Origin of the sequence: Bradyrhizobium sp. SZCCHNR1017 (assembly GCF_032381375.1) — a bacterium.
In the GTDB taxonomy this organism is placed as follows: Bacteria; Pseudomonadota; Alphaproteobacteria; order Rhizobiales; family Xanthobacteraceae; genus Bradyrhizobium.
On sequence record NZ_JAUHIR010000010.1, the window covers coordinates 221,365 to 275,878 of the forward strand.

60 protein-coding genes and 1 pseudogene (2 of these 61 running past the window's edge) are annotated in these 54,514 nt (G+C 65.5%); 33 read left to right on the top strand and 28 right to left on the bottom strand.

Annotated features, from left to right (window positions below; translation table 11 throughout):
- The 5 genes from sufC to QW863_RS24360 form a co-directional block, all read right to left on the bottom strand.
- Positions 1-120, bottom strand: partial view of a Fe-S cluster assembly ATPase SufC gene (gene sufC / locus QW863_RS24340; protein WP_315768878.1) — the 5' end (the start) only. The gene continues 642 nt to the left of window position 1, outside the view; only the first 120 of its 762 coding nucleotides appear in the window; it begins with the start codon at positions 118-120; the stop codon falls past the left edge of the window.
- 37 nt (positions 121-157) lie between these two features.
- Positions 158-1,678 carry a Fe-S cluster assembly protein SufB gene (sufB, locus tag QW863_RS24345; protein ID WP_315768880.1) on the bottom strand — a complete coding sequence of 507 codons (1,521 nt, stop codon included), beginning with the start codon at positions 1,676-1,678 and terminating at the stop codon, positions 158-160.
- A 38-nt stretch (positions 1,679-1,716) separates the two neighbouring features.
- Positions 1,717-1,911, bottom strand: a complete 195-nt coding sequence (locus QW863_RS24350; RefSeq protein WP_008961670.1) for a 4Fe-4S dicluster domain-containing protein — start codon at positions 1,909-1,911, stop codon at positions 1,717-1,719.
- Between the two features lie 457 nt (positions 1,912-2,368).
- Positions 2,369-4,108, bottom strand: a complete 1,740-nt coding sequence (gene nifA, locus QW863_RS24355) for a nif-specific transcriptional activator NifA (RefSeq protein ID WP_315768882.1) — start codon at positions 4,106-4,108, stop codon at positions 2,369-2,371.
- A 424-nt stretch (positions 4,109-4,532) separates the two neighbouring features.
- Positions 4,533-5,381, bottom strand: coding sequence for an SDR family oxidoreductase (locus tag QW863_RS24360; RefSeq protein ID WP_315713641.1), 849 nt, complete (start codon positions 5,379-5,381; stop codon positions 4,533-4,535).
- Positions 5,382-5,778: 397 nt separating this feature from the next.
- On the opposite strand from QW863_RS24360, the gene QW863_RS24365 reads away from it, so the two are divergent.
- From QW863_RS24365 to QW863_RS24375, 3 genes are all read left to right on the top strand, one after another.
- On the top strand, positions 5,779-6,633 hold the full coding sequence (locus tag QW863_RS24365) for a xanthine dehydrogenase (RefSeq protein ID WP_315768884.1): 855 nt from the start codon (positions 5,779-5,781) through the stop codon (positions 6,631-6,633).
- 65 nt (positions 6,634-6,698) lie between these two features.
- A complete protein-coding gene (locus QW863_RS24370; RefSeq protein WP_315768886.1) occupies positions 6,699-6,941 on the top strand; it encodes a bacterioferritin-associated ferredoxin in 243 nt (80 codons plus the stop codon).
- A gap of 219 nt (positions 6,942-7,160) precedes the next feature.
- Complete coding sequence (locus QW863_RS24375) at positions 7,161-7,331, top strand: hypothetical protein (protein WP_315713176.1); 171 nt, start codon at positions 7,161-7,163, stop codon at positions 7,329-7,331.
- Between the two features lie 229 nt (positions 7,332-7,560).
- Here the strand turns inward: QW863_RS24375 and QW863_RS24380 are convergent, their stop codons facing one another.
- From QW863_RS24380 to QW863_RS24395, 4 genes are all read right to left on the bottom strand, one after another.
- Positions 7,561-7,716 carry a hypothetical protein gene (locus QW863_RS24380; RefSeq protein ID WP_008961662.1) on the bottom strand — a complete coding sequence of 52 codons (156 nt, stop codon included), beginning with the start codon at positions 7,714-7,716 and terminating at the stop codon, positions 7,561-7,563.
- Positions 7,717-7,742: 26 nt separating this feature from the next.
- Entirely contained in the window at positions 7,743-7,931 is a 189-nt protein-coding gene (locus tag QW863_RS24385) for a DUF2934 domain-containing protein (protein WP_315713177.1), read from the bottom strand.
- Between the two features lie 137 nt (positions 7,932-8,068).
- Positions 8,069-8,425 (bottom strand): hypothetical protein, encoded by a 357-nt coding sequence (locus tag QW863_RS24390; RefSeq protein WP_315713178.1) that lies wholly within the window; start codon positions 8,423-8,425, stop codon positions 8,069-8,071.
- Positions 8,426-8,528: 103 nt separating this feature from the next.
- Entirely contained in the window at positions 8,529-9,875 is a 1,347-nt protein-coding gene (locus tag QW863_RS24395; RefSeq protein WP_315768888.1) for an ATP-binding protein, read from the bottom strand.
- A 154-nt stretch (positions 9,876-10,029) separates the two neighbouring features.
- Between QW863_RS24395 and QW863_RS24400 the strand changes: the two genes are divergently transcribed.
- Both QW863_RS24400 and fghA read left to right on the top strand, forming a co-directional pair.
- Complete coding sequence (locus QW863_RS24400; protein WP_315713180.1) at positions 10,030-10,650, top strand: response regulator transcription factor; 621 nt, start codon at positions 10,030-10,032, stop codon at positions 10,648-10,650.
- Positions 10,651-10,735: 85 nt separating this feature from the next.
- Entirely contained in the window at positions 10,736-11,581 is an 846-nt protein-coding gene (gene fghA, locus QW863_RS24405; RefSeq protein ID WP_315752820.1) for an S-formylglutathione hydrolase, read from the top strand.
- 649 nt (positions 11,582-12,230) lie between these two features.
- Here fghA and QW863_RS24410 read toward each other — a convergent pair.
- A complete protein-coding gene (locus tag QW863_RS24410; RefSeq protein ID WP_315752900.1) occupies positions 12,231-12,710 on the bottom strand; it encodes a DUF3280 domain-containing protein in 480 nt (159 codons plus the stop codon).
- A 142-nt stretch (positions 12,711-12,852) separates the two neighbouring features.
- Between QW863_RS24410 and QW863_RS24415 the strand changes: the two genes are divergently transcribed.
- From QW863_RS24415 to QW863_RS24435, 5 genes are all read left to right on the top strand, one after another.
- Positions 12,853-14,061: an ABC transporter substrate-binding protein gene (locus QW863_RS24415; RefSeq protein WP_315768890.1), complete on the top strand. Its 1,209-nt coding sequence runs from the start codon at positions 12,853-12,855 to the stop codon at positions 14,059-14,061.
- A gap of 158 nt (positions 14,062-14,219) precedes the next feature.
- Complete coding sequence (locus tag QW863_RS24420; protein WP_315768892.1) at positions 14,220-15,152, top strand: YVTN family beta-propeller repeat protein; 933 nt, start codon at positions 14,220-14,222, stop codon at positions 15,150-15,152.
- Positions 15,149-15,964 (top strand): ABC transporter ATP-binding protein, encoded by an 816-nt coding sequence (locus QW863_RS24425; protein ID WP_315713184.1) that lies wholly within the window; start codon positions 15,149-15,151, stop codon positions 15,962-15,964. The genes QW863_RS24420 and QW863_RS24425 overlap by 4 nt, the downstream gene beginning before the upstream one ends.
- Complete coding sequence (locus tag QW863_RS24430) at positions 15,961-16,815, top strand: ABC transporter permease (RefSeq protein ID WP_315713186.1); 855 nt, start codon at positions 15,961-15,963, stop codon at positions 16,813-16,815. Before QW863_RS24425 ends, QW863_RS24430 begins: the two co-directional genes overlap by 4 nt.
- Positions 16,812-17,423: a hypothetical protein gene (locus tag QW863_RS24435; RefSeq protein ID WP_315768895.1), complete on the top strand. Its 612-nt coding sequence runs from the start codon at positions 16,812-16,814 to the stop codon at positions 17,421-17,423. Before QW863_RS24430 ends, QW863_RS24435 begins: the two co-directional genes overlap by 4 nt.
- Positions 17,424-17,455: 32 nt before the next feature.
- Here QW863_RS24435 and QW863_RS24440 read toward each other — a convergent pair whose 3' ends face one another.
- Positions 17,456-18,016 carry a PQQ-dependent catabolism-associated CXXCW motif protein gene (locus QW863_RS24440; protein ID WP_315741279.1) on the bottom strand — a complete coding sequence of 187 codons (561 nt, stop codon included), beginning with the start codon at positions 18,014-18,016 and terminating at the stop codon, positions 17,456-17,458.
- Positions 18,013-18,894 (bottom strand): substrate-binding domain-containing protein, encoded by an 882-nt coding sequence (locus QW863_RS24445; RefSeq protein ID WP_315768897.1) that lies wholly within the window; start codon positions 18,892-18,894, stop codon positions 18,013-18,015. The genes QW863_RS24440 and QW863_RS24445 overlap by 4 nt, the downstream gene beginning before the upstream one ends.
- Before the next feature lie 161 nt (positions 18,895-19,055).
- On the opposite strand from QW863_RS24445, the gene QW863_RS24450 reads away from it, so the two are divergent.
- A complete protein-coding gene (locus tag QW863_RS24450; RefSeq protein WP_315768899.1) occupies positions 19,056-19,982 on the top strand; it encodes a quinoprotein relay system zinc metallohydrolase 2 in 927 nt (308 codons plus the stop codon).
- A gap of 56 nt (positions 19,983-20,038) precedes the next feature.
- A complete protein-coding gene (locus QW863_RS24455) occupies positions 20,039-20,860 on the top strand; it encodes a quinoprotein dehydrogenase-associated SoxYZ-like carrier (RefSeq protein WP_315713195.1) in 822 nt (273 codons plus the stop codon).
- 20 nt (positions 20,861-20,880) lie between these two features.
- Here the strand turns inward: QW863_RS24455 and QW863_RS24460 are convergent, their stop codons facing one another.
- Entirely contained in the window at positions 20,881-21,240 is a 360-nt protein-coding gene (locus tag QW863_RS24460; protein WP_315713197.1) for a hypothetical protein, read from the bottom strand.
- A gap of 86 nt (positions 21,241-21,326) precedes the next feature.
- Here QW863_RS24460 and QW863_RS24465 point away from each other — a divergent pair, with 86 nt between their 5' ends.
- From QW863_RS24465 to QW863_RS24480, 4 genes are read left to right on the top strand one after another with little or no spacing between them, the layout of a single operon-like run.
- Positions 21,327-22,307 carry an ABC transporter substrate-binding protein gene (locus QW863_RS24465; RefSeq protein ID WP_315713199.1) on the top strand — a complete coding sequence of 327 codons (981 nt, stop codon included), beginning with the start codon at positions 21,327-21,329 and terminating at the stop codon, positions 22,305-22,307.
- On the top strand, positions 22,307-23,044 hold the full coding sequence (locus tag QW863_RS24470) for an ABC transporter permease (protein WP_315713201.1): 738 nt from the start codon (positions 22,307-22,309) through the stop codon (positions 23,042-23,044). Before QW863_RS24465 ends, QW863_RS24470 begins: the two co-directional genes overlap by 1 nt.
- Positions 23,034-23,747, top strand: coding sequence for an ABC transporter ATP-binding protein (locus QW863_RS24475; RefSeq protein ID WP_315713203.1), 714 nt, complete (start codon positions 23,034-23,036; stop codon positions 23,745-23,747). Before QW863_RS24470 ends, QW863_RS24475 begins: the two co-directional genes overlap by 11 nt.
- Before the next feature lie 36 nt (positions 23,748-23,783).
- Positions 23,784-24,131, top strand: coding sequence for a hypothetical protein (locus QW863_RS24480; protein WP_315713205.1), 348 nt, complete (start codon positions 23,784-23,786; stop codon positions 24,129-24,131).
- 30 nt (positions 24,132-24,161) lie between these two features.
- Here QW863_RS24480 and QW863_RS24485 read toward each other — a convergent pair whose 3' ends face one another.
- Positions 24,162-24,374 carry a hypothetical protein gene (locus QW863_RS24485; RefSeq protein ID WP_315713207.1) on the bottom strand — a complete coding sequence of 71 codons (213 nt, stop codon included), beginning with the start codon at positions 24,372-24,374 and terminating at the stop codon, positions 24,162-24,164.
- A 214-nt stretch (positions 24,375-24,588) separates the two neighbouring features.
- Between QW863_RS24485 and QW863_RS24490 the strand changes: the two genes are divergently transcribed.
- Positions 24,589-24,897, top strand: a complete 309-nt coding sequence (locus tag QW863_RS24490; protein WP_315713209.1) for an EthD family reductase — start codon at positions 24,589-24,591, stop codon at positions 24,895-24,897.
- A gap of 149 nt (positions 24,898-25,046) precedes the next feature.
- Here the strand turns inward: QW863_RS24490 and pqqA are convergent, their stop codons facing one another.
- Both pqqA and QW863_RS24500 read right to left on the bottom strand, forming a co-directional pair.
- The gene (gene pqqA / locus QW863_RS24495) at positions 25,047-25,127 is read right to left on the bottom strand and encodes a pyrroloquinoline quinone precursor peptide PqqA (RefSeq protein ID WP_009031067.1); all 81 of its coding nucleotides are present in this window, start codon (positions 25,125-25,127) and stop codon (positions 25,047-25,049) included.
- A gap of 217 nt (positions 25,128-25,344) precedes the next feature.
- Entirely contained in the window at positions 25,345-25,737 is a 393-nt protein-coding gene (locus tag QW863_RS24500) for a hypothetical protein (RefSeq protein WP_315713211.1), read from the bottom strand.
- Positions 25,738-26,001: 264 nt separating this feature from the next.
- On the opposite strand from QW863_RS24500, the gene QW863_RS24505 reads away from it, so the two are divergent.
- From QW863_RS24505 to QW863_RS24515, 3 genes are read left to right on the top strand one after another with little or no spacing between them, the layout of a single operon-like run.
- Positions 26,002-27,666, top strand: a complete 1,665-nt coding sequence (locus QW863_RS24505) for a methanol/ethanol family PQQ-dependent dehydrogenase (protein WP_315752807.1) — start codon at positions 26,002-26,004, stop codon at positions 27,664-27,666.
- Between the two features lie 25 nt (positions 27,667-27,691).
- Positions 27,692-28,033, top strand: coding sequence for a cytochrome c (locus QW863_RS24510; RefSeq protein WP_315713215.1), 342 nt, complete (start codon positions 27,692-27,694; stop codon positions 28,031-28,033).
- A complete protein-coding gene (locus QW863_RS24515; RefSeq protein ID WP_315713644.1) occupies positions 28,033-28,968 on the top strand; it encodes a transporter substrate-binding domain-containing protein in 936 nt (311 codons plus the stop codon). Before QW863_RS24510 ends, QW863_RS24515 begins: the two co-directional genes overlap by 1 nt.
- A gap of 20 nt (positions 28,969-28,988) precedes the next feature.
- Here QW863_RS24515 and QW863_RS24520 read toward each other — a convergent pair whose 3' ends face one another.
- Entirely contained in the window at positions 28,989-29,936 is a 948-nt protein-coding gene (locus QW863_RS24520; RefSeq protein WP_315713217.1) for a helix-turn-helix domain-containing protein, read from the bottom strand.
- A gap of 406 nt (positions 29,937-30,342) precedes the next feature.
- Between QW863_RS24520 and xoxF5 the strand changes: the two genes are divergently transcribed.
- The 7 genes and pseudogenes from xoxF5 to QW863_RS24555 all read left to right on the top strand — a co-directional run.
- Positions 30,343-32,148, top strand: coding sequence for a lanthanide-dependent methanol dehydrogenase XoxF5 (gene xoxF5 / locus QW863_RS24525; RefSeq protein ID WP_315713218.1), 1,806 nt, complete (start codon positions 30,343-30,345; stop codon positions 32,146-32,148).
- Between the two features lie 132 nt (positions 32,149-32,280).
- Positions 32,281-32,760, top strand: a complete 480-nt coding sequence (locus QW863_RS24530) for a c-type cytochrome, methanol metabolism-related (protein WP_315713645.1) — start codon at positions 32,281-32,283, stop codon at positions 32,758-32,760.
- Between the two features lie 78 nt (positions 32,761-32,838).
- Positions 32,839-33,948: an S-(hydroxymethyl)glutathione dehydrogenase/class III alcohol dehydrogenase gene (locus QW863_RS24535; RefSeq protein ID WP_315713220.1), complete on the top strand. Its 1,110-nt coding sequence runs from the start codon at positions 32,839-32,841 to the stop codon at positions 33,946-33,948.
- Positions 33,949-33,981: 33 nt separating this feature from the next.
- Complete coding sequence (gene gfa / locus QW863_RS24540) at positions 33,982-34,545, top strand: S-(hydroxymethyl)glutathione synthase (protein WP_315713222.1); 564 nt, start codon at positions 33,982-33,984, stop codon at positions 34,543-34,545.
- Positions 34,546-34,905: 360 nt separating this feature from the next.
- On the top strand, positions 34,906-35,358 hold the full coding sequence (locus QW863_RS24545; RefSeq protein WP_315713224.1) for a (2Fe-2S)-binding protein: 453 nt from the start codon (positions 34,906-34,908) through the stop codon (positions 35,356-35,358).
- A gap of 2 nt (positions 35,359-35,360) precedes the next feature.
- On the top strand, positions 35,361-37,694 hold the full coding sequence (locus QW863_RS24550) for a xanthine dehydrogenase family protein molybdopterin-binding subunit (protein WP_315768903.1): 2,334 nt from the start codon (positions 35,361-35,363) through the stop codon (positions 37,692-37,694).
- A 105-nt stretch (positions 37,695-37,799) separates the two neighbouring features.
- A pseudogene (locus QW863_RS24555) lies at positions 37,800-38,123 on the top strand (amidase); the annotation flags it as partial.
- 8 nt (positions 38,124-38,131) lie between these two features.
- On the opposite strand, the gene ccoG reads toward QW863_RS24555, so the two are convergent.
- Positions 38,132-39,613: a cytochrome c oxidase accessory protein CcoG gene (gene ccoG / locus QW863_RS24560; protein ID WP_315768905.1), complete on the bottom strand. Its 1,482-nt coding sequence runs from the start codon at positions 39,611-39,613 to the stop codon at positions 38,132-38,134.
- A 355-nt stretch (positions 39,614-39,968) separates the two neighbouring features.
- Positions 39,969-40,763, bottom strand: coding sequence for a fumarylacetoacetate hydrolase family protein (locus QW863_RS24565; RefSeq protein ID WP_315768907.1), 795 nt, complete (start codon positions 40,761-40,763; stop codon positions 39,969-39,971).
- Positions 40,764-41,695: 932 nt separating this feature from the next.
- Between QW863_RS24565 and QW863_RS24570 the strand changes: the two genes are divergently transcribed.
- Complete coding sequence (locus QW863_RS24570; RefSeq protein WP_315768909.1) at positions 41,696-42,343, top strand: heme-binding protein; 648 nt, start codon at positions 41,696-41,698, stop codon at positions 42,341-42,343.
- 270 nt (positions 42,344-42,613) lie between these two features.
- Here QW863_RS24570 and QW863_RS24575 read toward each other — a convergent pair whose 3' ends face one another.
- Together QW863_RS24575 and QW863_RS24580 are read right to left on the bottom strand one after the other, a co-directional pair.
- Positions 42,614-43,390, bottom strand: a complete 777-nt coding sequence (locus tag QW863_RS24575) for a cyclase family protein (RefSeq protein ID WP_315713232.1) — start codon at positions 43,388-43,390, stop codon at positions 42,614-42,616.
- A 50-nt stretch (positions 43,391-43,440) separates the two neighbouring features.
- The gene (locus QW863_RS24580; RefSeq protein WP_315713234.1) at positions 43,441-44,430 is read right to left on the bottom strand and encodes a fumarylacetoacetate hydrolase family protein; all 990 of its coding nucleotides are present in this window, start codon (positions 44,428-44,430) and stop codon (positions 43,441-43,443) included.
- Positions 44,431-44,530: 100 nt separating this feature from the next.
- On the opposite strand from QW863_RS24580, the gene QW863_RS24585 reads away from it, so the two are divergent.
- Genes QW863_RS24585 through QW863_RS24605 form a run of 5 tightly spaced genes read left to right on the top strand, consistent with a single transcriptional unit; the run spans position 44,531 to position 48,497 of the window.
- The gene (locus QW863_RS24585) at positions 44,531-45,466 is read left to right on the top strand and encodes an ABC transporter substrate-binding protein (RefSeq protein WP_315768911.1); all 936 of its coding nucleotides are present in this window, start codon (positions 44,531-44,533) and stop codon (positions 45,464-45,466) included.
- The gene (locus QW863_RS24590) at positions 45,466-46,164 is read left to right on the top strand and encodes a GntR family transcriptional regulator (protein ID WP_315713239.1); all 699 of its coding nucleotides are present in this window, start codon (positions 45,466-45,468) and stop codon (positions 46,162-46,164) included. The genes QW863_RS24585 and QW863_RS24590 overlap by 1 nt, the downstream gene beginning before the upstream one ends.
- Before the next feature lies 1 nt (position 46,165).
- A complete protein-coding gene (locus QW863_RS24595) occupies positions 46,166-46,969 on the top strand; it encodes an ABC transporter ATP-binding protein (protein ID WP_315768913.1) in 804 nt (267 codons plus the stop codon).
- Entirely contained in the window at positions 46,966-47,733 is a 768-nt protein-coding gene (locus QW863_RS24600) for an ABC transporter permease (RefSeq protein WP_315768914.1), read from the top strand. The genes QW863_RS24595 and QW863_RS24600 overlap by 4 nt, the downstream gene beginning before the upstream one ends.
- A complete protein-coding gene (locus QW863_RS24605; RefSeq protein WP_315713245.1) occupies positions 47,730-48,497 on the top strand; it encodes an ABC transporter permease in 768 nt (255 codons plus the stop codon). The genes QW863_RS24600 and QW863_RS24605 overlap by 4 nt, the downstream gene beginning before the upstream one ends.
- A gap of 496 nt (positions 48,498-48,993) precedes the next feature.
- Here QW863_RS24605 and QW863_RS24610 read toward each other — a convergent pair whose 3' ends face one another.
- The 7 genes from QW863_RS24610 to QW863_RS24640 form a co-directional block, all read right to left on the bottom strand.
- Positions 48,994-49,173, bottom strand: coding sequence for a hypothetical protein (locus tag QW863_RS24610; protein WP_315768915.1), 180 nt, complete (start codon positions 49,171-49,173; stop codon positions 48,994-48,996).
- A gap of 347 nt (positions 49,174-49,520) precedes the next feature.
- Entirely contained in the window at positions 49,521-50,912 is a 1,392-nt protein-coding gene (locus QW863_RS24615; RefSeq protein ID WP_315768917.1) for a M20/M25/M40 family metallo-hydrolase, read from the bottom strand.
- Positions 50,913-51,038: 126 nt separating this feature from the next.
- Positions 51,039-51,386, bottom strand: coding sequence for a RidA family protein (locus QW863_RS24620; protein WP_315768919.1), 348 nt, complete (start codon positions 51,384-51,386; stop codon positions 51,039-51,041).
- A gap of 7 nt (positions 51,387-51,393) precedes the next feature.
- Positions 51,394-52,527, bottom strand: a complete 1,134-nt coding sequence (locus tag QW863_RS24625; protein ID WP_315768920.1) for an FAD-dependent oxidoreductase — start codon at positions 52,525-52,527, stop codon at positions 51,394-51,396.
- The gene (locus QW863_RS24630; RefSeq protein WP_315768922.1) at positions 52,524-53,930 is read right to left on the bottom strand and encodes an NAD(P)/FAD-dependent oxidoreductase; all 1,407 of its coding nucleotides are present in this window, start codon (positions 53,928-53,930) and stop codon (positions 52,524-52,526) included. The genes QW863_RS24625 and QW863_RS24630 overlap by 4 nt, the downstream gene beginning before the upstream one ends.
- A complete protein-coding gene (locus QW863_RS24635; RefSeq protein ID WP_315713257.1) occupies positions 53,927-54,223 on the bottom strand; it encodes a (2Fe-2S)-binding protein in 297 nt (98 codons plus the stop codon). The genes QW863_RS24630 and QW863_RS24635 overlap by 4 nt, the downstream gene beginning before the upstream one ends.
- A gap of 33 nt (positions 54,224-54,256) precedes the next feature.
- Positions 54,257-54,514 carry the end of an FAD-dependent oxidoreductase gene (locus QW863_RS24640; protein WP_315768924.1) on the bottom strand. It continues 879 nt past the right edge of the window, so 258 of the gene's 1,137 nt are visible here — the last part of the coding sequence; its start codon lies off the right edge, out of view — the gene reads right to left on this strand; its stop codon occupies positions 54,257-54,259.

Below are 54,514 nucleotides of genomic sequence, written 5' to 3' on the forward strand. Positions count from 1 at the left end.
GTTCGGCCCCATGATGGCGTGGATCTCGCCCTTGTTCACGGTCAGGTCCAGGCCCTGGATGATCTTGCGCCCCCCGGAGATCTCGGCATGGAGCCCCTTGATTTCGAGCAAGGCCGTCATCGAACACTCCTCCTGATGTTGTCGCCGCGCGACGCCGTCATCCAACCGAACCTTCGAGGCTGATCGAGATCAGCTTCTGCGCCTCGACCGCGAACTCCATCGGCAGCTGCTGCAGCACGTCCTTGACGAAGCCGTTGACGACGAGCCCAACCGCCTCTTCCTGCGACAGACCGCGCTGGATGCAGTAGAACAGCACGTCCTCGGAGATCTTGGACGTCGTCGCCTCGTGCTCGAACACCGCCGACGAGTTCTTGGCCTCGATGTAGGGTACGGTGTGCGCGCCGCATTTGTCGCCGATCAGCAGCGAATCGCAGGCGGTGAAATTGCGGGCGCCAGAGGCCTTGCGATGAGCGCTGACGAGGCCGCGATAGGTGTTCTGCGACTTTCCGGCGGCGATGCCCTTGGAGATGATCCGGCTCGACGTGTTCTTGCCGAGATGGATCATCTTGGTGCCGCTGTCGACCTGCTGGAAGCCGTTGGAGATCGCGATCGAGTAGAACTCGCCGCTGGAATTGTCGCCGCGCAGGATGCAGCTCGGATATTTCCACGTGATCGCCGATCCCGTCTCGACCTGGGTCCAGGAGATCTTGGAATTCGTGCCACGGCAGTCGCCGCGCTTGGTGACGAAATTGTAGATGCCGCCGACGCCCTCCGAATTGCCAGGGTACCAGTTCTGCACCGTCGAGTACTTGATCTCGGCATCATCCAGCGCGACCAGCTCGACCACGGCGGCATGCAGCTGGTTCTCGTCGCGCTGGGGTGCCGTGCAGCCCTCGAGATAGGAGACGTAGGCGCCCTTGTCGGCGATGATCAGCGTGCGCTCGAACTGGCCGGTGTTGCGCTCGTTGATGCGGAAATACGTGGACAGCTCCATCGGGCAGCGCACGCCCGGCGGGATGTAGACGAACGAACCGTCGGAGAACACCGCCGAGTTGAGCGTCGCGAAATAATTGTCGGTCGTCGGCACGACCGTTCCGAGATATTTCTGCACCAGGTCCGGATGCTCGCGCAGCGCCTCGGAGATTGGCATGAAGATCACGCCGGCCTTCTTCAGCTCCTCCTTGAAGGTCGTCGCCACCGAGACCGAATCGAACACGGCATCGACCGCGATCTTGCTGCGCGGCGTGGCCGCCTCGCCATCGGCGTCGGCTTCCGCGCCTCCAGCCGGGCGCTCGACGCCTTCGAGGATCTCGACCTCGCGCAGGGGAATGCCGAGCTTCTCGTAGGTCTTGAGGATCTCCGGGTCGATCTCGTCGAGCGAGGCCACCTTCTTCTTCGGCTTCGGCGCCGCGTAGTAATAGAGATCCTGATAGTCGATCTTCGGGTATCCGACCCGCGCCCAGCTCGGCTCCGTCATGGTCAGCCAGCGGCGATACGCCTCCAGCCGCCATTCCAGCATCCAGGCCGGCTCGTTCTTCTTGGCCGAGATGAAGCGGATGGTGTCTTCCGACAGCCCCTTCGGAGCCTTCTCGGATTCGATGACGGTCTCGAACCCGTAGCGATATTGATCGACGTCGATGCCCTTGACCCGATCAATGGTCTCCTGAACCGCTGCCATCTCTCACTCCGCTTGCAATGTTTCCGCCGCGGCCCGCGTCAAGCGGGGACGCAGGTGTCCGGCACCGGACAGACGGCGGCGCATTGCGGCGCATCGAAGTGGCCCTCGCACTCCGTGCACTTCTTCGGATCGATGATGTACATGTCGTTCTTGAGCCGAATGGCCGCATTCGGGCACTCGAACTCGCAGGCCCCGCAGACCGTGCATTGTGAGGCGATGATCTTGTAGGCCATGTGCAGCTCCCCGCGATCCGTGCGACATCGAGCGATGTCATTCGCGCGATATCTTTCAAGCGCCGTGCCAGAGCGCATTTGGTTGATTTCTAAGGAGGATTCTAAACGTCGCAGGTCGCGGCGAGCTGTCGCTCTCCCGACAGCATGTCGCAAGTGCGACAGGGCGGGAGCAGCGTGTCGTCGGAGGCGAGGTCTCACTGCGCAATTGTCCGATATCACCTTGCGCGCGAACGCCGGCCGTGACCCGGGTAGCTCCTCCGTCATTCCGGGGCGTGCGAAGCACGAACCCGGAATCCATCGTACGGCAGAGCACGCGGCCAAATGGATTCCGGGCTCGTCGCGCTTCGCGCGTCGCCCCGGAATGACGGAGAAGATCGGGGCAACGCCGGAGCGTCAAAGTCCAAACGAAGAAGGGCGCGCTACTGCGCGCCCTTCGATCCCATCAAGCCGCCGCCGCTCAGAACCGCTTGACCTCGATGTTGTGCTTCTTCAGCGCGTAACCGATCTGACGCGGCGTGAGGCCGAGCAGGCGGGCGGCCTTGGCCTGGACCCAGCCGGACCGCTCCATCGCCTGCACGATGCGATCGCGCTCCGGCACGACGCCGCCCTCCGAACTATCGGAATACTCGCCGTCATCGGCATCGATCGCCGGCAACTCGACGGGAGCCTCGACCGGCGCCGAGGTCCGCGGCAGGATCGGCAGCGGCACCATCGGCTGGCCGCGCGGCGGCGGCGGGGTCACCGTGTTGCCCTTCCACAGGATCGCCGACATGCACTCGTTGCGACTGCAGGCGAAGTCCTCCATGCCGATCGCCGAGCCCGTCGCCATGGTCGCGGTCCGTTGCACGCAGTTCTCCAGCTCGCGCACGTTGCCGGGGAAGCCGCAATGCATCAGCACCTCGATCGCGCTGACGTCGAACGTCAGATCGCGCTCGTTCTCGCAATTGAAGCGGCGCAGGAACTCGCGCGCCAGCTGCGGAATGTCGCTGCGACGTTCGCGCAGCGGCGGAAGTTTGATGGGCACCACGCTGATCCGGTAGTAGAGGTCGGCGCGGAATTCGTTGCGCGACACCGCCTCCTCGAGGTTGCGGTTGGTGGCGGTGACGATGCGGACATCGACCTTGATGGTCTGGTTGCCGCCGACGCGCTCGAACTCCTGCTCCTGCAACACCCGCAAGAGCTTGGCCTGGAACGCCGGCGAGATCTCGCCGATCTCGTCGAGGAACAAGGTGCCCTTGTCGGCCAGCTCGAAGCGGCCTTTGCGCGCGTTGATCGCACCTGTGAAGGCGCCCTTCTCGTGGCCGAACAGCTCCGACTCCAGCACCGTCTCCGGCAATGCGGCGCAGTTGATCTTGATGAACGGCCGCTTCGCGCGATTGGACAGTTCATGGATCGCCTTCGCCACCAGCTCCTTGCCGGTGCCGGATTCGCCGCGCAACAGCACCGGCGCATTCGACTTGGCGACGACGTTGATCTTTTCCAACAACGCGCGCAGCGCCGGGCTGTCGCCGACGATGCCGTCGACCAGCACCTTCTTGCGATCCTTCGGCGCCGGCTTCAGCTCCGACAGCTCCTTCTGCAGCCGGTGGCTTTCCGCCATCAGCCGCTCGCGGTCCCGCGCGACGACCCGATGAAGCTTGATGGTCTGGCCGATCAGGTTGGCGACCATGGTCAGGAAGCGGACGTCGGAATCGAGCCGGAACACGGCGCGGCCGTCCCAGACACGGTCGATCGTCAGCGTGCCGACGACGCGCTGGTCGATGCGGATGGGAACGCCGAGGAAGGAGACGCGGGTGTCGGCGCAGGCGCCGAGCGTGACCGCGTCGGCGGCGCTGAAGGCGGGATGATCGGCGACGTTCTCCGCGATCAGCGGCACGGCGGTGGCGACGATCTGGTCGATCGCCTTCTGCGGCAGACGTTCGCGATAGCGCTGATCGCTGCCTTCGCTCCACCCGGCCCCGACTGCGAGATCGGGAATGCCGTCATCGGCGAGCAGCGACACCACGCCGTGGCGCATCTGCATGAAGGACTGCAGCAGGTTGACGACGTTGGCGAGGGTGATCTCCAGCCGCGTCGGCGCGGCGAGGATTTTCGAGATTTCGAAAATTCCGGTCAGCGCGATCTCGCTGAGCGGGATCGGCGCGGCGTTGGACCTGACGTCCTGAGCTTCGACCTGACGTGTTTCCGTTTGGACCATGGTCGCTTCTCTGATCGTCACGAACGCCTTGGTGAAGCCGCCCGTGATTGTAGGTGTTCTAACATCCTCCCTTAACTGCAGATGATTGTCGTGCCTAACTTTGCTGCATTGCCGCAGAAGTAGTGTGCAACGGACAGGCCAGAAAAGCTGCAGGCTTTCATGATGTTAACAAATTAGTTTGCACCCGTCGCGATGCGTGCATTGCACGTCCGCGCGGGCGGGAAAACGGTGCGCCTGACGATTTCGCGTTGTCTACTCGACACCTGATAACCGCGCATCCGCCGGCCTGTTTGCGACCGGATCGCAACGGACAACACCTGAACACCAACTTTCCACTTGCGGTCCGCCGCGCGTCTCCTTCGGCGGCCAGCCACGGCATGACGCGTTCACATCCGCGTGTCGGCCGCGCGCGGCGGTGATCAACCTAGAGGTGCTGCCCCCCATTGATCTGAATCTCCTCGCCGGTCACGTAGCTCGCCGCATCCGAGCACAGGAAGAACAGCACCTTGGCGACCTCTTCCGGCGCGCCGATCCGGCGCATCGGAATCAGCGGCGAGAACCGCGCCTCGGTCTCCGGCGACACCATCTCGGTCTTGATCTCGCCTGGGGCGATGGCGTTGACGCGGATGCCGTGCGGCGCGAAATCGTGCGCCATCTCGCGGGTCAGGCAGGCGAGCGCCGCCTTCGAGGTCGCATAGGCGGTGCCCGCGAACGGATGGACGCGGGTGCCGACGATCGACGTCACGTTGACGACCGCGCCCTGCCCGCGCTTGAGCTCCTCGAACAGCCCGCGCGCGAGCAGGATCGGTCCGAGAAAGTTGACGTGAAAGACGGTCATCCAGGTCTCGACCGAGGTCGCGAGCGAATCCAGCCGACCACCGTCCTCGGCCTTCGGCGAGATCGCCGCATTGTTGATCAAGGCATGCAGCGGTGCGCCGTCGAGCCGCTGCCTGATGTCGGCAATCGCACGCGGGATCGCCTTGCGATCGCTGAGATCGACCTGGACGTGGTTGTCGGGACCGGCGTCCCACGGACAGCGGCCGCCGTCGAACGGCTGGCGCGAGCAGGTAATGATGCGCCAGCCGGCGTCGGAGAACAGCTTTGCGGTCGCATGACCGATGCCGCGCGAGCCGCCGGTCAGCACGAGCGTTTTCTGCTCGGCGCGCGCGGGCCGCTCGGCGGCCGCCACGTCTCGATGGAACGGGCAGGCCGTGATGGTCTGAGCCGCCTCCATGGCGGGATCGCGGACGTCCTGGTCGAGATCGAGGCTCACCTCATCCGTCCTGATCCTGCGCCGCAACGCCACCAGGACGCCGGCTGCCAAGCTTCGGCTGCTGCCTTTGCCGCAGACGTGATCTGGGCGCAGGCTCCGCGACGATCGGAAATACCAGGGGTATCGCCATGCACCGGTTGTGCAGATTCCGGGCCAGCGAAAACGGCGGGAAAAGCAGCTTTTCCTGTCGGGTTCGCGACAGATTGGCGGGTTCTGGACACATCCAGCGTCGGCTTTTGTGCAGCGTCCTTTGCAGGACCTTCACAGAGCGATCGTTTTCAGAACGATGCCTGATGGTCCAACTCTTGCTCGACGGATCTGATCATTCGAACTGGAAGACCGCTTGTCAGTCGCACGACCGACAGCCACGAGACGCCAACGCCGTATGGACCAGGACATGGGGACGAATGCAGTGCGCTTCGCCGTGGTCCTCGGGACCAACGATGTCGCGTCGGCGATCGGCGTGCATCTGCATCGTGCGGGCTTCTGCGTGGTGCTGTCGCATGATCCCAATCCGCCGGTCATGCGCCGCAAGATGGCGTTTCACGACGCCCTGTTCGGCGACACGGTCCGCATCGAGAACGTGACGGGCGAGCGCATCGAGAGCACGATGGAGGTGTTCAAGGCGCTCGGCAATCCCCGGCACGTCCTTGTCACTCCACTCGGGTTGCTCGATCTCCTGCCGGTCCGTACCATCGACGTCCTGATCGACGCGCGGATGCAGAGGCGCGCGGTGACCCCGAATTTGCGCGGCATGACGCGGCTCTCGATCGGCATCGGTCCGGGCTTCTCGCCATCAGCCAATTGCGATATCGCAATCGAGACCCGGCCGGGCCGGCTCGGCCAGATCGTGCGCGAGGGCTGGACGGTGGCAACGGATGACGTCGGCGCGCTCGTCGGTGTCGAGCGCCTGGTGCATTCGCCGCATGAGGGCCGATGGCATACCCCGATCGAGATCGGCACGCGCATCTACAAGGGCTTCGTGATCGGCCATCTCTCCGGCGCACCGGTCACGGCGCCCTATGACGGCATCCTGCGCGGCATCGTCCGCGACGGCAGCGACGTGCCGGCCGGCATCGCGCTCGCCGAGGTCGATCCACGCGGCCGTCATGCGCAGTGGACCGGGATCGATGCGCAGGGACAGGCGCTCGCCCAGGCGACGTTGGCCGCAATACGGCTGCACGCCGCGAACCGCATCGGGACGAGCACGAGCGTGCCCGCGCATCAGGTCGCTTCGAACGATTCTGACTAGCCCGCGCCGTGCGCGCCGACCTTGGCATCCCGGTTGCTTATCGTTTGCAGGAGCGAGCAACAGCCATGATCATCTGTTCCTGCAACGTCATCAGCGACACGGCCATTCGCGACATCGTCACGGCGGCCGACATCATCTTCGGCTCGCCGGCGCAAGTGTATGATTGCCTCGGCTGCACGGTCCAATGCGGCCTCTGCTCGCGCTCGGTGAAGCGGATTCTCGACGAGCGGCAGGGCGATACGGCCGCTGCGGCGGTGTGGCCGGTGCAGGCCGAGCCCGCGCCGTGCGCGATGATGTCCGCCGCGTAGCACCGGCACGCGTATGACGTGCCGACGCACGGACTTGTCGGATGTCGGACAAATGCGACAGCAGACGATGTGCACTGGTCCTCAGATGAACGGCTTGCCGCCGGTGACGGCGACCGTCGTCCGCCGGGGCGGCGTTCCTGCCGCCGCGGCGCGCGGATCGCTCGGAACGTGAGCACACCGCGCGCATTGCCCTGATGCGAACAGCGAGAGGATCAGGCGATGGCAAAAGACCTCCCCATCAACGGACGCGAGCCCGACCGCTCGGAGGACGACATCCAGCGCGATCAGCTCGGCCCGCGCGGCGTGCCGGGCGCGAAGGATCCGGCGAAGATGACGCCGCAGCGCGACAAGAAGACGCCGGATGATGTCGATCCGGGTCACACCGCGTGACGGCACGGGTCCCCGTCAACGGAGAGACGCCTTCATCTCGGCGTTGTTCATCTCATCCTTGCTGAGGCGATACGGACCATGGTCCCGGCTGCGGCCGGCCCCTCCCTCCTTCCCTTGAAGGGCAGAGAGAGGCAGCGCTGCGGCTCGCAACGACGGCCGGGTTGAACGAGGCCTTCCTCAACACTGCCGGAGTTCATCGATCGCGCGAGAGCGGCCACCTCCGCCCACCTCAATGCGTTTTGCTCTCGCCCCACTTCTCGAGGTCCTTCGCCGCTTCCGAGCGCTGCTCCTTCTCGGGCTTCTCGGCCCAGGGCTTGTCGGTCTGCTTCATCGAGCCCCAGTCGCTTTCCTGGCGCGGATCGTCCTTCGGCGTTTCCTTGCTCATCAGTTCGTCCTTTTTTCTGCTCGCACTCACCCCGGCAGGATCGTCGGCGGCGGCGCCGTCGCCTCGTCGTGAAGCTCGCTCATCTCGCCGATCTCACGCTCGGCCTGATACCAGAACTCATCCTCGCGGCCGTCAGGCCGGCCGGCCTGCTCCCAGAGCTGGTGAGCGCGCCTGCGAATCCTCTCCTGAAGTTCAGTGTCGCTGGTCCGGTCCATGGTTCTCCCTCGCATGAGGCTGCGTCGGCGGCGTGACCTTGCGTGGCAATCATCCGAACGAGACGAAGTTCCAAGGCACGGCGCGCACGGGCGATCCGCCGCAGCGGCGCGGCGAGAGAACGCGGCGCACCGCCTCTTCAGCTCAGATTGCCCGGCATGAAGCAGCGGATGGAAGTGCCGAGCGATCCCTTGATCGGCCACACCATGGTGCGCCCGGCACGGTTGGGCTCCGTGATGACGGCATCGTCCGGCACGACGATCCATTGACCGTCGAGCCGCACCCGGTAATGCGTGCCTTCGAGGTCCCAATCCGGATCGGACACCGCGAAGCCGTCGGCGTCCGAACAGCACGGGCCGCGACCGCTTCTGAGGCTGTCGAACCAGCCCTTGAGCGGCGAGTTGGCGTAGCGGCCGTCGTCACGCGCGACGGCATTGTGGAACGACAGCGCGGCCAGCAGGGCTGCGCCGCTCAGCACAGGCAAGGTTCTGGACATCTGATCACCGCGAGCTGCCGGCGCGTGCTCCGGATTGCGGCTCACGCCCATCGCAAGTAGCTCGTTGAATGCGCCGTCCGATCGTTGGTTCCTAGCCCACGGCTCACGCTGCGTCCGCCGGCACCATGGCCTCGATCGTGACGCCCGTGCCGGTAGAAGCCACCGTCAGCGTGCCGCCGAGCGCCAGCAGCCGCTCGCGCATGCCGGTGAGGCCGAATCCGAGCTTGTGCTCCGGGCTGAACCCGCGGCCGTCGTCGCGGACGCGCACCCGCGTGTAGCTGCGGCGATGACCGGCCGTGGTCTGCTGCAGCGGCTCGATGGTGACGTCGACCGTGGTGGCCTCGGCGTGGCGGAACACGTTGGTCAGCGCTTCCTGCACCACCCGGTAGATCGTCAGCTCCGCCGTCTCATTGCTGCGCGCGACCGTTTCGGTGAACTTGGTCTCGATCGCGACCTCGGGCCGCGACTCCCGCCACAGCCGCACCAATGCGCCGAGCGCTTCGCGCAGGCCCAGCTCGGCGAGACCGACGGGCCGCAGCCGCTCGAGGATGCGGCGGTTGAACTGCTGCACGGCGTTGACCTGGTCGAGGATCGCCTGGCCGTGCCGGCGCATCGCCGCGACGTCGAGCGTCGCAGCGTCCGGCAAGCGCATCAGCGCGCTGGCATGGGCGCGCAGCGCGAACAGATGCGGCCCGAACTCGTCGTGCAGCTCGCGCGCGATCTCCTTGCGCTCGTGGTCCTGCAGCGACACCGTGCGCTCGGCCAGGCGGCGCTTCTCCTCCACCGCCTCACCGAGCGCGCCGGCGAGATGGTTGAGCTTGGCGCAGAGCGCCGCGAGCTCGGGCGCGCCGCCCGGCTTGACGCGGGTATCGTAGGCGCCGGCCTCGATCTGGCTCATCGCGTCCGACAGATCCGAAAGCGGCGCCAGCGCGCGACCCACCACGAGCATGGTGATCGCAAACAACGCCAGCCCGACCAGCGAGCCGACGACGAGCTGGGTGACGATGCCGTCCCAGATCTCCGCGATCTCGTCGTCGGGGTGCGACGTGATCACCAGCGTTTCGCTCCGCCCCGCGACGATGACCGGCATGCTGACCGAGGTCTTGTCGGGATGCACCAGTGCGATGAACCATGCCGGCGCCGCGCGGCCGACGCCCGGAGAGGGCGGGGTCTGCGCCGGCATGCCCTGCCGTCTCACGCTGACGTGACGAAGCTGTCGGAGATCGCCGACGATCCGATCGAGGCGCGCGCTCGGATCCGGCGCGTCGTTGACCTCGTCCATGATGGTCTCGACGAAGGCCCGCGTCAGGCGGATGACGCTCTGGTCCTCCGCCAGCACGCGCGGCGCCGCCTCCAGCACGAGACGGCCGATGTTGATGGCGAGGCCCAGCGTCAGCAGCAGCGCCAGCAGCACGTTGATGCGGGTCCGCAACGACCAATTCTGCCACATTCTCTCCGCCCCACGGCCACCGTGTTTCATACGCACTCACATTGACAGACAAATCCGCCGGCGATCTAATTGCAACATCATGCAATATCGCGCAGCATGCATCCATGATGCATCGCAACAATGACGCGAGTTGGAAGTCCGGGACCCCAAGGCCATGCGCGTACTGATCGTCGATGACCATCCCATTGTGGCATCAGGCTGCCGGGCCCTGCTCTCGACCGATCCGGACCTCGAGCTGCTCGAAGCCGCCGATGCCGAGAGCGGCGAAGCCAGTTTCATCGCGCGCCGGCCGGACGTCTGCGTCGTCGACATCAACCTGCCGACCGTCTCCGGCTTCGAGCTCGCGCGGCGCATCCTCGCCCACGATGCCAATGCCCGGCTGATCATGTTCAGCATGAACGACGATCCGGTGTTCGCCGCGCGCGCCATCGACATCGGCGCCAAGGGCTACGTCTCGAAGAGCGGCGATCCGAACGATCTCGCCGAGGCGATCCGCGAGGTCGCCCGCGGCGGCAGCTATCTGCCGCCTGCGATCGCGCGCAGCATCGCCTTCGCGGGCGCCGCGGTCGCGCAGAGCCCGCTGGCGAAACTGACCTCGCGGGAGCTCGAGATCCTTCGCCTGCTCAGCGCCGGCAAGAGCCTGTCGGAGATTGCCTGGCTGATCCACTCATCCTACAAGACCGTCGCCAACACCTCCTCGATCATCCGCCAGAAGCTCGGCGTGCGAACATCCGGCGAGTTGGTGCGTTTGGCGATCGAGAACGGCGTCGCTTGACTCGTCCCGATTGAACGACGCAGCCTGACACGCGTTGGCGGCACGCGCGCCAGCGGCCCGACATCATTGCCGAACAGGTGATCCCATGACCCTCACGACCGTCTCCCAGAACAAGTCCCATGGCGGCGTCCAGGGCGTCTACCGCCACGCCAGCCAGGAGACCAAGACCGAGATGACGTTCTCGGTGTTCGTGCCGCCGCATGCCGACGGCGCGAAGCTGCCGGTCGTCTGGTATCTCTCCGGCCTGACCTGCACCCACGCCAACGTCACCGAGAAGGGCGAGTTTCGTGCCGCCTGCGCCGAGCTCGGCCTGGTCTTCGTGGCGCCCGACACCTCGCCGCGCGGCGACGGCGTGCCGGGCGATCCCAACAATGCCTATGATTTCGGCCTCGGCGCCGGCTTCTATGTCGACGCGACCGAGGCGCCGTTCGCGAAGAACTACCGGATGTGGAGCTACGTCACCGAGGAGCTGCCGAGCGTGGTCGCGGCGAACTTCCCGGTCGATCCGCGCCGCCAGTCGGTGATGGGCCACTCGATGGGCGGCCATGGCGCGCTCACGGTGGCGCTGCGCAACCCGGACCGCTACCGCGCGGCCAGCGCGTTCTCGCCGATCGTCGCGCCCTCGCAGGTGCCGTGGGGCGAGAAGGCCTTGGGCGGCTATCTCGGCGCCGACAAGGCGGCGTGGCGCAAGCACGACGCGGTGGCGCTGATCGAGGACGGCGCGCGCGTCTCCGACCTGCTGGTCGATGTCGGCACCGCCGATCAGTTCCTGACGCAGCAGTTGCGCCCGGAGCTGCTCAAGGCGGCCTGCGACAAGGCCCACATCCCGCTGCTGCTGCGCAAGCAGGAGGGCTACGACCACAGCTACTACTTCATCTCGACCTATATGGCCGATCATCTGCGCTGGCACGCGGCGCGGCTCGCACGCTGATATCAGCCGCGGACGTGATTTGCCCGACGGGTGCGATGACGCGCCCGTCGAGGCGATCTTGTCGTGCCCGGTGCCCGGATTCCACGTGCGCGACGACGGGGATTTCGCTCGGCGCCACAAGGCGATCCCAGTGTCCAGCCCGGCGGCAACAAAAATTTCACTTTCGTTTTTCCGGAAATAGTGATTGTCTAGCGCCATCCCGCCTCGTCGAGAGGGCGTATCGCGGTCGTCACGAACGTGGAGGTGGGATGCGGTGGACGCCGGCGGCGCGCAGCATGCTCAGGGCATCACATGCCCCGTGAGAGCGTGCGGACGAACGCGTCACGGCGTACGGCCAAGTCGCGTGGTCCTGGCATCCCGATGCCGATGCCTCCGCGGCGGCGCGCTCACAGCGCGTCGTCGCGCACGGTGACCAGAAAGCCCGGCGCACCGGGGAGAACGCGAAGCAACCGTTAAGACCATCCGCGCAGGGAGGGCCGGGATGTCCCAGCCGAACCTGTGGTACCTGCCGCCTGCATTTCTTGTCGCAGGCGGGCCATGGGGGCGGCAGGCTCCCGGCCTTCCCTGCGCCTCTTGTTTTCCAAGGGGCGACCGGCACGCAAAGCTCGGGCGTCATTCGCCGCGAGAATGCACCGTCATATCTCGTCAGCTACTGCGCCTGCGGCGCGCCGTAGTTCGGCGCCAGCAGGCGGTTGCGGACCAGCCAAGCCATGGTGCGCGTCCAGGATTCGTCGGTGTTGCCGCGCATATCCGCAGTCATCGCCGCGACCGGCTTGCCGGTGTGAACGTCGCGCAGATAGATGTTCATGTTGAGGATGAGATTGGAGACCTTCTGCACCGTCCCGGTGATGGCGAGATCGGCGCCGATGTCGCCCGCGAGCTTGACGTCGCAGCCGCCGCAAGCCTGCAGATTGCTGTGGTGCGCCGCATCGTTGACGGGAGCGATGTCGAGCACGCGAAAACGTCCGGAGTCCTGCAGCGCCGCGCGCAGTTGCTCGGCCGCATGCGCCAGCCTGTTCTGCTCGTCCTGGCGCGGGCCCTGCACCTCGCCCTGCAGGCTGGTGTCGATCAGCTCGAAGTCGAACACCGCCACCTTGGTCGGCTCGGCATGCACTGATGTCGCAGACATCAGGATCAGGAACGCGGGGAGAACGGCAGGTTTCAAGGTCGTGATCCGAAATGACGCGACAGCGGCCAAAAGTGGGGTTGAAAGCTAGGCCAATTCGTTCATCTTGCAAGACGAAACCTCGCCGGACAAGGACGAGGGAACAATGGGAGGACGTGTGGTCCTGGGAGTTCTGGCCCGATCTCTGATGGGCGCGATCGGCCTCATCGCCGCCGCAACCGCCGCCAGCGCGGCGGATCCGGTCGACATCGCGATCGGCTATCTCGGCCGCGCGAGCGTGCCGCAGACCTTGTCGCCGCTCGACCAGCCTGCGGCCGATGATGGCGTGGCCGGCGCGAGGCTCGCGATCGAGGACAACAACACCACCGGCAAGTTCCTCAACCAGCGCTTCACTTTGATCGACCGCCGCGTCAAGGATGACGAGGACGCCGCGCAGGCCGCCAATGAGCTCGCCGGCAAGACGGGATTCGTCCTCGTGGACCTGCCGGCGGATGCGGTGCTGAAGGTCGCAGATGCGTTGCGGGGCCGCGGCGTCACCCTGCTCAATGTCGGCGCCACCGACGACCGCCTGCGTGAGCAGGACTGCCGCGCCAACGTCATCCATGTCGCACCGACGCGCTCGATGCTCGCCGACGGCCTGGCGCAATATCTGGTCTGGAAGCAGTGGAAGCGCTGGCTGCTCGTCACCGGCTCGCACGACAACGACAGACTGTTCGCCGACGCGCTGCGCCGCGCCGCCACCCGCTTCGGCGCCAAGATCGTCGAGGAGCGGACCTTCGAGGACACCGGCGGCGCGCGCCGCACCGACAGCGGCGTGACCTTGATCCAGCGCCAGATGCCGGTGTTCACGCAGAAGGCGCCGGCCTATGACGTGCTGGTCACCGCCGACGAGAGCGAGGTGTTCGCCAACTATCTGCCCTACCGCACCTGGGATCCGCGCCCGGTCGCGGGCTCCGCCGGCCTGCGGCCGACGAGCTGGGATCCGGCGCAGGACCAGTGGGGGGCGACGCAGTTGCAGAACCGCTTCATGAAGCTCGCCTCGCGCCGCATGCACGCCTTGGACATGCAGGCCTGGATGGCCGTGCGCATGGTCGGCGAGGCCGCCTCGCGCACCAACTCCGGCGACGCCAAGACGATGGCCGACTACCTCAAGGGCCCGAACTTCACCATCGCCGCCTTCAAGGGCACCCGCCTCTCCCTGCGCGACTGGAACCTGCAATTGCGCCAGCCGATCCTTCTGGCCGACGGCCGCATGATCGTCTCGGTCTCGCCGCAGGAGGGCTTTCTGCACCAGGTCTCCGAACTCGACACGCTCGGCGTCGACCGCCCCGAAACCAAGTGCAAGCTGCAATGATGTCGGATCGAACCATGCTGATGAGAATGCCTAGTCCGACATGCCGGGCCGACATGCGTGCTGGTGTGGAGCCTTCCGCACACGCGCGTCCCGAAGGGCGATCGCAGCTTTGCAAGCGCTCCGGCACAGCAGTCAGCCTGCTCATCGCCGCACTCGTCATGGCCCATGCAGCCCCCGCCTCCGCCTACGTCGCCTTCGTCTCCAACGAGAAGGGCAACACCGTCTCCGTCATCGACACCGACACCTGGACGGTCACCAAGACCATCAAGGTCGGCCAGCGGCCGCGCGGGATCGCGTTCACGCGCGACGGCAAGTTCGTGATGGTGGCGGTCGGTGACGACGACACCATCCAGGTGATCGATGCCAAGAAGATGGAGGTGGTGGATACCCTGCCCTCCGGCCCCGATCCCGAATTGTTCGCGCAGGACGCCGCCGGCAAGACGCTCTATGTCGCCAACGAGAACGACAACACGGTCACGGTGCTCGACCTCGAGAAGCGCGTCCGCATCGGCGACGTCCAGGTCGGCGTCGAGCCGGAGGGCATGATGCTCAGTCCGGACGGCAAGATCCTGATCTGCACCTCCGAAACCACCAACATGGCGCATTTCATCGACACGGCGACCCGCAAGATCGTCGCCAACGTGCTGGTCGATGCGCGGCCGCGCTATGCCGAGTTCAAGAGCGACGGCTCGGAGCTGTGGGTGTCCGCCGAAATCGGCGGCACCGTCTCGATCATCGATCCGGCCAAGCGTGAGGTCACCGGCAAGATCAAGTTCGCCGTGCCCGGCCTGCGCAGCGAGGCGATCCAGCCGGTCGGCATCGGGCTCACCAAGGACGGCAAGACCGGCTTCGTTGCGCTCGGCCCGGCCAACCGTGTCGCCGTGGTCGACGGCGCCACCCACGAGGTGAAGAAATATCTCCTGGTCGGCCAGCGCGTCTGGCACATGGAGTTCACACCGGACGAGAAATATCTGCTCGTCACCAACGGCGTCTCCAACGACGTCTCGGTGATCGACGTCGCCGCGCAGAAGGTGATCAAGACCATCCAGGTCGGCGAGCTGCCCTGGGGCATCACGATTGCACAGCCATGACGACGCAAAACGCACCCGCTCTCGACTCGACAGGCTCTGCATCGCAGCCGGCGCCCGAGCAGGTCCCCGCGCTGTCGGTCGCCGGCGTCAGCCATTCCTACGGCGCACGCAAGGCGCTCAACGACGTCAGCTTCGCCGTCCAGCCTGCGAGCTTCACCGCCCTGCTCGGCCTCAACGGCGCCGGCAAGAGCACGCTGTTCTCGCTCATCACGCGGCTGTTCGCGGTGCAGACCGGCCAGATCGGCATTTTCGGCCATGACATCGGCCGGACGCCGGGCGAGGCGCTGCGGCTACTCGGCGTCGTGTTCCAGCCGCGCACGCTCGATCTCGATCTGTCGCTGACCCAGAACCTGCTCTACCACGCAGCGCTGCACGGCATCGCCCGCCGCGAGGCCCGCGCGCGCAGCGAGGAGCTGCTGGCGCGGATCGGCCTCGCCGACCGCGCCGGCAACAAGGTGCGCGACCTCTCCGGCGGCCAGATGCGCCGGCTGGAGATTGCTCGCGCCCTGCTGCACCGGCCGCGCCTCTTGCTGCTCGACGAGGCCACCGTCGGCCTTGACGTCAAGGCCCGCGCCGACATCGTCGGTCACGTCCGTCAGCTCGTTGCCGAGCAGGGCATCGGCGTGCTCTGGGCGACGCATCTGTTCGATGAGATCGCCGCGACCGACGATCTCGTCGTGCTGCATCAAGGCCGCGTGCTGGCGCGCGGGCCCGTCCCGCAGGTCATCGCCGAGGCCGGTGCGACCGACGTCAACGCGGCGTTCGCGCGGTTGACGACCCAGGCCAGTCCGGCGCGGAGCTCCGAGCCATGACCGTCACCTCCGTGCACGCCCCCCCACCCACACGCAGCGGCTTCTCGGCCGGCGAATACATCACTTGCCTCACCGGCATCGTCTGGCGCGAGGGCCTGCGCTTTCTGCATCAGCGCGAGCGCTTCGTCTCGGCGCTGGTACGGCCGCTGGTCTGGCTGTTCATCTTCGCCGCCGGCTTCCGCCAGGTGCTGGGCATCTCGATCATCCCGCCCTACGAGACCTACATCCTCTACGAGGTCTATATCGCGCCCGGCCTGATGGCGATGATTCAGTTGTTCAACGGCATGCAGTCGTCGCTGTCGATGGTCTATGACCGCGAGATGGGCAACATGCGCACCTTGCTGGTGAGCCCGCTGCCGCGCGGCTATCTCCTGTTCTGCAAGCTGCTCGCCGGCACCGCCGTCTCGGTGCTGCAGGTCTATGCGTTTCTCGCCATCGCCTGGTTCTGGGACATCACCCCGCCGCCGATGGGCTATCTGACGGTGCTGCCGGCGCTGATCCTATCCGGCCTGATGCTCGGCGCGCTGGGCATGCTGATTTCCTCCGGCATCAAGCAGCTCGAGAATTTCGCCGGTGTCATGAACTTCGTGATCTTCCCGATGTTCTTCGCCTCATCGGCGCTCTACCCGCTCTGGCGCGTCGAGGAAGGCAGTCCCTGGCTGGCTTATCTCTGCGAAGCCAACCCCTTCACCCACGCGGTCGAGCTCATCCGCTTTGCGCTGTACGGCAAGCTGAACTGGGTTTCGCTCGCGGTGGTCGGCGGCTGCACCGCCGTATTCATGATCGGCGCGATCCTGGCCTACGATCCGTCGCGGGGGTTTGTCAGGCGCGGTCCCGGAGGCGAGGCATGAGGTTCAGAACGACACTGGCGGCCGTCGCCATCGCTGCGTCGGCCAGTGCTGCGCAAGCCGCCGATCCGCGCTATCCGGATTGGCCCTGCCCGCAGGCCAAGGTGCCGGAAATCTCCATCGCGGCGGTGTGGTCCGGCCCGCCGATCGACGATGTCGGCGCGAGCTGGAAGGACGATGTGAAGGTGGCCGAGCTCGTCGTCAAGCTTGCCGCGCGCCGTATCCCGCTGGAGCAGGCCCAGAAGGACGTCGCCGATTTCCTGACCGGAACGTCCGAGGAGAAGACACGCAAGGGCAAGCTGCTGTTCGTCGGGCTGTTCGACACGCTGAACGCGCAGCGGACATCGGTCATGAACGGCCTCGAGCGCGTCATGCGCAAGCAGCGCGAGGCCGTCGACAAAGTGCGCGGCGACACGATCAAGCTGCAGGAGATGCAGAGCAGCGCCGCGCCGGATCAGGCCAAGGTCGAGGAAATGACCAACCAGTTGAACTGGGAGACGCGCATCTTCGAGGATCGGCGTCGCGTGATGAAGTTCGTCTGCGAGGTGCCGACCGCAATCGACCAGCGCCTGTTCGCGCTGGCCCGGGAGATCCAGCAGGACATGGAGTAGCTGTTTTGATGCGCTCTCGCCGCCCTCCCCGCTCACTCCTCAGGCCGCGGCTCAGGCTGCGTCTGCTGCAGCGGCAGGTCGGCGCGGCTCCAGCCGTCGGTCCCGTCGGGATACCAGGCGACGTTGCGATAGCCAAAGGTCAGCGCGCGCTTGGCGGCATTCCACGACATCCAGCAGTCTTCGAGGCAGTAGAACACGAGCAGACGACCGAGGTCGCCGCCCGACGCGTGCGCCAGCCCGCGCTTAAGATAGTCCTCAGTCTGGGGCGCCAGCACACCATAACCGGTGTCGGGCAGCCACATGCTGCCGGGAATGTCCAGGCGCGGCTGCTCGCGCCACACCGTCCCTGCCGGCAGATTCTTCGGCTTGGGCGGGCGCGGCAGCACGTCGACGAAGGCGGCCGATTTTGCGCGCCAGATCGCCTCGGTCTCCCGCGTCGACAGCACGCGCGCACCGGCCAGGGTCGTCGGCACCGGCGCGCGGTAGTTCTCGGTCCGGTAGCTGTCCGGCTCCGGCACGAGATCATCGGCTCGCACCGCCGCGGCGATCAGCAGCACGCCTGCCAACGCCGCCGCGGCGAGCCGAACGATCATGGCGATGTCTTCGCCGCAGCCTCGGCGGTGATCAGATGATTGCTCTCGTCCAGCAGCGGCACCCCGAAGTCCAGCAGGATCTTGTTGATCTCACCCTGGTTCTCCTGGATCAGCTTGTTGAGCTGACGGCGCCAGTTCTGGTCCGCGCCACGGACGCCCATGGCAATGCGATAGATCAGCTTCGGCCCGCTGGTCTCTTTCACCAGCGGCGTCACGTGCAGCTGCGGGCTCGCCTGCTTGGCGTAGTACCCGGCCATCGGGCCCCACAGCACGCCGGCATCGATATCGCCGGACTTCAGATCGTTGATCATCGCCTCTGCCGAGGAATCGACGCGGGTGTCGATCATCAGCGGATAGGGCTTTGCGGTCGGCATCAGCCCGGCCAGCGCCATGTTGGTCGCCGGCGGCGTGCCCGCCACGATGCCGATGTGCTTGCCCTTGAGCTTGGCATCCTCCAGCGTCGTCACATCGGCGAGATCGGAGCCCGGCTTGGTCACGATCGCGTAGGCCGTCCGGTAGTAGGGACTGGTGCTCTGCACCAGGTCGTCCCCTTGGGGAAAGCCCATGATCACGTCGCAACGGTGCGAGCCGAGCGTCATGCGCACGAATCCGGTGGCCTGCGGAAAGAATGTATAGTCGACCTTCTTCTGCAGCTTGGCGGCAAAGAGCTCGGCCAGCTTGTTCTCGAAGCCGTCGCCCTTCTCGTTCGAGAACGGCAGGTTGCGCGGATCGGCGCAGACCCTGAGCACCTTGGGGTCGACCAGTTCGATCGACAGGTCGAGGCCGTCATTGCTCTGTGCGAAAGCGGCGGCCGGTCCGAGCAAAGTAAGCCCCGCGGCAACCGCCAGCGAGCAGGCAAGTTCGTGACGCTTCGTCATCCGTATTTCCATCCCTATCGAACACATCGAGGTATTTTTGAAAATGCTAGGCCGCCGGCCGCGCCGGTGCAACAGCCGCCGTCATCGCGAAGAATTGACCCATTGCTGCACCGCAACGTCCATCGCCTGACGCACACCTCTCACGCGAGCAAGGCAAGCCGATGGTGAGACAACTGATCATCGCGATCACCGCCTGGGGGGCGCTGGCGCTCGGCAGCACCGCTCTTGCCATGCCGCTGGAACTCGAGGTCAGCGAGATCGCGCCCGGCGTGTTCGTTCACATCGGCCAGACCGCGCTGATGAACGCGGCGAACGAGGGCGCCATCGCCAATGTCGGTTTCATCGTCGGCAACGACGCGGTCGCCGTGATCGACACCGGCGGCAGCGTCCGCGAAGGCCGCGCGCTGCTGGCTGCGATCCGCGCCCGTACCGCCAAGCCCGTGCGCTACGTCATCAACACCCACGCCCATCCGGATCACGCATTCGGCAACGCGGCATTCGAGGGCGACGGCACGCGCTTCGTCGGCGCCAAGAACCTGCCGCGCGCGCTTGCATTGCGCGGACCGCACTACATCGAGGCGTTCCGGCGCCTGATGGGCGCCGAGCTGATCGACGAGGTCCGTCTCGTCGCCCCGTCGATCCTCGTGGACGACGAGATGATGCTCGACCTCGGCGGCCGTACCCTCACGCTCAAGGCCTGGAGCACCGCGCATAGCGACTGCGACCTGTCCGTCTATGATGACCGGAGCAGGATCTTGTTCGCCGGCGATCTCGTATTCCTGCGTCACATCCCGGTGATGGATGGCAGCCTGCGCGGCTGGATTTCCGACATGGCCGCGCTCGCGACCATCCCGGCCGAGCGCGTCGTCCCGGGCCATGGCCCTGTCAGCCCGTGGCCACTGGCGCTCAGTGACGAGCGTCGCTACCTCGATACATTGGCCCACGACGTTCGCGGGCTGATCAAGGCAGGCAGGCCGATCGCGGACGCCGCTGGGGCCGCGGGATCGGAGCGCGGCAAATGGGAGCTGTTCGACGACTACAATGCCCGCAACGCAACGGCGGCATTCTCGGAAATGGAATGGGAATGAGGGCGGCAACGCGCTATGATTGTTAATTCACCCGACTGCCCGAGGAGGATTGCGCCATGATCCGGCTCCACCTGCCGTCCACCCTGCTTCTCGGGGCCTGCCTCGCGTTTGCGTTCGCACCTGCGAAGGCCGCTGATGGTTACGATCCCTGGCCGGGACTGGTCCAGGACATCTTCAACAACAAGGCGATGCAGGACGGCAGCAATGTGCTGTCGATCGAGATGCCGATGCGCGCCGAGGATGCCTCGGTCGTTCCGGTCACCCTGCGCAGCAAGCTGTCGCCCGCCGACGAGCGCCGTATCAAGACCATCACGCTGGTGATCGACCAGAATCCCGCGCCGATGGCGGCCAAGTTCACGCTTGGCGCGGACGCCAATGTGACCGCGATCTCGACGCGGGTCCGCGTCAACAACTACACGGATGTGCATGCCGTGGCCGAGCTGACGGATGGTCAGCTCTATGTGGTCAAGACCTTCGTCAAGGCGTCCGGAGGCTGCTCGGCGCCGGCGGCGAAGAATCCGGACGAGGCCAAGGCGCGCATCGGCCAGATGCGCTACCGGCAGTTCACGCAAAGCAGCGACGGCGCCACGAGCGGCATCCGCGAAGCGCAGGTCATGGTCGGGCATCCCAACAATTCCGGGCTCCAGATGGATCAGGTGACGCAGCTCTACATTCCGGCCTTCTTCATCGACCGGCTGACACTGTCGCAGGACGGCAGTCTGGTGCTGTCGGTCGAAGGCGGCATCTCGATCTCTGAGGATCCCAACATCCGCTTCACCTACGTGTCGAACGGTGCCAAGCAATTCCATGCGGAGGCGAAGGATACGCAGGGCCACGTGTTCGAGCACGATTGGCCGGCCGACGGTTCAGGAACTTGATGCGGCAGAGCGGCAGCGCTTCAGAAGCATCTCACTTCGGCTTCGGCCTGCGCCCGGCGGAGATCGTTCAGCGCGTTGGCGGCCTGCTCGGACGTGCGGAACTGGGTGCCGAGATTGCTGTGCACCTGGGACATGCTGAGGACGGTCTCGGCCGTGACGTAGCGCTCATAGGGAATGATCGAAGCGATCACGTCGATCGAGCAGGAGCACTGCGCGATCGCCTCCCTGGTCTCGCCATTTGCCTTCATGCAGCCGAACACATATTCGGCCCGCGCCGAGGTCGGATAGTCGTTGAGCTCCTCGGCACGAGCCGGCCCGCACAGCGCAATCGTGGCAATGAGAGTGGCGACAATCGGTCCTACCGGAACAGCACTACGCATCACAGTCCTCCGCGGCATCGCAGCCGAAGCTATGCTAAGGGAATGAGGCTGAAAAGAACACCTCTCGAGGAAACGCAGACAGGCTCATGACGCAGATCGGTCGTTTGTTGATGGCGATTGTCGCCTGCGCCCTGCTGCCGGTCACGGCATGCTGCGCCGCCGAGACCGTCAAGGTTGCGGTGCAAAAGACCGGCACCTTCGCCTGGGAGCTGGCCGTGATCCGCGCCCGCCAGCTCGACAAGCAGGCGGATATCGCGATCGATGCGGTCGAGCTCGCGAGCCCGGAGGCCGGCAAGATCGCGCTGCGGGCCGGCAACGCCGACATCATGGTGTCGGACTGGCTGTGGGTGTCGCGCGAGCGTGCGCTCGGCGCCAAGCTCACCTTCTATCCCTATTCGAGCGCGCTCGGCGCCGTGATGGTGCCGGCGACCTCACCGATCAAGACGCTTGCCGATCTGAAGGGACGCAAGCTCGCGGTGGCCGGCGGCCCGCTCGACAAGAGCTGGCTGCTGCTGCAGGCCACGCTCAAGCGCGACGGCGTCGATCTGAAATCGCAGGCAACCATCACCTATGGGGCACCGCCGCTGCTGGCCGCCAAGCTGGCCGACGGCGAGATGGATGCGGGCTTGAACTTCTGGAATTTCTGCGCGGCCCTGGAGGCCAAGGGCTTCCGCCGGCTTGCCGGCATCGAGGACCTGCTGCCGCCATTCGGCGCCAAGGGCCGCACCGCGATGATCGGCTATGTCTTCGACGAGGACTGGGCCGCCAAGCACCGCGATCTCGTCGCCCGCTTCCTAACCGTCACGGCCAAGGCCAAGGAGATCCTGGCGACTTCCGACGCCGACTGGCAAACGATCGCCCCGCTGACCGGCGCACAGGACGACGCCACCTTGCGCGCCTATCGCGACCGCTATCGCGAAGGTATTCCACGCCGGCCGGTGGCCGAGGAAGAGGCCGACGCCCGCGTTCTCTACGGCGTTCTCGCCTCGATCGGCGGTCGCGATCTGGTCGGCCCCGCGGCTGAGCTCAGTCCCGGCACCTACTACAGGGCGGATGCGAGGGATTAGTGCTGCGGCTGTTGTCCTTTGCGCTTCTGCTCGCCACCTGGTGGATTGCCGCGGCTGTCGCCGGCAGCGCCAAGCTGCCATTGCCATCGGCCGTGCTTGCGGTTGCGGTGGCGGAGGCGCGGTCCGGCGCGCTATTTCTACATCTCGGCGCAACGCTCGCCCGCGTCGCCCTCGCCTTCACTCTGTCGATGACACTCGGCTCGGCAATCGGCTTTTTGATGGGGCGCAGCCAGCTCGCCAACCGCCTCGGCGATCCCTGGCTGATCCTGCTGCTCAATCTGCCGGCGCTGGTGGTGATCGTGCTCGCCTATATCTGGGCCGGTCTCACCGAGGTCGCTGCGATCGCGGCGATCGCGATCAACAAGCTGCCGACCGCCGTCGTCACCCTGCGCGAAGGCGCCCGCGCGCTCGATCCATCGCTCGACGAGATGGCCAAGGTGTTTGCCTTTTCGCGCGGACGCATCCTCCGCCATGTCCTGCTGCCGCAGCTTGCGCCCTATATTGCGGCGGCCGCGCGCTCCGGCCTGTCATTGGTGTGGAAGATCGTGCTGGTCGCCGAGTTGCTCGGGAGGCCCAACGGCATCGGCTTCGAGATCGGCGTCGCCTTCCAGCTGTTCGACATTCCGTTGCTGCTCGCCTACTCGCTCAGCTTTGCTGCCGTGGTGCTGGTGATCGAGGCCGTTATCGTCCAGCCGTTCGAGCAGCGTGCATCGAGGTGGCGGCTCCGTGCGGCTTGAGGTCGATATCAGGTCCAAGAGCTACACCAGCGCCGCCAATGGCAAGCGCCAGGAGGTGATTGCTGGCATTGCCTTTTCGCTGGAGCGGGGCGAGGTCGGCGTCGTCGTCGGCCCCTCCGGCTGCGGCAAGAGCACGATGCTGCGGATCCTCGCCGGTCTGGACAACGACTATCAGGGCCATGTATCGCGGCCCGAGGGAGCCCGGCTGGCAATGGTGTTCCAGGAGCCGCGGCTGCTGCCGTGGCGATCCGTCGAGGCCAACGTCCGGCTGGCAGCGCCCGGTGTCGCGGAGGACAGGCTGGCCGCCATCTTCGGCGTGCTCGAGCTCGAGGGACATCGCAGCCATTTTCCAGGCGAGTTGTCGCTCGGCCTCGCCCGCCGTGTCGCGCTGGCGCGCGCCTTTGCGGTCGAGCCGGATTTCCTGATTCTCGACGAGCCGCTGGCTTCGCTCGACGACGCGCTCGCCGCGCGGCTGCGCGAGGAGATCGCGACGCTCGTGGCCTCGCGCCCCATGATCACGCTGCTGGTCACCCACAGCATGGACGACGCGGCACGGCTCGGCGACCGGATCTTCCTGCTGTCCTCACGCCCTGCCCGTCTGCTTCATTCAGTCCCGATCGACCTGCCGCGCGCGCAGCGCAACAACGACGTGGTCGCGGTAATCAAGGCCGATGTGGCGCGACTGGATTTTTCCGTGTCATAGTCATGGCAAAGGACATCGGACCCCAGGGAAAACGCCATGAGACGCGCATTCGCCGTGACGGCGATCATTCTGTTCGGCATCCCGCTCGCGGCCGCCGCGCAAAGCAAGGGCATCCGGCTCTGGAATCTGACCACCGCCACGATGACCGGCTTTCAGCTCTCGCCGGCCGGCCAAAACAATTGGGGACCGAATCAGACGCTGAACGACAAGGACAAGGAGCTCGATCACGACGAACGGCTGAAGCTCACCGGAGTCGAGCCTGGGCGCTACGACGCCAAGGTGAGCTATGCCGGAGAGCGGCAGTGCATTGTTCGCGGCCTCGAGATCAAGGCCGACGCCGTGGTTTCGGTCGCCGACAAGGACCTCAAGGAGTGCACGAAGTAAGCAGCCAGCGTGCCGACGGCCAAGCCGGCCTCAGGCCTTGTCGTTGCTGTGGGGATATTCGCAGCGCCATCGCACTGCAGTCCATTTCGGGTGCTCGCCGATCCACTGGGCGATGTAGGGCGGCGCCTTCATCGCGCATTGCTGCAGCGAGGCACCGCCATCCGCGAAAACGAGATGCTGCTCCTCGCAGGTGGCCGGAGACAGGACTGCGCAGACGGTGATGACGAGATCGATGGAGCTCATGGCTCGTTGTCCTTCGATAAGCCTGAAACAGCTTAACTGAAACTACGACATCCGGCTGCATCAGTTTCTCCTCGCGCAACAAATTATGCAGCGGAACCAAGGCTGGAACGACTATCCCTGGGCGAATCCGCCCCTGACGCTTGATCCGAACCGGCAGATCGGCTGCAATGGAAGCGGTCGATCGACCTCAAAAGAGCGAATGCGGAGGAAGCAGATGCCCAAGGTTCTCGTACTCTACAAGACCCCCAAGAGCGCCGAGGCGTTCGACAAACACTATATGAACGTCCATGTGCCGCTGGCGAAGAAGATTCCCGGTCTGAAGAGCTACGATATCAGCCGGGGCCCGGTGAATGGGCCGGCGGGAGCCACCAACATCCACCTCGTTGCCACCCTGATATTCGATTCGATGCAGGCGCTGCAGGCGGGAATGGGCTCTGCCGAAGGCAAGGCGGCGGCGGGCGATCTGCCCAACTTCGCCGATGGCGGCGTCGACCTGTATATCTTCGACACGCAGGACGTTTGATCGTCACCAACGTTCGGCGGTGTGCCCGTCATACCCGATCGGCCGAGAGGCCGGTCGCCGGGACGATCTCGCGGACCGTCCATCGAATGGATCCGCCAAGCCAGTCAGAAGCGAATTGCGCTCCTCGTGGCTTGGCAGATCGCTACGCGTTACTTGCGCGCAGCACAGGCGTACATGTTGATTTCCATGCCAACCGGCACTTCGACGATCTTCGGTGTCTTCCAGGCCATTTCAAGCTCCCAAGTTCGACTATCATTGACTGACGCATTTCTCGCGCCAACATCGAAGCTAGGACCGCATCGGGGGGAACGCAAGGCTCCACAACCGTGGAGCATTTCCCCAGCGGTTGTCGATCGATTGAATGAAACAAAATCCAGCCGCCTGGCTGGACGCCGTTCCGCCTCAATCCTCGTAGGACGTTGCCCCTGAGCGGGACGGCATCTTCCCTCACGCACCGCCCGGCTGCACGTAGCAGAACACATACCGATTGCGGCTCAGGAAGATGATGCCGTGCCCCGTCGGATTTCCCCTGTCCCACTTCAGCTTGTGATCGGGGACCTCGATCTCGGTACCGACATCGATATGCGGGCGGCCACGCGGCTCATCGGGACGGTCATCGGTAATGATGACATAGGTCTTGCCGTCGCGGACATGGATCTCATCGGCAAAGTAGGCGTCGGCCTCACCGCAGCACGATGCCGTCGGCACGTCGGGCTGCATCAGCGCCTCGTACCATTGACGCAATGCAGGATCGACCGCTCCCCACTGACCGAGATCACGCGCACTCGCACTCACCCAAAGGCAACAAAGCATGCCGAGCCAAAGGATGGTTCGTCTCATCCGCCCACTCCTCTGTTATCCCGGCATGATGCGGCGAAGCAATGTTTGTGCCGCAACGCAACATCGGAGCGGTGCGATCATGCCGACCCAGATCCGCGAGCAGAGACAACGGGGATCGGCTGCTCTGTCCCGATCGAACGAGGACGGCTTCCCGATGCGCAGAGGGCGGTTGCCACCTTTTCGTATTGACGGTTCCCGATTTCGAGCGGAGTGTTGTGCCCGCAGCGTCAGGATAGGCGCGCATAAAAATCTCGGAGGAAATGAATGAAGCGGATCGCGCTGGCCGCAGGCCTCGCTATTTTTGCATCACATGGTGCAAGCGCGCAGAGCGCCGATCAGTTGGTCAAGGGTGCAACTGATACGGCGAACGTTCTCAACTACGGCATGGGCTACAATCTGCAGCGGTTCAGCCCGCTCACCCAGATCAACAAGGACAACGCCAAGAACCTGGTGCCGGTCTGGAACTACAGTTTCGCCGATGACCGCAGTGAGGAGTCGCAGCCGCTGGTGTACCAGGGCGTGCTCTACGTCACGACCCACAATGCGACGATGGCCGTCGACGCCAAGACCGGCAAGCAGATCTGGAAAAGCAAGATCGACTATCCCGCCGAGACGCCGCGCGTGGTCTGTTGCGGCATCATCAATCGCGGCGCCGCGCTGTACGACGGCAAGGTGTTCCGGACCACGCTCGATGCCAACGTGATTGCGCTCGATGCCAAGACCGGCAAGGAACTGTGGCGTCAGAAGGCCGCTGACATCAAGGAAGGCTACTCGATGACCGTCGCGCCGCTGGTCGCCGACGGCGTCGTGTTGACTGGCATCTCCGGCGCCGAGTTCGGCACCCGCGGCTTCATCGATGGTTGGGATCCGGCGACGGGCAAGCATTTGTGGCGCACACACACGGTCCCAAGCCCGGATGAACCCGGCGGCGACACCTGGAAGGGCGACACCTGGAAGCTGGGCGGCGGCTCGACCTGGATCACCGGCTCCTACGATCCCGAGCAGAACACCGTGTTCTGGGGCGTCGGTAATCCCGGACCGTTCAACGCGGCGGTGCGCCCGGGCGACAACCTCTACACCTGCTCGGTGCTCGCGCTCGATCCGAAGACCGGCAAGATGAAGTGGCACTTCCAGTTCTCGCCGAACAATCCATTCGACTACGACGCGGTCGCGGAGATGGTGCTCGCCGACATGAACGTCGAGGGTAAGCAGACCAAGGTGCTGATGAACGCCAACCGCAATGGCTTCTTCTATGTGCTCGATCGCACCAATGGGAAGCTGCTCGCGGCCAACCCCTATGTGAAGGTGAACTGGGCCTCCAGCATCGACCTGAAGACGGGCAAGCCCGTCGAGACCGATGTGACGCGCGATGCCCGCGAGGGCAAGAAGGTCACGGTCTATCCGTCGATTCTCGGCGGCAAGAACTGGGAGCCGATGTCGTTCAATCCGCAAACCGGGTTGGCCTACGCCAACACGCTCGTGTTCGGCGGCCACTACAAGACCGAGCCTGCGACCTACAAGGCCGGCGAGTGGTACCTGGGCATGGACCTGACGGATCTGTGGGATTGGCCGGAAGGGCCACGCGGTCAGCTCAAGGCCATCGATCCGATGACCGGCAAGACCAAGTGGGAGCAGCCGAGCGACATCCCGCGCTTCTCCGGCGTGCTGTCCACGGCAGGCGGCGTGGTATTCTCGGGCAAGCTGACCGGCGAGTTCGAGGCTTTCGACGCCGACAGCGGCAAGAAGCTGTGGCAGTTCCAGACCGGCTCCGGCATCGAAGGCCAGCCCGTCACCTGGCAGCAGGATGGCGTGCAGTATGTCGCCGTCACCTCAGGCTACGGCGGCGTCTACTCACTGTTCTCCGGTGACGAGCGCCTCGCCAACGTTCCGGCAGGCGGCTCGCTGTGGGTCTTCGCGGTCAAGAACTGAGTGCGGATTGCCCGTGAGACAGAACATGTTCATGAAAGCGGCGGCGGCCTTCGCCGCCGTCGTGGCGATGTCGGCCGTCCTGTCGACGGCTGCCCTCGCCCAACAACAAGATGGCAGCGCCGCACATAGCCAGGTGGACATCGGCAAGACGACGTTCGCTCAGAAGTGCTCGCACTGCCACGGCCCCAACATGGTGAACTCCGGCACGGTGACGCCCGACCTGCGTCGGTTTCCCGATGACCAGCCTCGTTTCGTCACCACGGTGAAGCAGGGCAAGAACGGTCGCATGCCGCCCTGGGGCGACATTCTCAGCGATGACGAGATCACCGCGCTGTGGGCCTATGTCTCGAGCCGGAGAGCGCAGTGATGCGCCATCTCTGCCGTTGGCTGACTGCCTTGATGATCTCGACAGTGTCGTCAGCCGCCTTAGCCGCTGACGACGTGCTGCGCATCTGCCTTGACGAAAATCTTCCGCCGCTCTCGGTCCATCATCGTGGCAAGCCCGGCAACGGTTTCGACGTCCTGCTCGGTCAGGCAATCGCCGACCGCCTTGGCAGAAAGCTCGAGATCCAGTGGTACGAAAGCAAATTGGACGAAGATTCCAGTCCAGCGCTGGAGGCGAACGCACTGCTCTCGGACGGACGCTGCTCGCTGCTCGGCAGCTATGCGTTCACCCAGGACGGATTGGTCGCGCCCGGCGTCAAGACAGCCAAGCTGCCGGACTTCGATGGCGCCACCCGCGACGACCGCCGCCGCCGCGTTCCGCTCGGCACGCTGATGCCGAGCAAGCCATACATGTTCTCAACACTGACCGTCGTTCTCGGACCTTCCGCGAAACAGCGCCCGATTACCGACATCGGCGACCTGGCAGGGCTGCGGCTGGCAATCGAGAGCGGCACGTTGGCGGATGCAATCCTGATGACGTTCGACAAGGGACGGCTGATCGACGACATCACGCATTTGATTCCCGCGCGGGATGATCTGCTCGGGGCGCTCGAACAGGGCAAGTTCGATGCGACCCTGCTCGATGGCAGACGTTTCGATGCGTATCGGGCGGCTCATCCCGACACCAGGCTCGGCGGGTCGGGCTACAGCTATCCGATCGGCGTGAACCGCGGTTATGTCGGGCTGACCAGTTCGGCCGAACTCATCGCATCGGTCGACAAGGCCTTGACGGAACTCGACGCTTCCGGGGCCCTGGCGAATCTCGGTCGGTCCGCCGGACTGACCTACCTTCCACCGCGCGAGCCGGTGATTCTCGGTGATGCATTCCAGAGGATCATCCGGAGCGGCGCACGCTAGCGCGGCTACCTCACGACCGCTCAGCGGGCCGCAGTCTTATGAACCGACGACGGCACGACGCCGAAATATTTGCGGAAGACACGGCTGAAGTGCGACGAACTCGAAAAACCCCACGAGAACGCGACATCAGTGATGGTCTTGCCGCTCTGCGTCTCCAGTTCCTGCCGGCAATGCTGAAGCCGGGCCCGCCAGATGTAGTCGCTGACCGTCATGCCACGGTCGCTGAACACCATGTGAAGGTAGCGCTTGGTGCACCCCAGAGCCGCCGAAATCTGATCGATGCACAGATCGGGATCGCGCAGATGCTCGCGGATGAAGGCTTGAGCGCGGATATAGACCGCCTCAGGTCCCGCCCGATCCAGCATTCGATCGGCTTCACGCAGCGGCAAGAGCAACAGATCGATGAGCGATTCGGCGACGCTGACGGCCGAGTTGGGCGAAAGCCGGGTCGCCTCATCGAACGCGGCATGGGTGACATCATGCGCAATCCGACCGGTCCCGCTCCGCGCAGACAGCTTGTATGCAGGCATCTTTTCCGACCGGAAGCCGCGCTCCTGCAATAGCTCCTTCGGCACGATCACGACGTCATGGCGGGTCAGCGCGGGGCTGATGATGGTGTGCGGTAACGAGACGTCATAGGCGAGACAATCGCCCGGGCCGATCTCGATCTGGCGGCCATCCTGCTCGAAATAGGACGTTCCATAGGTCTGGAACAAGATCTTGATGTAGGGATGTGCGGCCTTTTGCGCACGCGCATAGGTATGCGCAATACGGTGCTGGCTGGCCTCGATCTGGCAGAGCTTCAGGCGCGACACCGTCGTGAAATTGATGCGCCCCTCGAACGAGGCCCCCTCCAGCGGATCGACATCGAAACGTCCGCACAGGTCGGTCAGTGCATCTGACCAACGCTGGATCTGGCTCTTCGGTGAGAATCCCGAAGTATTAAGCGAGCGGATCGTGTCGGACATGTTTCATCCACCGATTCATGATCGAAACGCAACGGGTCCGCCGCCGGACGGCGAACGAGACTGTAGCAAGATTGCTCCCATTTTAAGGCCGCGACTTTCGCGGCGCACTTCGTTCCATAACTTCCCTCGCATGATCCTCCGCCTTCGTCTCTGTAAGGTCAAGGGAAACGTCAACCTTCGGTGGAACCGCGGTGCTGTAAATTGATGCTCCGCAGCAAGAATGGCGCTCATGTTGCGGACCAGCAAAGCAAAATCTCCTTCAAAAACTTCTATTCGCTTCACTCTTGAGCAAGCTCTTTTCTCTTTTGGGCAAGTTTCCCGGTCAGGAAGTGGATAATCAATGATGCCGAAAACGAATACTGGGCCGCGTGCTGCGGAACCTCAGTTGAACCCGGGAGGAAAGACGATGCGAAGAGTGCTACTCGCAACATGTCTGACGTCAGTCGCGGCGCTTGCCGCGGGTGGCGCGTGGGCCAGTGAAGAGCTGGTCAAGATGTCGGCCAACCCGAAGGACTGGGTGATGCCGGCGGGAGACTACGCCAATACGCGTTACTCCAAGCTCAATCAGATCAACGCTCAGAACGTCGGCAAGCTGCAGGTCGCGTGGACCTTCTCCACCGGCGTGCTGCGCGGCCACGAAGGCGGACCGCTCATCATCGGCAACTTGATGTATGTGCATACGCCGTTCCCGAACAAGGTGTATGCGCTCGATCTCGCGCAGGACAACAAGATCGTCTGGAAGTACGAGCCCAAGCAGGATCCGAACGTCATTCCGGTGATGTGCTGCGACACCGTCAACCGCGGCGTCGCCTATGGGGACGGCAAGATCTTCCTGCATCAGGCCGACGACAAGCTGGTGGCGATCGACGCCAAGACCGGCCAGCACGTCTGGACCGCCGTCAATGGCGATCCGAGCAAGGGACAGACCGGAACCTCGGCTCCGCTCGTGGTGAAGGACAAGGTGTTGGTCGGCACGTCCGGCGGCGAGTTCGGCGTCCAGTGCAGCATGACCGCTTACGATATCAAGAGCGGCAAGCAGGTCTGGAAGGCGTACTCCGAAGGTCCGGATGACCAGATCCTGTTCGACGCCAACACCACGGCGCTCGGCAAGCCGGTCGGCAAGGACTCGAGCCTGAAGACCTGGCAAGGCGATCAGTGGAAGACCGGCGGCGGCTGCACCTGGGGCTGGATCTCCTACGATCCGCAGCTCGACATGGTCTATTACGGGTCGGGCAATCCCTCGACTTGGAATCCGAAGCAGCGTCCCGGCGACAACAAGTGGTCGATGACGATCTTCGCCCGCCATGCCGACACCGGCGTCGCGAAGTGGGTCTATCAGATGACGCCCCACGACGAGTGGGACTATGACGGCGTCAACGAGATGATCCTGTCCGACCAGTCCATCAACGGCCAGCCGCGCAAGCTGCTCACGCACTTCGATCGTAACGGCCTCGGCTATACGCTCGACCGTGCCACGGGCGAGCTGCTCGTTGCCGAGAAGTTCGACCCGAAGGTGAACTGGACCACCGGCGTCGACATGGACAAGAACTCTGCAACCTACGGCCGTCCCAAGGTCGTCGATCAGTACTCGACCGACAAGCAGGGTGAGGACGTCAACACCAAGGGCATCTGCCCGGCGGCGCTGGGCACCAAGGACGAGCAGCCGGCGGCCTACTCGCCGGATACGCAACTGTTCTACGTGCCCACCAACCATGTCTGCATGGACTACGAGCCCTTCAAGGTGAGCTACACCGCAGGTCAGCCCTATGTCGGCGCAACCCTGTCGATGTATCCGCCGGCGGGTGAGACCCATATGGGCAACTTCATCGCCTGGGACGGCAAGACCGGCAAGATCGCCTGGTCGAACAAGGAGCCGTTCTCGGTGTGGTCTGGTGCGCTCGCGACGGCTGGCGGCGTGGTGTTCTACGGAACGCTCGAAGGCTACCTCAAGGCGGTCGATGCCAAGACGGGCAAGGAGCTCTACAAGTTCAAGACCCCGTCCGGCATCATCGGCAACGTCACGACCTACGAGGCAGGCGGCAAGCAGTATGTCGCCGTGCTCTCGGGTGTCGGTGGCTGGGCCGGCATCGGTCTCGCGGCGGGCCTGACGGATCCGACCGCCGGTCTCGGTGCGGTCGGCGGCTACGCAGCGCTGAGCAACTACACCGCCCTGGGCGGCGCGCTCACCGTGTTCTCGCTCCCGCAGCAGTGAGCTAGGCACCTGCTTCCGGCGCATGGATCTCGTCCATGCGCCGGTTCGCCTGCCCCAGAAAATTAAGGGAAGACGCCCTTGCGTAGAATCTGTTTTGCGGTCGCCACGGCTCTGTTCCTGGCAACCGGCGGGATGACTGTCGCCGAAAATGCCTGGGCGGAAAGTCCGGGAGATCCTGCGGCCGTCAAGTCCGAGGACGGGAAGTACTTCGATAAGGATGGCAATCCGACCTACAAGGTGGGCGCCGACGGATCGGTCGACTGGTACACCTACTCGGGATACCGCCGCTATCATTCCGAATGCCACGTCTGCCACGGGCCCGACGGCATGGGATCGACTTATGCGCCTGCGCTGAAGGACTCGGTCAAGACCATGAGCTACGGCGATTTCATCGGTGTCATCGCCAGCGGCCGCAAGAATGTCAGCACGTCCCAGGAGAACGTCATGCCGGCCTTCGGCGACAATCCGAACGTGGCCTGCTACATGGACGACCTCTACATCTACCTGCGCGCCCGCGGCAATGACGCGGTAGGACGCGTTCGCCCCGCCAAGCATGAGGACAAGCCGCCAGCCTATACGGAAGCGGAGAACTCCTGCATGGGCAAGAAATGACTGACGACGAGGACCGCGCCTGGCCAGTTTTCCTGGACAGGGTCGCGGGCCTGACAGACTGAAACAGGAGTTTGAGACATGAAGACGCGCGCCGCGGTCGCTTTCGAAGCCAAGAAGCCGCTGGAGATCGTCGAGGTTGACCTCGAAGGGCCGAAGGCCGGCGAGGTGCTGGTCGAGATCAAGGCTACCGGCATCTGCCACACCGATGCCTACACGCTCGACGGTTTCGACAGCGAGGGCATCTTCCCCTCGATCCTCGGCCATGAGGGCGCCGGCATCGTGCGCGAAGTCGGCCCGGGCGTGACCTCGGTCAAGCCCGGCGACCACGTCATTCCGCTCTACACACCGGAATGCCGCCAGTGCAAGAGCTGCCTCAGCCGCAAGACCAATCTCTGCACCGCGATCCGCGCCACGCAGGGCAAGGGCCTGATGCCGGACGGTACGTCGCGCTTCAGCTACAAGGGCCAGGCCATCTACCACTACATGGGCTGCTCGACCTTCTCCAACTTCACCGTGTTGCCGGAGATCGCAGTCGCGAAGATTCGCGAGGACGCGCCCTTTGACAAGAGCTGCTATATCGGCTGCGGCGTCACCACCGGCGTCGGCGCGGTCGTCAACACGGCGAAGGTCACGCCCGGCGCGAACGTCGTGGTGTTCGGCCTCGGCGGCATCGGGCTCAATGTCATTCAGGGCGCCAGGATGGCGGGGGCCGACAAGATCATCGGCGTTGACCTCAATGACAGCAAGGAGGAATGGGGCCGCCGCTTCGGCATGACCCATTTCGTCAACCCGAAGAAGGTGACCGGCGACATCGTCCAGCACCTGGTCGCGCTGACCGACGGCGGTGCCGACTACACCTTCGACTGCACCGGCAATACCACGGTGATGCGCCAGGCGCTGGAAGCCTGCCATCGCGGCTGGGGCGAATCGATCATCATCGGTGTCGCCGAGGCCGGCAAGGAGATCGCGACCCGCCCATTCCAGCTCGTCACCGGACGCGTCTGGAAGGGCACGGCGTTCGGCGGCGCGCGCGGGCGCACCGACGTTCCCAAGATCGTCGACTGGTACATGAACGGGAAGATCGAAATCGACCCGATGATCACCCACACGCTCAAGCTCGAAGACATCAACAAGGGCTTCGACCTGATGCATGAGGGCAAATCGATCCGTTCCGTCGTCGTGTTCTGACCCCAAGCACGCAAAACTGAGGAGGATTGCGCCATGACTGTCCACATCCATCCGTCCGTCGATAACGGCGTCAAACAGGGAAGCGGCCATTTCGCCGGCGGCACGCTGGTCTGCAAATGCCACGACCGGCCGGTCAAGGTCGGCATCAAGGGCGATGTCGCGCATAACCACGCGTGCGGCTGCACCAAATGCTGGAAGCCCTCCGGCGCGACCTTCTCGGTCGTTGCCGTGGTGCCGCGGCAGAACGTCACGGTGCTGGAGAACGGCGACAAGCTCAAGATCGTCGATCCCTCCGCCGTCATCCAGCGCTATGCCTGCACCGGCTGCGGCACGCATATGTATGGCCGCATCGAGAACACGGGCCACCCGTTCTACGGCCTCGACTTCATTCACCCCGAGCTGTTCCAGGAGCAGGGTTCGGCCGCGCCGGGCTTTGCGGCCTTCGTCTCCTCGGTGATCGAGTCGGGCGTGAAGCCGGAACAGATGGGCGAGATTCGGGCGCGATTGAAGGAGCTGGGGCTCGAGCCCTATGACTGCCTGTCGCCGGCCCTGATGGATGCGATTGCCACCCACGTGGCGAAAGCAAAGGCGGCCTGACGGCCGCCACGGACCAAGCGTACAACTGAAGCGTTCCTTCCTGAAGACTTGGTGCCTCGCCTGCCCCACGCCGGCGAGGCATTCTTTTTTTGTCGCGGCTTTGGTCAGGCGGCCGCCATTGTCGTCGGCGCATCGCCCATTGTTCCGTATTTGCATTGCAGCGGGCTGCACGCGCAGCGCTCGTCTGCTCTGACACCACACGCGCCTGTGTAGACCGATGCCTGTCCCGGTCTGCTATCATCAGTAGTCTTCCGACAACTCTCAATTGATCCGGCGCGTGCACGTAAGGACATGTGGTCCCGCGCGCGTCCACCAACGATCAGAACCAGCGACCATTGGTCCGACAGAGCGAGGGCGAACATGATCAAGGTGAAAATCAACGGACAGGAGCAGAGCTGGGATGGCGATCCGAGCCTGCCGCTGCTGTGGTATCTGCGCGACGAGCTGGGTTTGACCGGAACGAAATACGGGTGCGGCGCAGCGCTGTGCGGCGCCTGCACCGTGATGGTCGACAAGGAAGCGGCGCGCGCCTGCATCACCGCAGTATCGGATGTCGCGGGACGGGAGGTCACCACCATCGAAGGTCTGCATCCGACCGGAGATCATCCGGTGCAGAAGGCATGGCGGCAGGTCAACGTGCCGCAATGCGGCTTCTGCCAGGCCGGGCAGATCATGCAAGCGGCCGCACTCTTGAACGAGAATCCCAAACCGTCGCATGACCAGATCAGGGATGCGATGGCCGGCAACATCTGCCGCTGCGGCTGCTATCAGCGCATCGAGAATGCGATCCATCTGGCCTCGACGGGGGTGTGATCATGAACATCATCGCAAATCCCGACATCGCAAAGTCCGCTTCTCGCCGCGGCTTCGAGCGGCATCTCAAGGTCGAGAACGTCTCGCGCCGTACCATCCTGCAGACGCTGGGCCTCGCCGGCGGGTTCGTGCTCGCGGCTCCCTTGCTGTCGCGCCCGGCGTTTGCCGCCTATGAAACCGGCGCCGGCAAGATGCCGCACGGCACCGTGGTCGATCCCAAGGTTTTCGTTTCGATCGCCCCCGACGGCATCGTGTCGATCCTCGCCCACCGCTCCGAGATGGGCACGGGCGTGCGTACCAGCCTGCCGCTGATCGTGGCGGAGGAGATGGAAGCCGACTGGTCGCGCGTGCGCGTCGTGCAGGCCCCCGGCGACGAGGTGAAGTTCGGCAACCAGGATACCGACGGTTCGCGCAGCACGCGGCACTATCTGCTGCCGATGCGACAGATCGGCGCCATGGCGCGGGCGATGCTCGAAGCCGCGGCGGCCAAGCGCCTCGGCGTGCCGCCGAGCGAGGTGAAAGCCGTCAATCATGAGGTCGTGCACAGCGCCAGCGGCCGCCGCCTCGGCTTCGGCGAGCTCGCGGCCGATGCCGCCAGTCTGCCGGTGCCTGCGGTTGACACCGTGCAACTGAAATCGCCGAAGGACTTCCGCTATCTCGGCAAGGGTCAGGTCAGCATCGTCGATCTGCACGACATCACCGTCGGCAAGGCGCGCTACGGCGCCGATGTCCGCCTGCCCGGCATGAAATACGCGGTCATCGCCCGGCCGCCGGTGACCGGCGGCAAGGTCAAGTCGTTCGATCCGGCCGAGGCACTGAAGGTGCCCGGCGTCGAGCAGGTGATCGAGGTCAAGGGCTGGCCCTGGCCATCGAAGTTCCAGCCGCTTGGCGGCGTCGCGGTGATCGCGCGCAACACCGGCGCCGCGATCAAGGGCCGCGACGTGCTCAAGGTCGAGTGGGACGACGGCGCCAATGCGAGCTACGACTCTGTCGCCTATCGGGCCGAGCTCGAGGCCGCCGCGCGCCAGCCGGGCCTCGTCGTACGCGAGGAAGGCGACGTCGAGGCCGCGCTGAAGTCGGCCGACAAGGTGATCACCGGCGAGTACTACCTGCCGCATTTCGCCCATGCCAGCATGGAGCCGCCGGTCGCGGTCGCCGACGTCAAGGGCGACAAGGCCGAGATCTGGGCGCCTGTGCAGAGCCCCGGCGGCACGCACGAGGATGTCGCCAAGACGCTGCAGATCCCGCCGGAGAACGTCACCGTCAACGTCACCCTGCTCGGCGGCGGGTTCGGGCGGAAGTCAAAATGCGACTTCGCGCTCGAGGCTGCCCTGCTGTCGAAGACGCTGGGCGCACCGGTCAAGGTGCAGTGGACACGCGATGACGACCTCCATCACGATTTCCTGCACACCGTGTCGGTGGAGCGCATCGAAGCCGGGCTCGACAAGAGCGGCAAGGTGGTGGCCTGGCGCCACCGCAGCGTCGCGCCGACCATCCTGTCGACCTTCGCGGCGGGCGCCGATCATGCCGCGCCGTTCGAGCTCGGCATGGGCCTCGTCGACATGCCGTTCGAGATCGCCAACATCCAATGTGAGAATCCCGCCGCCAAGGCGATGACCCGCATCGGCTGGTTCCGCTCGGTCTCCAACATCCCGCGCGCCTTCGCCGTGCAATCGATGGTCGGCGAGATTGCCCATGCCACCGGCCGCGACCAGAAGGACACGCTGCTCGATCTGATCGGCACTCCGCGCGTCCTGAAGCTCGCCTCGGTGAAGGATCTCTGGAACTACGGCGAGCCCTACGAGAGCTATCCGATCGACACCGGCCGGCTGCGCCGCGTCGTCGAGTTCGTGGCCGAGAAGGGCAATTGGGGCCGCTCGGTGCCCAAGGGCCACGGCCTCGGCATCGCCGCGCATCGCAGCTTCGTCAGCTACATCGCCACCATCGTGGAGGTGTCGGTCGACGACAAGGGCAAGCTCGTGGTGCATCAGGTCGACACCGCGATCGACTGCGGCACCTTCGTCAACCCCGAGCGCATCGCCTCGCAGCTCGAAGGCGCCGCGATCATGGGGCTGAGCCTCGCCAAATATGGCGAGATCAGCTTCAAGAACGGCCGGGTGCAGCAGCGCAACTTCGACGACCATCCGGTGGTCCGAATCGACGAGGCGCCGCTGGTCACCAACGTGCACATCGTGCCCGTTGATCCCGACACGCCGCCGAGCGGCGTCGGCGAGCCGGGCGTGCCGCCATTCGCGCCGGCGCTCGCCAACGCGATCTTTGCCGCCACCGGCAAGCGCCTGCGCGCATTGCCGATCGGCAATCAGCTCGCGACGTGAGCTTGCAGCAATCACCAGATCATCGGCCGGAGCGATCCGGCCGATGACCACGCCAGAAGAAGCAGGATCAGTCAGCGCCCGTAACGCACCGAGGCATAGCGGCCGATCACGGCGGACGGCGAGGTTTGCATCACCGCGCTCGAGACCGGCGTCACCGGCACCTTCCGCCTCACCGTGCGCAAGGACATGGACATCACCTGGCCGTTCGCCGAGAACGCCACCCACCTGATGTCGATCGGCCTCGACGAGGATCTCGATGACGCCGCCAAGCAGGCGGTGCGCGAGATGGTCAAGCACGTCTGCGCCCGCACCAACCTGTCGCGCAACCAGGCCTACATGCTGTGCTCGCTGGCCGGCAATCTGCGCGTCACCCAGCTGGTCGACGGCAACAAGGGCATCCACATGCTGCTGCCGAAATCCTATCTGTAGGCCCTCCTCTACCGGTTCACGAAGCGGTCGTGCGCGGTCAGCACGACCTGGCCGTTGGCATCGACCGCCTGGAAGGTGACATCGGCATCCACAGACTCGGGCATGGTCAGCGTCACCCGCAGCGCCTCCGAGCCGTCCGGCTCGACCTCGATCGCATCCGCCGCCGCATGGCCGACGATGGCGAGCGCCGCATCGATGCCGCTGATGCCGAGCCTGAAGCTCTGCACGGCGGACGACTTGTTGAGCAGCTTCACCGTGTAGCCGTTGCGCACCGAGCCATCCGACAGCCGCACCGACATCGGATCGCGATCATGCTGCACCGACAGCACGGCGGTGGTCTTCGTGACGAACGACACAGCGATCACGCCGGCCACAGCGACGCAGGCGAGCGCGAGCCCGATCGTCTTCGGCCGCACCAGCCGTGAGACACGCGGCTCGCCGACACGCCCACGCTCGATGTTGCGCCAGCTCTCGTAGTCGATCAGGCCGCGCGGACGGTCGAGCTTGGCCATCACGCCGTCGCAGGCATCGACGCAGAGGCCGCAATTGATGCAGGCGAAGCTCGGCCCCTGGCGGATGTCGATGCCGATCGGGCAGACGGCGACGCAGGCGCCGCAATCGACGCAATCGCCGGCCGGCAGCCCCTGCGACCGCGCCTCGGCGGCCTTCTTCGCCGACATCCGGGTCTCGCCGCGATAGTCGCGATAGTTCACCGTGAAGGCTTCCGGATCCCAGATCGCGCCTTGAAGACGCGGCCACGGGCACATGAAGGTGCAGACCTGCTCGCGCGCGAAACCGGCGAGGCCATAGGTCGTGCCGGCGAACACCAAGGTCCAGGTCAGCGCGGTCGCCGACATCTCGCCATGCAGGACATCGCGCACCAGCTCCGGCGCATCGGTGAAGTAGAAGATCAAGGTGCCGCCGGTGCCGAGCGCGATCGCCATCCACAGCGCGTGCTTGGTGGCGATCTGTGCGATGCGCCGCGCCGTCAGCGGCGCGCCGACGTTCTTCAGCCGCTGCCGGCGGTCGCCCTCGACGAGGCGCTCGACCAGCAGGAACAGGTCGGTCCACACCGTCTGCGGACAGGCGAAGCCGCACCACAGGCGGCCGGCCAGCGCGTTGACCAAGACGAGGATGAACGTCGCCAGCAGCATCGCCGCGGTGATGAGATAGAGATCCTGCGGCCAGATCTCGGCGGGGCCAAGATAGAGCTTTCCGTGGGCGAAATCGAGCAGCACGGCTTGGTCCGGCGCATTCGGCCCGCGGTTCCAGCGCACGAACGGCGTGATGTAGTAGACGGCAAGCGTCAGAACGAGAATCAGCCATTTCAGCCGCCGGATTGGCCCCTTGACGCCCTGCGGAACCACCGGGCCGCCGGCGCTGCGCAACGACAGTGCCGGGCCGCGGGCCTGACCCTGGCCCCTGCTTTGGCCCTGGCCCTGCGCCATGCGCCGCGTCTTGGCGTGATCGATCTCGATGGTGATGGCCACGGCTGCCCTCGTTTCGCTCGGCTGATGCAGGGCAACGATAGGCGGCGGTGCCGGGCGGCTCTTTGTCGGGCCACAAACTTGCGAACGGCTGGCAGCGCCTGTTTGCGCGGGAACAACGAAAGTTCCCGTCCGGCAGGCGATGAGAGGCGCGGCGCCGCGAGCGCCACGGCGGCAGTCGCAGCATCCGGAGGGATGGCTGCGGCTGCCGCGCTTGTTGGATAGCGCGCGTAGCGACGCTCGCTGCTCGCCTCTCCCCGCGTGCGGGGAGAAGGCGCGTACCGGCATTGCGGCGGCGACTTCCGTTCCGATCGGCAGCGTCAACGTGCTGCACACGACGTGTGGTCCAGCCCCTCTCTCAAACGATCTTGATCGACATGTCCGGCAGGCCCTCGAGCTTGCACAAGAGCACGTCGCCCTTGACGACCGGGCCGACATTCTCCGGCGTGCCGGAATAGATGATGTCGCCGGCCTTCAGCTCGAACGCCTCGGACAGTTTCGCGATCTGCTCGGCGACGCTCCAGATCATCTTCGTGAGGTCGGAGTTCTGCCGGACCGTGCCGTTGACCGCGAGCGAGATCGCGCCCTTGGTGAAGTGGCCGACCTTCGCCACCGGATGGATCGGGCCGAGCACGGCGGCATGATCGAAACTCTTGCCGATCTCCCATGGCTTCTTCTCGGCGGCCATGCCGTTCTGCAGGTCACGGCGGGTCATGTCGAGGCCGAGCGCGTAGCCATAGACATGATCGAGCGCGGACTCGGCGGGAATGTTGGTGCCGCCGGATTTCAGCGCCGCGACCAGTTCGACCTCGTGATGATAGTTCTTGGTCAGCGACGGATAAGGATGATCGGCGACCTCGCCGATCGCGACGTTCTGGATCGCGTCGGTCGGCTTCTGGAAGAAGAACGGCGGCTCGCGGTTCGGATCGGAGCCGCGCTCGATGGCATGCGCCGCGTAGTTGCGGCCGATGCAGTAGATGCGGCGGACGGGGAACACGCCCTGCTCGCCGGCGATCGGAATGGTGGTCGCCGGCACGGCGAAGATCGGCTTCGGCCCGGCCTGTGCCGCGGCAGGGTAGGCGTCCGTCATGATCGCAGCCGCTGCCGCGGCGCTGCCGGCGACGAGAAGATCGCGGCGTGAGGTGTCTGCCATGGGTTTCCTCCTGGGATCAGCCGTTGCGGCCGGCTGATTTGTTGGTGGTGGCGCGCCAGCATCGGCGCCCCGCTCAACTGATAAGCATATCCAATATGCCAGCGCCACCATGCGCGTACGCGCCGTCGCCCTCGCAGCGCAACACGCGCCCGAAGCGATGCTCGAGACCCTCGCCGGAAACGCGAGGGCGCAGGGAAGGCCGGACCTCGACTGAGGCCCGTGGCCCGCCTGCGGAAAAAAATGCAGGCGGCAGGAACCACAGGTTCAGCCGGACAGACCCGGCCTTCCCTGCGCGATGGGTGAACGTCTGCTCCGAGCTCTCCCCGGGGACCGGCTTGTTTGCCCCCGTCACCTGCGCAACCCGCCAGGTCGGCATCAGGCTTGGCGCCAGCATCGGGGCGCCAGGACCACACGGCTTGAACGTCCGCGAGCTGACAGTCGTCTTGCGCAAAAGCGCCTGACAGACCCGCGGCCACCGCTCCCCGCCTCAACGTATCGTGACGACGCGTACGCCCCTCTGCATGAGGCGGGATGGAGGGAGGAGAGCATATTTTCCGATAAAACGAAAGTGGGAAATTTTTGCGCCGAGATCTGGACAGAGGTGATCGCGCCGAGCGCGCTGCGGAATTTTCGTTTTCGGCGCAGGCACGATCTGGATCATGAGAGGGGTTGCGGGACGGCGCATCTTGTCGCGCCCGAGCCCGAGTCGCCCGACGGGCACGCACCGCCATCGGCACGCGCGTAGCCCGGATGAGCGCAGCGACATCCTGGGGGTCCCCTACGCCTCGTGCGATCCAGGACATCGCTGCGCTCATCCGGGCTACGCTACAGTCAGGCGTCGCGAAGGACGACCGCAGGCGGGCACCCGGCACGTGATCTGCCGGACCTTCGCTCGCGTTTCCTCGTTATTCAAACCTGACGGCGCAACCGCCATGACCGAGCCGACACCACCGAGGAGACGCCGCACGCTGATCTGGCTCGCAGGCGCCACCGTGCTTGTCCTCGCCGGCGCCGCCATTGCCGCAGGGCCGCTCATGAGCCGGGTCGAACATCCCAGATACGACGTCGTTTCGCGCGATGGCGACTTCGAAATCCGCGCCTATGCACCGATGATCATCGCGCAGGCCGAGGTGCAGGGCGCGCGCAAGCCGGCGATCGAGGAAGGCTTTCGCATCATCGCCGGCTACATTTTCGGCGCCAACCGTGCGAAAGCCAAAATTGCGATGACGGCACCGGTGCAGCAACAGGCGACCGCGCTGCCGACGGCGGGCGACGAGACCGCCAGCGATCGCTGGAGCGTCAGCTTCGTGATGCCGTCGAGCTGGACGCTGCAGAAGCTGCCGCCACCGGAAGACGCGCGGATCAAGCTGACGGCCGTCCCGGCTCAGCGCATGGTCGCACTCACCTTCTCAGGCTCCACCTCCGACGGCATCGTCGCCGAAAAGACCCGCGCACTGCGCGACTACGCGCAGCGCAAGGGGCTGACCGTCACCGGATCGCCGCTGCTCGCGTTCTACAATCCGCCCTGGACCCTGCCGATGCTGCGGCGGAACGAGGTCATGCTGGCGTGTAGTTGCTAAAGCGAGATGAGAGAGAGCGGCCTGATTTTGCAGTCAAGGTCGGCTCGCAACTGTCACCACGACGCGCAACGAGCTCCCTCTCTGGCTTTGCCGAGCCCTCTCCTCGGTCATTCCGGGGCGCGCGCAGCGCGAACCCGGAATCCATCCTTCAGCACGTCGCGCGGCTCGATGGATTCCGGGCTCGTCGCGCTGGCGCGCGCCGCCCCGGAATGACGCGAAGATCAAACGCGCCAGAACCCATGTCGTGACTTCAATCGGAGATTAGCCGCCTCACCCCTCGATGATCGCCACCGCCCGCGTCCATCCGGCCGAGGCGCGCTCGATCTTGACCGGGAAACACGACACCATGAACCCCGTCGACGGCAGTTGCTCCAGATTGTGCAGCTTCTCCAGGTGGCAATAGCCGATGTGGCGTCCGGCCTTGTGGCCTTCCCAGATCAGCGCGGCATCGTGGGTCTCGGCGTATCTCTGCGCGGTGAACACGAACGGCGCGTCCCAGCTCCAGCCGTCGGTGCCGGTCAGGCGCACGCCGCGTTCGAGCAGATACATCGTCGCCTCATAGCCCATGCCGCAGCCGGAATTGACGTAGTTGGCCTGGCCGAAGCGCGCGCCGGCCGAGGTATTGACCACGACGATCTCGAGCGGCGACAGCGTGTGGCCGATGCGCTTGAGCTCATCCTCGACATCCCTCGCGGTCACCACATAGCCGTCCGGGAAACGACGGAAGTCGAGCTTCACGCCCGGCTGCAGACACCACTCCAGCGGCACCTCGTCGATGGTCCAGGCGCGCTCGCCACGATTCATCGTCGGATGAAAATGCCAGGGCGCATCGAGATGCGTGCCGTTGTGGGTCGAAAGATTCACCTGCTCGACCGCCCAGCCCTGCCCGTCCGGCAGATCCTCGGCTTTCAGCCCGTCGAAGAACTGCAGCATGCGCGGCAGGCCCTGCTGATGGTCGATATAGGTGATGGTCGGATGATTGCCGGGCGGATCGGCGGGCACGTCGTTCTGCAAGGGCACGGAGATGTCGATCAGTCTGCGGGCCATGGGCGCTCTTCTCTCTTTGTCGTTCTTGGTTGTTGTCGTCGGCAGCAGGATCAGACGTCCTGCCGCTCGACCTTGTTCTTCAGGATGCCGATCTTCTCGACCTCGAGCTCGATCACGTCGCCATGCTCGAGATACCAGCCGAGCTCGAGACCGCAGCCATTGCCGACGGTGCCCGAGCCGATGAACTCGCCGGGCATCAGGGTCTCGTCCTTGCTGATATAGGCGATCAGCTCCTCGAACGAAAACAGCATGCCCTCGCTGACGCCACGCGAGCGGACCTCGCCGTTGACCCGCGCCTCCATCTTCAGGCGATAGGGATCGCCGATCTCGTCCGGGGTCACGATCCAAGGCCCCATCACGTTGCCGCCGTCAAAGCTCTTGCCTTTGGAGGGGCCGAGCCGGCCGTCCATCTCGATGCGCTGCGTGTCGCGCGCGGAGAAGTCGTTGAAGATCGTGAAGCCGAAGATGTGATCGCGCGCCTTCGCGGCCGGAATATCCTTGCCCTTGCCCCTGGTGATGATGCCGAACTCCAGCTCATAGTCCATCACCTTGCTGTAGCGCGGCCATTTCACGATCGTGTTGGGGCCACGCACGCTGAAGCGGTTGGTGATGTAGAAGATCGGGACCTTGCGATAGACCTCGGGCAATTCGCCGAGCGGCTCAGCATCGATGCGCGCGAGCTCCTCCGCGTCGCCGCGCTGCCGCGCCGCGAGCTTTCGCTGGCCGCGCGGCGCCTGCAGGATGTGCAGCGGAAACGACATGCCGTCGCGCATCTGCCGCGGCTCCGGCACCGGGGCCAGCAGCTCGGTGCCGCCGACGTCGCGCGAGAGGCTTTCGTCGCTGCCATGGCGCTCGACCAGCGCGCGTGCTGCGTCGAGCGCGGCTTCGCCGGCATCGATCAACGACAGCATCGAGCCGAACGCCGGATTGCTCTTGCCAGCGCGATCGGCGGCCGCGGTGAGGTCGAAAAGCTTGGAATCGCCGCCATGGACGACACCTATCCGCTCCCCGCCTTCCGCCCGGAATGTCGCAAGTTTCACGCTGGCCTCCCCTTGTGTTCTGTCTGAAAATATACAAACATAGAAAATATCGATAAACAAGAGGCGTCCGAGAGACGGGCGCCCGGGGGAGGAGGCAAGGATGCGTCATCGGATCATCAGCGCTGCGCTCGGATCGGTGCTGGCCACGCTTGCGCTCACATCTGCGACACGCGCCGAGAAGATCCAGATCGGCTGCACCGCCACCTCGGACTGCGCCTCGGCGATGCTCGCGGTCGATGAGGGTCTCTTCAAGAAGCACGGGCTCGACGCCGAGATGGTGCTGATCGGGATCAACTCGAACATCCCCGCCGCCATCCTCTCCAACTCCATCCAGATCGGCGGGCCGACCTCGACAGTATTCCTCCAGGCGGCTGATGGCGGGCTCGACCTCGTCGCGGTCTCCGGCGCCTCGACCATGAACAAGACCTCGAACGATGCGGTCGCCGCCTTCGTGCGCAACGGCATCACCATCACTGGGCCGCAGGACTTCAAGGGCAAGAAGGTCGGCGCCCCCGGCATCGGCGCGTTCCTTCAAGTGCTGTTCGTGAAATGGCTGGTCGAGAAGGGCGTCGATCCACGAAGCGTCAACTTCGTCGAGGTGACGTTTCCGACCATGGCCGACACCATCAAGTCGGGCGGCGTCGATGCGGTGCTGACGGCCGAACCGTTCGTGACGCGCATGACCAATGCCAGCCTCGGCACGGTCGGCGCGCGCTACGCCGCCGAACTCGCCCGCACCGAGCCGATCATCTTCTATGCGGCCTCGCGCGAATGGGCCGAGAAGAACCCGGAGACGGTGAAGAAATTCCGCGCCGCCATCGCGGAGGCCGCCCCGATCGTGAACAATGATCGCGAGAAGGCCTCGGCCGCCATCGCCAAATTCACCAAGCAACCGCTGGAGCTGGTCAAGCTGACGGCGCCGAACTACGCCGAGCCGGTGCTGAAGCCCGAGCAGCTGGCGTGGTGGATCGACGTGATGTCGGCGCAGAAGATGCTGCAGACCAAGCTCGATCTCAAGAAGTTGATCCTCAACTGATGACGGCAACGAACCCGATCCTGCAGACCGAGCCGACGAGCGGCGACACGCTCAGCGAGCGCGCCGCCGCGCTGATCGAGCGCGACATCGTCGCCGGCATTCTGGCCCCCGGCTCGCGGCTTGGGATCGTCGAGCTTGCCAAGCGCTACGAGATCGGGCCGACGCCGCTGCGCGAGGGGCTGTCGCGGCTGGTGTCGCGCGGCCTGATCGTCGGCATCGGCCAGCGCGGTTTTCGCGTCGCCGAGGTCAGCCGCGACGATCTCGTTGACATCACGCGCATGCGCACTGTCGTGGAGAAAGAGGCGCTGCGGCTGGCGATGCAGAGCGGCGACGACCAATGGGAGGCCGGCATCATCGCCGCGCTCCATCAGATGCGCCGCTACATCCAGCGCATGCAGAGCGAGTTCCGCGAAGGCGCGCCGGAGTTCGATCGCTTGCACAAGGCGTTTCACACCGCGCTGCTGGCGGCCTGCGGATCACGGCGCCTGCTCGCCGCTCATTCGGATCTCTACGACCAGGCCTATCGCTACCGCCGCGTCATGATGCGCAGCTTCGAGGATGGCAGCGGCTTCATCAAGGAGCACGAGACGCTCGCCGACCTCGTGCTCGCGCGCAATGCCGCCGCGGCCCAAGCGCGGCTTGAGGCACATCTGCGCTCGACCGTCGATATCGTCTATCCGCATCCGAAGGGAGCCTGAGATGGCAGAGCCTGCCCTCGCATTGGTGCAATCATCTCCCTCGCCTGCGCGCGCGCAGATCGCCTTCGACGATGTCGCGCTGGTGCTCGGCGGCAAGACGATCATCGACACGATCAGCCTGGAGGTCGCAGCTGGCGAGATCCTGTGCGTGGTCGGCGCCTCCGGCTGCGGCAAGACCACGGCGCTGCGGCTCGCCGCCGGCCTCTATCAGCCGAGCGGCGGCACGGTGCGTTTCGAGGGCGAGGCGATGCGCGCGCCGCGGCGCGAGATCGCGGTCGTGTTCCAGGACTATGGCAAGGCGCTGCTGCCGTGGCGCACCGCCGCCGGCAACATCTCGCTGGCCTTGGAGACGATCGGAATGCCCTCCGCACAGCGCGAGGCGCGCATCGCCGAGTTGCTCGCCAAGGTCGGGCTCGCCGGCCATGCGGCCAAATATCCGACGGAGATGTCGGGCGGCATGCAGCAGCGGCTGCAGATCGCGCGCTGTCTCGCGCAGGATCCGAAGGCGCTGCTGATGGATGAGCCGTTCGGCGCGCTGGACGCGATGACGCGCCAGGGACTGCAGGACGAGATGCTGGCGCTGGTGGCGGCGACCGGCGCCACCGTCGTGTTCGTCACGCATGATCTCGAGGAGGCCATCTATCTCGGCGACCGCGTGGTCGGCCTGCTGCCGCATCCCGGCCGCGTCGGCTTGGAATTGAAGATCGACCTGCCGCGGCCGCGCGACCAGTTGGCGACGCGCGAGCATCCGGAGTTCCTGCGGCTGCGGCGCGAGTTGTTCGACTTCATCAAGGGGAGCGAATGACGATGCCGGATCGCATCAAGCCCGTCCTGCTGCCGTTCGCGGCACTGCTCGTGTTCGAAGCCTGGATGCGGCTCGCCGGCGTGCAGAGCGACTCGCTGGCGCCGCCGAGCGCGATCGCGCTCGCCTTGCTGGGCGCGCTGACCGACGGCTCGCTGCTGGCGGCGACGCGCGACACGCTCGCCTCGGTGTTCGCCGGCCTCGCGCTCGGCGGCACCATCGGCCTCGTGCTGGGCATCGCGCTCGGCCTGTCGCCTATCTTCAACCGGCTGATGGAGGTCACGATCGAGGCGATCAGGCCCATTCCTTCAGTGGCGCTGCTGCCGATCGCCCTGATCGCGCTCGGCTTCGGCTATCGCATGGAGATCGCGATCGTCGCCTTTGCCTGCGTCTGGCCGGTGCTGATCGTGACGCGTGCCGCGGTGGGCGGCATCGAGCCGCGGCTGATCGAGGTGGCGCGCGTGCTGCGGCTGACGCAGCGCGATCGCATCAGGAAGATCGTCATCCCCGCCACCCTGCCCCGCATCTTCCTGGCGTTCCGGCTCGCCGCCGGCATCGCGCTGATCGTCGCGGTCACGGTGGAGATCGCGATCAACCCGCTCGGCCTCGGCGCCGGCATCATGACCGCGCAGCAGGCGTTGCGGCCCGATCTGATGCTGGCCTATCTGGTATGGATCGGCGTGACCGGGTTTGCGCTCAATACCGCGCTGATCGCTGCACAACAGAGCTTGTTCGGGCGCGCGGCCGCGATGGGAGACCCCGCATGAAGTGGTCGGTCGCCGCCTGGCGCCTCGCCAGCTTCGCCGTCGCCGCCGGCATCATCGTGCTGTGGCAGTTCGCCGCCGATCAGCGGCTGATATCACCGGTGTTTCTTCCCAGCCCCGACCGCGCCTGGGCGGCGCTGCTGCGCGGCTTCACCAGCGGCGATCTCCTGACCAAGCTCACGGGCACCCTCACGCATATGGCCTATGGCTGGCTGCTCGCCTCCGCCGCCGGCATCGCGCTCGGCGCCATGATCGGCTCCTCGAAGGCGATGCGCATCTACGTCGCACCGACCCTGGAGCTGCTGCGGCCGCTGCCGGTCTCAGCGATCATTCCTGTCGCCATCGCCGTTCTTGGACTGAGCCAGGGCATGGCGCTGTTCGTGATCGCGTTCGGCTCGCTGTGGCCGCTGCTGCTCGGGACGATCCACGGCTTCGCCGCGGTCGAGCCGCGACTCTATGAAGTGGCGCGGGTGCTGCACATGTCGCGGCTCGCCGTGATCTTCAAGATCGCGCTGCCATCGGCGGCACCCGACATCCTCGCCGGCATGCGGCTGAGCCTCACGGTCGCGCTGATCCTCGCCGTCGTCTGCGAGATGCTCGCCGGCCTCGACGGCCTTGGCCAATGGGTGCTGCTGTCGGCGCGCTCGTTCCGCTCGGCGGATCTGTTTGCCGGCGTGATGCTGCTCGGAATCATCGGCTACACGACCGCGCTCGCGATGGCCGCGGCCGAGAGCCGGCTGCTGCGCTGGCAGCACGCGCGGCGCTGAGGCTTCGGTCGCACGCGCCCGGTCGGCGACGGCCTGGGGCGATCTCGACCTCACACTGCCGCGGGGCGACGCTATCACCGGCTTCGAGGAGCGCGACTGGACCGAACGCCCATGAGGCCGATTGCGGGGCCAGAGCACCACCCTCCTCCCCCCTGAAAGAAAGAGGCCGCCGACACACGAAGTGCAGGCGGCCCAAGTCCAGGGAGGAAACGCCCCAAGAAGGGCTAGTTTTTACTTACTAGATCAGGAGAGTCGTGGGTATCCGGATGATACCGGAGGTTGTCATCGCGCTGACGGGTTCCATATCCCGACCGAGATACCGCCAGGTTGCGCCGCCTGACGCTCCTCGTACCCAACAAATTCCGTGACCTTCTCGGCATTGGAGTCGACCCACCCTGCCATCGGTCCTCCTCCTGCAACGACTGCTCGAGCGGCGCGCGGACCCTCGACACCGGCGGCACGGCACCATGCGAGCCGCGGCTTGTAGGTGGCGATCTCAAAAGTCTCGAACGTTGTTGGCGAAGGTGTCCTTCAGGAACTCGTCGCCGAACATCGCATGTTCGATCGCCGCCAAGAGCGAGACCTTCTCAGCGCCACATGGTCGGTGTGACAAGATGCGCGCCATCGGACCGTTTCCGACCGAGAGCGCCAGGGCTTTGTGCAGCCTCATCGACATTGGGCGCAGGTTCGATTGCGGGCGCGTGGTCGAGCTGGATCACAGGAACCGCGGCGGGGTGTTCCGGAGCGCTGCGCTGATCGCGCGCGCAAGGGAAAGCGGAACTTGCCGAATCACTCGGCTGGTCAACGGGGTCGTGCATGTGGCAGCTCCGAGCCCTGAAGCGGCGATTACTAATCCCTTCCGAGACTAGGCGATATCAACTGCGTTAATCCATGCGCGATCTCGCCGCGTGCGGCCGATTCACCCGCAAGGCGGCGGACGAGCGTGTGCTTGCCATCCGTTCGTGGCTGCTCGATGACGCCTCTCGCACTGCACGCGGAATCGTGATGGCCGTTCCGCCGGCATCAGCGCACGCGCGCGCCGACGCGGTCGAGCAGTGCCGCACCGGTGCGGATGCCATTGTAGAAGCAGTCGATCGTCATGTTCTCGTTGGGCGCGTGATTGGCCTCGTCGGCATTCGCATAGGGAACGACGAAGGCGGGAATGCCGAGGATCTTGGTGAAGACGTAGTCCGGCAGACTGCCGCCGGTGCACGGGAATTCGAGCGGCGTCACGCCCTGCGCAAGCGCGATCGCGTCGCGGATGATCGCGCCAAACGGCGAATCGAGCGGCACGCGCGACGGCAGCATGCCGCCGCGCCGGATGAACTCCACCTCCGGCGCATGGCGCTTCACATGCGCCTCCACCTTCGCCAACACGTCGTCCGGCGTCATTGCCTCGACCAGGCGGATGTCGCATTTGGCGAAGGCCTCGCAGGGCAGCACGGTCTTGCTGCCTGGTCCACCATAACCGCCGTGCAAGCCGTTGATGGTCAGCGTCGGATGGAACATCAGACGTTCGTAGTAGCCGCGGTCGGGCGGCGCATCGAGATGGCTGAGACCGAGGCTCGCCTTGGCGGCATCGAGGTCCAGCGGCAGGCGCTTCACGGCAGCAATGTCCAGCTCGCTCGGCGGCACGATCGCGTCATGCAGACCGTCGATGGTGATCTCGCCCGCGGCATTCTTCATCGTCCCGAGCAGGTGGACCAACGTCCAGATCGGATTCGGCACGATGCCGCCGAGGTTGCCAGAATGCACGTCGCGGCTGGCGTGCTTCGCGCGCAGCTCGAACGAGCACATGCCGCGCACGCCATAGGTCATGGTCGGCCGCCCCGAGGGGTGCATCGGCCCGTCCGCGGTGACGACGAAATCGGCTTTCAGTTCATCGCGATGCTCAGCGACGAAATCGGCGATGCGCGGGCTGCCGATCTCCTCCTCGCCTTCGAGCAGAAAGATCACATTGCAGGGCAGCTCGCCATGCACTCGGAGATGGGACTCGATCGCCATGAGCTGCGCGAAATGTTGCCCCTTGTTGTCGCCGATGCCGCGGGCATAGATGCGGCCATCGCGGATGGTCGGCTCGAACGGCGGACGCAGCCACAGCTCCAACGGATCCGGCGGCTGCACGTCGTAGTGCCCGTAGAGCAGCACGGTAGGTGCGCCCGGCTTCTTCTGCCAGCGTCCGAGCACCATCGGATGCCCGGCGGTCGCGATCGCCTCGGCGTCGAGGCCCATCTCTTGCAGCATGGCGACCAGCAGTGCGGCGACCTCGGTGATGCCGATGTTGTGGGCGCTGATCGAGGGATGCCGGACATAGTCCATCACGCGGGCCAGGAAATCCTGCTTTTGATTCTCGATGTGAGCGAACACTGCCTTCAGGCCAGCAGATGGACGCGGCAGGCTACGCTCTTCATTCATGATGTCGGCTTTCGGCGCGTACGGTGGACGGAGAGGCTCATGTTCGATCGAATTGGACCGAAAAGCAAATCACGCGCGGAGCGAGCCCCGCGCGTGATCGATTGACCGCTCGATGCGGCGCGATGCTCAGCCCTTGGCGGCCGTGACCACGATCTCGATCAGCGCGCCGCCGCCGAGATCGGAGACGCCGACCGTGGCGCGGACCGGCAGGTCGTCGCCGAAGAACGCAGTCCAGGCCGCATCCATCTCCTTCTTCTTCGACAGGTCGGTGACGAAGATCTGGCCGGAGACGACGCGCGACCTGTCGGTGCCAGCTTCCTTCAGGAAGCCGTCGATCTTGCCGAGGATGTTGCGGGTCTGCTCGCCCATCGACACCGAGGTATCGTCGGCGATGGTGCCGCCGATGAAGACGAAGCCGTTGGCCTCGACGATGCGGTGGTGGATGGCGGAGCGGATCTTGCGGGTGATGGTCATCATGTCCTCATGTGGATGGTGAAGGGATGGAGTTCTGAAAGCGCGCGATGCTGAGATCGCCGATGCGCGTCTGGGTGCCGCCGTGCGCGATGAGCTCGGCCATCACCGCGCCGGCGCCGGGGCCGAGCTGGAAGCCGTGCGCGGAGAAGCCGAACTGGTGATACAGCCCGTCGTGAACGGCGCTCGGCCCGAACACCGGAATGTCGTCGCGCATGCGCGCCTCGATGCCGGCCCAGGCGCGCACGATGGTCGCGCTGCGCATCACCGCGAACAGCTCCGCGACGGTGCGCGCGCTCTCCGACAGCTTGCGCCAGTCGAGCACGGTCTCGTTGCGGTCCTGATAGGGGATGGCGAGGTGTCCGCCGCCGATCAACACTGTGCCGTTCGGGAACTGCTTGAACGACAGCTTGCGGCCGCGCAGGATGACGACGGGATCGATGAAGTGCGCGACGGGCGACGTGATCATCAGCATCGGCGCGATGGTCTCGACCGGCACCGGCTCGCCGCACTGTTCTGCAATGCGGCCGGCCCAGGCGCCGGCGGCATTGACCAGCACCGGCGCGGCAAAGCTCTCGGAGCCGACGTCGACATGCCAGAGCTTGCCGTCCTTGCGGATGTTCGTCGCGGCCACGCCCTCGCGAATGAGCGCGCCGAACCGCTCCGCCTTGCGGCGGAACGCCGTCGTGGTGCGCGCGGGCTGCGCCGCGCCGTCGCGCCGCGACACCACGCCGCCCGGACAGCTCTCCGCCACCGCCGGCACGAGGCGACGCAATTCCGTGCCGTCGATCAGCTCCTCGTGGCCGAAGCCGCGCGCGTTGAGATCGGCGACGCGGGCGCGACAGGCGTCGAGCTCCGCGTCGTTCTCGGCGACCAGCACCTGGCCGAAGCTTTCGAAGCCGCAATCATCATCGACCAGGTCGCTGATGTTCTCCCAGATGCCCATCGAGCGGATCGACAGCGGAATCTCCGCGACGTCGCGCGCGAGCTGGCGCACGCCGCCGGCATTGACACCGGAGGCGTGACGGCCGGCATAGTCCTTCTCGATCAGCACAGGCTTGAGCCCTGCCAAGCACAGATGCAGCGCGGTGGAGCAGCCGTGGATGCCGCCACCCACGATGATGGCATCCGTCTTCACCGTCATCCGCGCACCACGGCCTTGGTGGCCTCTTCGGTCTTCGGCAGGCCTGCGAGCTCCGACAGCATGATCGGCTTCGCCGGCGCGCGCAGCCGGTAATAGCCGATCTCCTGCGGGGTCTTGCCGCGCGCCTCGGCCATCAGCTCGGTGACGGTGAGGCCACACAACCGCCCCTGGCACGGCCCCATGCCGGTGCGGCGATAGGCCTTGAGCTGGTTCGGCCCGGTGGCGCCGATCGCGACGGAGTCGAGCACGTCCTTGGCGGTGATCTCCTCGCAGCGGCATACGATGGTGTCGCCTTGCGGGATACGGAACTGCTTTGCCGGTTGGAACAGAACGTCGAGGAAGGTCCTGCCGCGCTCGGCGCGGGCCAGCTCCGCAGACCTATCGGTGACCTTTGCGTGCGGGCGAAGCGCCTTGATCGCATCCCCGGCCGCCCGCCGGCCGCGCACCACGGCCGCCTGCGCACCGCCAATGCCGGCGCCATCGCCGGCAATGGCGATGCCGGGAATGGAGCTGTTACCAAGGGCATCCAGCACCGGAGTCCAGCACAGCTGCAGCTCGTTCCAGCGATGCTCGACACCGGCGGCCATCGCGAGATTCACATTGGGGACCACGCCCTGATGCAGCAGCAGCAACTCGGCCGCCAGTGTCTCGCGCTTGCCGCCCGCTGTGGCGTAGCTGACCGCCGAGAGCTTGCCCTCGCCCTCTGCCACGAGTTCGGTCACGCCGCTGGTGACGCGCACCTTCGCGCGCACCTCGCGCATCATCGCGAGCCCCTTGCCGAAATAGGGCGAGGTCAGGAACGCGAGGGCATGAGGCAGCGCCGCGATGTAGTTGGCGCGCGGGGTGGTGTCGAGAATGCGATCGATGCGGCCGCCGAGGCGCAGGATCTGCGCCGCGAGCAGCCACAGCAGCGGCCCCTGCCCGGCCAAAATCGTCGGGCCGTCAGGCACGAGGCCGGAGGATTTCAACATCGTCTGCGCCGCGCCCGCGGTCATCACGCCGGGCAGGGTCCAGCCGGGAATCGGGAACGGACGCTCCTGCGCTCCGGTCGCGATGATGACCCGCTTGGCCTTGATGAAGGCCGAGCCGCCGGCCACCGAGACGCCGATCTCGAGATTGCGGTCGAGGCTCCACACCGTGGCGCGATGAATGATCTCCGCACCGCTGTCGCGCGCGGCTTTCACGAGCTGCTTGCCGGACCAATAGTCCGCGCCGAGCAGCGCCTCGCTCTTCAGAGGCGTCGCATCGATCGCACGCCAGACCTGGCCGCCGGGGCCGGCGTTCTCGTCGAGCAGCAGCGTCGACAGAGCGGCGCCAGCCGTCATCTCTGCAGCAGCGAGGCCCGCAGGACCGGCGCCGATCACCACGGCGTCATATTCATCATGCTTCGGCGCGGCGCTCATTTGCCGATCTCCCGCTTGCCCTTCTGGACTTCGATCTGCATGCCCTCGGCGACAGGCACGAGACAGCCTTGCCGGTTACCGACTCCATCGATGGTGACGAGGCAGTCGAAGCACACGCCCATCATGCAATAAGGCAGGCGCCTTGCGCCGCTGACCGCGGTGGCGCGCCGGACGTCGAGGCCGGAGGCGAGCAGCGCCGCCGACACGGAGTCACCCTCGCGCGCGGCAACCGGCTGCCCCCCGACATGGATCGTCACCGATCCCCTCGCATCACCCTCAGTTCGTTTGAACATCATCGTCTCCATGGCGCCTTGCGCCGTCATCCCTCAGTAGTAGCCACTGCCGCCCGCTCCCGCTTCGCTGTCGAAGCGGCTGGCTGTGAATGCACCGACCAGCTCCGGCTCGAGCGCGCCGTCCTTGACCATGCGCGCGATGTCGAAGGCGTGGTTCGCCGCGAGCGTCACGCCGGAATGGCAGCAGGCGACGAAGGCGCCCGGGTGGCTCTCCGACTGCTCGTAGATCGGAAAGCCGTCCTTCGGCATCACGCGGATGCCGGTCCAGCTTCTGACGACGTTGAGCCGCGC

Bases quoted from the DNA above. Each gene is read 5' to 3' on its own strand.
- sufB (WP_315768880.1), bottom strand. From the start codon at position 1,678: ATGGCAGCGGTTCAGGAGACCATTGATCGGGTCAAGGGCATCGACGTC.
- QW863_RS24350 (WP_008961670.1), bottom strand. From the start codon at position 1,911: ATGGCCTACAAGATCATCGCCTCACAATGCACGGTCTGCGGGGCCTGC.
- nifA (WP_315768882.1), bottom strand. From the start codon at position 4,108: ATGGTCCAAACGGAAACACGTCAGGTCGAAGCTCAGGACGTCAGGTCC.
- QW863_RS24365 (WP_315768884.1), top strand. From the start codon at position 5,779: ATGGGGACGAATGCAGTGCGCTTCGCCGTGGTCCTCGGGACCAACGAT.
- QW863_RS24370 (WP_315768886.1), top strand. From the start codon at position 6,699: ATGATCATCTGTTCCTGCAACGTCATCAGCGACACGGCCATTCGCGAC.
- QW863_RS24375 (WP_315713176.1), top strand. From the start codon at position 7,161: ATGGCAAAAGACCTCCCCATCAACGGACGCGAGCCCGACCGCTCGGAG.
- QW863_RS24380 (WP_008961662.1), bottom strand. From the start codon at position 7,716: ATGAGCAAGGAAACGCCGAAGGACGATCCGCGCCAGGAAAGCGACTGG.
- QW863_RS24385 (WP_315713177.1), bottom strand. From the start codon at position 7,931: ATGGACCGGACCAGCGACACTGAACTTCAGGAGAGGATTCGCAGGCGC.
- QW863_RS24390 (WP_315713178.1), bottom strand. From the start codon at position 8,425: ATGTCCAGAACCTTGCCTGTGCTGAGCGGCGCAGCCCTGCTGGCCGCG.
- QW863_RS24395 (WP_315768888.1), bottom strand. From the start codon at position 9,875: ATGTGGCAGAATTGGTCGTTGCGGACCCGCATCAACGTGCTGCTGGCG.
- QW863_RS24400 (WP_315713180.1), top strand. From the start codon at position 10,030: ATGCGCGTACTGATCGTCGATGACCATCCCATTGTGGCATCAGGCTGC.
- fghA (WP_315752820.1), top strand. From the start codon at position 10,736: ATGACCCTCACGACCGTCTCCCAGAACAAGTCCCATGGCGGCGTCCAG.
- QW863_RS24410 (WP_315752900.1), bottom strand. From the start codon at position 12,710: ATGTCTGCGACATCAGTGCATGCCGAGCCGACCAAGGTGGCGGTGTTC.
- QW863_RS24415 (WP_315768890.1), top strand. From the start codon at position 12,853: ATGGGAGGACGTGTGGTCCTGGGAGTTCTGGCCCGATCTCTGATGGGC.
- QW863_RS24420 (WP_315768892.1), top strand. From the start codon at position 14,220: ATGGCCCATGCAGCCCCCGCCTCCGCCTACGTCGCCTTCGTCTCCAAC.
- QW863_RS24425 (WP_315713184.1), top strand. From the start codon at position 15,149: ATGACGACGCAAAACGCACCCGCTCTCGACTCGACAGGCTCTGCATCG.
- QW863_RS24430 (WP_315713186.1), top strand. From the start codon at position 15,961: ATGACCGTCACCTCCGTGCACGCCCCCCCACCCACACGCAGCGGCTTC.
- QW863_RS24435 (WP_315768895.1), top strand. From the start codon at position 16,812: ATGAGGTTCAGAACGACACTGGCGGCCGTCGCCATCGCTGCGTCGGCC.
- QW863_RS24440 (WP_315741279.1), bottom strand. From the start codon at position 18,016: ATGATCGTTCGGCTCGCCGCGGCGGCGTTGGCAGGCGTGCTGCTGATC.
- QW863_RS24445 (WP_315768897.1), bottom strand. From the start codon at position 18,894: ATGACGAAGCGTCACGAACTTGCCTGCTCGCTGGCGGTTGCCGCGGGG.
- QW863_RS24450 (WP_315768899.1), top strand. From the start codon at position 19,056: ATGGTGAGACAACTGATCATCGCGATCACCGCCTGGGGGGCGCTGGCG.
- QW863_RS24455 (WP_315713195.1), top strand. From the start codon at position 20,039: ATGATCCGGCTCCACCTGCCGTCCACCCTGCTTCTCGGGGCCTGCCTC.
- QW863_RS24460 (WP_315713197.1), bottom strand. From the start codon at position 21,240: ATGCGTAGTGCTGTTCCGGTAGGACCGATTGTCGCCACTCTCATTGCC.
- QW863_RS24465 (WP_315713199.1), top strand. From the start codon at position 21,327: ATGACGCAGATCGGTCGTTTGTTGATGGCGATTGTCGCCTGCGCCCTG.
- QW863_RS24480 (WP_315713205.1), top strand. From the start codon at position 23,784: ATGAGACGCGCATTCGCCGTGACGGCGATCATTCTGTTCGGCATCCCG.
- QW863_RS24485 (WP_315713207.1), bottom strand. From the start codon at position 24,374: ATGAGCTCCATCGATCTCGTCATCACCGTCTGCGCAGTCCTGTCTCCG.
- QW863_RS24490 (WP_315713209.1), top strand. From the start codon at position 24,589: ATGCCCAAGGTTCTCGTACTCTACAAGACCCCCAAGAGCGCCGAGGCG.
- pqqA (WP_009031067.1), bottom strand. From the start codon at position 25,127: ATGGCCTGGAAGACACCGAAGATCGTCGAAGTGCCGGTTGGCATGGAA.
- QW863_RS24500 (WP_315713211.1), bottom strand. From the start codon at position 25,737: ATGAGACGAACCATCCTTTGGCTCGGCATGCTTTGTTGCCTTTGGGTG.
- QW863_RS24505 (WP_315752807.1), top strand. From the start codon at position 26,002: ATGAAGCGGATCGCGCTGGCCGCAGGCCTCGCTATTTTTGCATCACAT.
- QW863_RS24510 (WP_315713215.1), top strand. From the start codon at position 27,692: ATGTTCATGAAAGCGGCGGCGGCCTTCGCCGCCGTCGTGGCGATGTCG.
- QW863_RS24515 (WP_315713644.1), top strand. From the start codon at position 28,033: ATGCGCCATCTCTGCCGTTGGCTGACTGCCTTGATGATCTCGACAGTG.
- QW863_RS24520 (WP_315713217.1), bottom strand. From the start codon at position 29,936: ATGTCCGACACGATCCGCTCGCTTAATACTTCGGGATTCTCACCGAAG.
- xoxF5 (WP_315713218.1), top strand. From the start codon at position 30,343: ATGCGAAGAGTGCTACTCGCAACATGTCTGACGTCAGTCGCGGCGCTT.
- QW863_RS24530 (WP_315713645.1), top strand. From the start codon at position 32,281: ATGACTGTCGCCGAAAATGCCTGGGCGGAAAGTCCGGGAGATCCTGCG.
- QW863_RS24535 (WP_315713220.1), top strand. From the start codon at position 32,839: ATGAAGACGCGCGCCGCGGTCGCTTTCGAAGCCAAGAAGCCGCTGGAG.
- gfa (WP_315713222.1), top strand. From the start codon at position 33,982: ATGACTGTCCACATCCATCCGTCCGTCGATAACGGCGTCAAACAGGGA.
- QW863_RS24545 (WP_315713224.1), top strand. From the start codon at position 34,906: ATGATCAAGGTGAAAATCAACGGACAGGAGCAGAGCTGGGATGGCGAT.
- QW863_RS24550 (WP_315768903.1), top strand. From the start codon at position 35,361: ATGAACATCATCGCAAATCCCGACATCGCAAAGTCCGCTTCTCGCCGC.
- QW863_RS24565 (WP_315768907.1), bottom strand. From the start codon at position 40,763: ATGGCAGACACCTCACGCCGCGATCTTCTCGTCGCCGGCAGCGCCGCG.
- QW863_RS24570 (WP_315768909.1), top strand. From the start codon at position 41,696: ATGACCGAGCCGACACCACCGAGGAGACGCCGCACGCTGATCTGGCTC.
- QW863_RS24575 (WP_315713232.1), bottom strand. From the start codon at position 43,390: ATGGCCCGCAGACTGATCGACATCTCCGTGCCCTTGCAGAACGACGTG.
- QW863_RS24585 (WP_315768911.1), top strand. From the start codon at position 44,531: ATGCGTCATCGGATCATCAGCGCTGCGCTCGGATCGGTGCTGGCCACG.
- QW863_RS24590 (WP_315713239.1), top strand. From the start codon at position 45,466: ATGACGGCAACGAACCCGATCCTGCAGACCGAGCCGACGAGCGGCGAC.
- QW863_RS24595 (WP_315768913.1), top strand. From the start codon at position 46,166: ATGGCAGAGCCTGCCCTCGCATTGGTGCAATCATCTCCCTCGCCTGCG.
- QW863_RS24600 (WP_315768914.1), top strand. From the start codon at position 46,966: ATGACGATGCCGGATCGCATCAAGCCCGTCCTGCTGCCGTTCGCGGCA.
- QW863_RS24605 (WP_315713245.1), top strand. From the start codon at position 47,730: ATGAAGTGGTCGGTCGCCGCCTGGCGCCTCGCCAGCTTCGCCGTCGCC.
- QW863_RS24610 (WP_315768915.1), bottom strand. From the start codon at position 49,173: ATGTCGATGAGGCTGCACAAAGCCCTGGCGCTCTCGGTCGGAAACGGT.
- QW863_RS24615 (WP_315768917.1), bottom strand. From the start codon at position 50,912: ATGAATGAAGAGCGTAGCCTGCCGCGTCCATCTGCTGGCCTGAAGGCA.
- QW863_RS24620 (WP_315768919.1), bottom strand. From the start codon at position 51,386: ATGACCATCACCCGCAAGATCCGCTCCGCCATCCACCACCGCATCGTC.
- QW863_RS24625 (WP_315768920.1), bottom strand. From the start codon at position 52,527: ATGACGGTGAAGACGGATGCCATCATCGTGGGTGGCGGCATCCACGGC.
- QW863_RS24630 (WP_315768922.1), bottom strand. From the start codon at position 53,930: ATGAGCGCCGCGCCGAAGCATGATGAATATGACGCCGTGGTGATCGGC.
- QW863_RS24635 (WP_315713257.1), bottom strand. From the start codon at position 54,223: ATGTTCAAACGAACTGAGGGTGATGCGAGGGGATCGGTGACGATCCAT.